We start from the raw sequence: 54601 nt of genomic DNA, 5'->3' as shown, positions 1-54601 counted from the left end.
CAAGATGCCGGCTTCCTCGAACAGGCGCACGGTGCGGTAGACGGTCGCGATCGAGATACCGGCGTCGATCGCAGACGCGCGGGCGTGGAGCGCCTCGACATCGGGATGGTCCTCCGCTTCGGAGAGAACCCGGGCGATCACCCGCCTCTGCTCGGTGATCCTCAGCCCTTTTTCGGCGCAGAGCGCCTCAATGTCGATCCTGCGTGTCATCTGCCGCCCGGTTTAGCCGTTTTCACGGGCCGAACAAGGTGCGGCGGTGGCTCCGCACCGTCAAAGGTGCGCTTCGTGCGCCGGCGCGCGCAAGAAGAGCCGCAAGGCGGCGGAAGCGCATGCCACTCCCGCCGCCCGCATGTCCTCAGCTGCGGCGCGAAGTCTTGGCGGCACCGGCCTTGGCCGGCGTCGTCTTGCGGCGCTTGGTGCCGAGGCCGATCTTCTTGGCCAGCGAACGCCGCTGCTCCGCGTAATTGGGAGCGACCATCGGATAATCGGCGTTGAGGCCCCACTTCTGCCGGTATTCGTCGGGAGTCATCTGATAATGGGTCATCAGGTGACGCTTCAGCATCTTGAGCTTCTTGCCGTCCTCAAGACAGACGATGTAATCGGGCTTCACCGAAGACCTGATCGACACTGCAGGTTCCTGCTTGACCGGTGCAGGCTCAGGCTTGTTGCCCAGGGTGATCAGCGCATTGTGCACGTTCTGGATCAACTGGGGCAGGTCATTGACCGCCACGCTGTTGTTGCTGACGTGCGCCGAAACGATGTCGGCGGTGAGGGTCACCAGAGTTTCGGTCGTATCTTCATTCTCAGCCATGTTTTCTGCCCGATCTTCCACGAGGTCACGCACCCCTTCCGCTACCGGAATGATCCGTTTTGGATGTTTTTACAAGCCGAATCGGACGAATGGGCTCAGGCGCGGCGCAGGTCCGTGTCCCGGGCGAGCGTAAGCGCGTCGAAACGCTCGCCGGCTGACCCGCTATAATAATTCCTGCGGCGCCCGACTTCGGCGAAGTCGTAGCGTTTGTAGAGCGCAATGGCGTGATTGCCGTCGCGGACTTCAAGGTGAAGACGAGCGGCGCCGCGCGCCGTCGAATCTGAAATGAATCGTTCGATCAGGCGTGCACCGACACCGTGGCGCTGCGCGGCGTTACGTACCGCGAGCAAGAGCAGTTCAGCTTCGCCGGCAACGATACGGCTGAGCGCGAAGCCGAGCGGGCTGCCATTGGGATCACGGGCGAGGGTCAGCCACACGCCGGGCAGCGGCAGCAGTCCCGCGCATTGCGGCGCCGTCCAGGCCTCCCCGAACGCCGGGTCGAAACTGTCGGTCATCACCCGCATCACGGCGTCGAGATCCAGAAGACCCGCTTCGTCGACGACGACGTCCTCGATCATTGCGGCAGCGGCTTGGCATCGGGCGCCCGGCCGTAGAGCGGCCGAGGGGGCAAGCTGCGCAGCGCTTCCGGGAGCAAGCGGGCGTCGGCCGCCCGCGGCAGGGCATTGCGGGCCTCGCCATGGCCGCGGGCGGCGACCAGGGCCTCCGCGCCGGAGCCGATCACCACTGCCTCGTCGAAGGCACGGGCGGCGTCGTCCGGAAGCAGGGATTGCAGGTCGGCGACCGGCTGAAGAGGCGCATTGGTGAAGCTCTGCACGAAAAGCTGACCATGTCCTCCGTGAAGCGCCACCGCAAGCCTCTCCGCGTCCGCGGTCGCCGCGATCGCCGCCATCGACGAATAACCGAGCAGCGGTACTCCCCAGCCGATGGCGAGGCCGTGCGCGGCGGCAAGGCCGACGCGCACGCCGGTGAAGCTGCCGGGGCCGCAATCGACCAGGATGCCGCTGGGACGGCGGCCGCCAAGCAACTCCTCGATCATCGGCAGCAGCCGCTCGGCATGGCCGCGGCCGACCAGTTCGAACCGCTCATCGACAAGCGCAGCGCCATCGATCAGCGCCGCCGAGCAGGCCGCCGTGGCGCTGTCGATCGCGAGCAGCATCAGACCGCTTCGACGGTTTCGACCTCGGGCACGTAATGTTTGAGGAGGCTTTCGATCCCGCTCTTCAGGGTCATCGTCGAGGACGGGCAGCCGGAGCAGGCGCCGTGCATGGCAAGGAAGACGGTGCCGCCGCGGAAGCCGCGGTAGACGATGTCGCCGCCATCCTGCGCGACCGCCGGACGGACCCGCGTCTCGATCAACTCGCGAATCTGCTCGACGATCTCGGCATCGGCGGGGTCGTCGCCAAAGTCTTCGGGCGCATCGACGGTGATCCCGGCCGCGGTGGCGGCCTTGAACAAGGGCGCTGCGCTGGAGAAATGATCGAGCAGGATGCCGAGCACCTGGGGCTTGAGGTCGCGCCACTCCGTGCCGGGGCCGGCGGTGACCGAAATGAAGTCGCGGCCGAAGAAGACGCCCTCCACGTCGCCGAGCGAGAACAAGGCCTCCGCCAGCGGCGAGGCCTCCGCATCTTCGGGCGTCGCGAAATCGCGCGTGCCCGCATCCATCACCTTCTGGCCGGGAAGGAATTTGAGGGTGGCCGGATTGGGCGTGGTTTCGGTCTGGATCAGCATGACCTGCATGTGGCGCGGCGAACGGGCGGGATCAAGTGGGCGACGCGCGACCCTTGCACCAGTGGCGGCGGGTTGCGCGAAGGCGGTCGTGCTCCGCGTCGGGACCGTCAGAAACCCACGGTCAGGCCGACGAATCCGCCGACGTCGTCGCTGCCCTGCTGGGAGAAGCTGGTACTGCCTTCGACCGAAAGCGCCACCGCTTCACCCAAGGTGAGGCGGGCACCGGCGGCGATGCGGCCATAGATGTCCTTGGAGCGATCCGGCAGGACGAAGCTGTTCAAGATCCCCGGTGCGGACGTCGCCGCGTAGCGAATGGTGCGGCCGTCGCCTTCGAAATCCTTTTCGGCGGTCAGCGCGGCAAAAGGATGGACGGCGAGGCCGCCGGCGTCGAGCTCGCCCCGCGCCTCGATGCCGGCACTGCCGACCAGCGCCTGCACGTCCTGCTTGCCGACATTCAAGGTCAGCACCGGATCGCCGGTTTCGGTATAGGCGTCGATCTTCGCCTTGGCGTATTGGAGGCCGACGACCGGGCCGAGGCTGACGCCGCCGAAATCGAGCAGATAGCCGGCCTTGGCGCCGGCGGTGACGGTGCGACCGTTTGCATCGGCGGCGATGTCGTCGATCACCGCGGTGCGGGCGATATCGTAATCGAGCCAGCCGATGCCGGCATGGCCCTGGACGAAGGCGCCATGGTGCGACCAGCCGGCATAGGCGCCGACCTGCCACGCCTTGGCGCGGATCGCGCCGGTGCCGGAGACCATGTCCGCGCGGGGACGGCTGTGGTTCACCGCCAGGCCGGCGATCACGCCGCCAAGCTCATATTCGGCGCCCGCCGTGACCCCGAACGTGTCGGTGTCATAGGCGAGGTTGGTCGTGCCGGCGGCATGATCCCGGCCGGCTGCGTTGACCGCGGCATAGATGGAAAGGCCGCTGCCGCGCCCGCCGGTGCGGGCGGTCGACAGATCGAGGCGGCCTTCGAGCGTGGTGCCGAAGCTCGTCGCCGCCTGCAGCCCGAGATCGCTCTGGGCCTGGAAGTGGAGCGGCGCTTCGAGCTGGCGAACGGCGTATCGGCCGACGATCGCGAAGCCGGCCGAGGTCATGTGCAATTGATCGACGTAGAAGAGATATTTGTCGAGCAGGCCCGGATCGGTGGTGACGCAGGCAATCGGGCAGGCGCCGGCGCTGATCAGGCCGAATGCAGCCGGATCGGCCTCGACCACCGAGCCCATCTGCGACAGATCGAGGTAGTTGACGATCACGCCGCTTGCCGCCGTCTCGGCAAGCCGCGCCTGGATGCCGGCATTGAAGGCGTTGGCATAAGCGGTGCCGATCGCCGCGATCGGCGCGCCGGCGACTTCGGGCAGGCGCCCGACGTCGCCGGACAGGAAGGTGATGTTGCGGGCGCCGGCGCCGACCAGCGCATCGATGCCGGCCATCGCTTCGCCAACTCGCAGCTGCGCTTGTGCCGGCGCGCCGGCGATCAGTCCCTGGATCTGCGCGGCGCTGGGGGTGGTACCAAGGCTGCGCTCGTAGGCGCGGGCGTCGTTGCCGCCGATCGAGACGACGGCGAGATCGTTGGCGCCGAACCGGCCGCTGACTCGGGGGAAGGCAGCCGGGCCGCCGCCCGCGAGAAAGGACCGATATTCGGTCACGAAGCCGGGGATGCCGGGGCCGTTGATGTTGCCGTTGCCGGTGAAGGCGCCGCCGATCGCGAAATTGTCGATCGGCACGGCAAGCAATTGGCCCATCGTGTCGACGAAATTGGTGCCGTTGGAAAAGCGTCCGTTCGGATAAACTGCGGGCCGCGGAATGTTGAGCAGCTCGAACAGGTTGCCGTCGTCGGCATAGCTGTCGCCGAAGGCGACGATCCGGTCCACGGTCTGCGCGGCAGCGGATGTGGCGCAGAGCAAGGCCGCTGCGGCGGCGCAGGAGAATGCAAGGCGAGAACGCGACATCAACCCCTCCATCAAGGCCGCTCTTGCGGCGGGCCTGGGCGGAGGTTGAACCCGATCTGCGCCATCCACAAGCCGCCGGCGCACGCTTCGCCGGGTTTTCGACTCCGTTTCGCTCAGGGTTTTTCGGCGGAGAGGCGGGTCATCAGGATGGCGGCGCGCTTCGCCTGCCGCCAAAGGCTCGGCACATCGACGGTCTCGCCGGGCGCATGCGATCCGCCGCCGGCCGGGCCGAGGCCGACGAGGCCGTCGACATGTTCGGCGACGAAGCCGATATCGCCGGCGCCGCGCTTCAGTGGGTCGATCGGCGCCATTTCCGGCAGCCCCAGATCGCGATTGACCAGGTTGAGCCGGTCGAGCAGCGCCCGTCCGCCCGCCGTCGGCGCCATCGGCGGGTAGGCGCCGTCGTCGAAGCTGATCTCGGCACCGGAACCAGGCATGTGCCGGGCGACGATCGCCCGCATCTTGTCGGTGACGCGCCGGTACTGATCGAGCGACAGAGCGCGGATGTCGCCTTTGGCGATCGCGATTTCGGGGATGATGTTGGTCTTGCCGGTGGCGGTGCCGCGGATGCCGTTGGCATCGAGCACGGCGGTGGCGCCGCCGACGACGAGGCCAACGTTGAAGGTGAGGTTGGGCTCGGGCAGCTCGGTGCGGAAGGCCGTGAGGATGCGCGAGAGTTCGTAGATGGCGCCGTTGCCCGAGGCGGCGCTGAACACGCCGCTGGAATGGCCGGTCCGCCCGGTTGCGCGCACCTCCCAATTACCGGAGCCGCGGCGCGAGATCGAACCCATGTCCTGGCCGTTCTCACGCGACAGACCTTCGAAATCGAGTGCGACGTCGGCCCGCTTGCCGGCTTCGATGAGGTCGCCGCGCGCAACCTCGACCGGATTGCCGGCATCCTCCTCGTCGCCGGTGAGCACGATTTCGATATCGGCGGCGGCGAGGGTGCCGGCGGCCTTCATCGCGCGCAACGCGGCGACCATCACCGCCATGCCGCCCTTGTCGTCTCCGACCCCCGGCCCCTCGACCGTGTCGGCATCCTTGCGGGCAAAGTGCTGGAAGGGCGAATCCGGTTCGAACACCGTGTCGAGATGGCCGATCAGCAGCATCTTCCGGCCCTTGCCGCTGCCGCGGTGGATGGCGACGATGTGGCCGGCCCGGGCGACCTGCGCCATCGGCACCCAGCGCACTTCGAAGCCGAGCGGCTCCAGCTCCGCGCGCATCATCCGGCCGACAGCTTCGACCCCGGCAAGATTGAGCGAGCCGCTATTCTGATTGACCAGATTTTCGAGCAGGCCGAGCGTGCGAGCCTGCTCCTGATCGACCGCGCGGACGATCCGGCTTTCGGCACCGGAGAGCTTCGCCTGCGCGGACATCGGCGCGATGATCAAGGTGGCGGCGGCAAGGAGGCGTAGGCATTTCATGCGGCAAGCCTAGAAGAGAAGAGGGGCAAGGACCAGCATCGGCGGGAGCGGCCGCGGCGCAGCCTGCAACATGGTGAGGGAAAGGAGCTTTGCTTTCCTGCGTTGAGGGGGACATGCTGGCGCTCCGAGGAGAGAAACGGATGAAGTCACGATTGCTGGTAGCCCTCGCCGTCTTCGCCGCCGCCTTTACCGCCGCGCCGGCCCGGGCGCAGGAATGGCGGATGGCGCCGGAATATGACGTGTTGCTCACCACCTGGGACATCGCCCCCAAGGAGATCAGGCTCAAGGCCGGTGAGCCGGTCCGGCTGCGGCTGGTCAACAACAGCAATCGAAGCCTGACCTTTTCCGCTGCCGACTTCTTCGCGGCCGGGCAATTGCGCCCACGCGACGGCGGCACGATCAAGAAGGGCGCGATCGAAGTCCCGTCCTTGTCCACGCGCACGATCGTCCTTGTGCCCAAGGCCGGCCGCTACAAGATGCGTGGTGGCAATTTCGTTCACCGGATCTCCGGCATGAACGGGACCATCATCGTCGAATAAGGAGGCGTTCGTGGCCAAGAGCGAGAAGAAGAAGGACGGCAAGAAGAAGGGCGCCCGCAAGGCCGCCAATCCGATCCCGAAGGAAGTCGGCGGCATCAAGGTGCCCAAGGAGTTGCGCAAGGCGGGCAAGAAGGCGGTGGAACTCGCCAAGGATCCAGTGGTGAGCGAAGTCGTCGCCGCGGCCTTGCTGTCCGCCGCGGCAGCGTTGCGAGCACCACCCTCCGGCGCCGGCAAGGCTAAGCCGTCTGCAGAGGGATCGCACGCTGCTGCCAAGGCGGCCAATCCGATCGGCGACACGCTCAAGGTTCTCGCCGTCGATCTCGCCCGCCGAACGCTCGAAGGCGTCGGCGACCGCCAGCGTAACCGGGACCGCAAGCCCGAGTCGCAGCCGCCGAAAGGCGCCGACGCCTGATCCCGACCGCCTTGAGGGCGCCGGTCCCCGACCAAGGGGGCTGAGTCCGTTCGTGCAGTTTGCGCGCTAAATCCCGGTGCGCGTTCGACATTGTTCATGGGATCCCAAACAACCCCCATTATCCCCGTTATCCACAGGTGGATTCTGCTTTGTGCGACTCGGAATCCGTGACAGCATTCCTTGGTCGCCGGAAGGAAGAGCCTGCGGAAACGCGGAGCAAGCCGGACGGAGATACGGACGCTGCGGAGCCGACCGCACCGAGGTTGCAAGGCCGAGGTTCGGACGATGACGAGAGCACCGGTAGGTGATGCCGGCCTCCCCGAGAACGGCATTGCCGACGCGGCGAAAGCAACGGGGAAACGCCCCCGAAGCCGATGCGGCGAGGCTGCCGCGACGAAGGGTTCACCCTTTGGAACGGAGGCTGAACGGGATCCCATGGCGCGAGCTTTTGGACCTCGTGAGTTCTTCCGAAGCTTCGGCTGAAGTCGAACTCAAAAAGCGGAACCGCGAGGGCTTCTGCCTGAACGATCCGCAGGTGTCGCGGACCTCGATGGGCACGACGATATCGCCGGACGCGATCCAACGGGCCTTGGCTCGAAGGGTGTGGGATGGCGGTGCCGGAAGGGCTCTTGGTGAACGGGACATCAGGCGCAACCGGGAGAGCTTCGGCTCAAACGGCCAAGCCGAAGGCGACCTGAGGCCAATCGCGCCAGGAATCACGTCAGGGTCGACGAGCGTGCTCGGAAAGCCTGAACGGAAACCGGCGCTTCGGCACACAGGCGCCGCCGCAACCGAACGCGCCCCGGCGCGGACGGACGCGGAGCGATCCAAGGGCCTCGGCCTGCGGAGAGCAACCGGCAAGCATCCCGGCTTCGGCAAGGATGCGGTCGGGAGGAAGGACGAGAAGGCTCAGGCCCATCACCGACCTCGAAAGACGGAACGACGTGAAGCTTTGGCAGCACAGGCGTCCGTCGGACCTGACCGGACGGGCATAGCCCATCCGCGACGGCAGGGTGCGAGCAGGAGTTTCACTCCGACGCAGCGCCCGAACGGGAACGTCAGGGAGCTTCGGCTCCGGAGCGGACCCGCCCGGCAAGCGGATCGGAGCTTGCGCCTCGATCGCGCGCCGGTCCTTCGGGGAAAGGCCGGTTCTGCCGGCTCGGAACCGGAGACGGGAAGCGAAGCAGGCCTCGGCGTGCGACGTGACCCAGAGGGAACCGCCGGGGCTTCGGCCCCGACGGGACCCGGAGGGGGGACCTTCGGTCCGAACCTCGAAACCAGGGACGGCCGGGCGCATGCGCCCGACCCGACCTCCCGCCCAGCGGGCGCCGCGCCGGCAGGCGCTGCATGGGCTGGGACATCGGGGGCCGGCAGCGATGCCGGCCCCCATTCTGTTGGGCGAACGTGCGAGGGAATGACGACGGTCAGGCGCCGGTCTCCCAAGCGGCTTCGTGCTACCCGCCAAGGTCGCCCGACCCGCGCGAGCGACACAGGACTGGCGCTTACGGCGAGCCCGTCTTGCGTGTTCCACTGCCCCCGGTATCCACGAGAACTCCCCTGCAGCTGTGCATGGCGCAGTGCGATGCGCTTCGGCGGATCGTGCGAGGAGCAACAGACGCAGGCCGCTCCAAAGACGTGCGTGTCGTCATCGGCGCGGGCGCGTGAAGGGTTGGCCCCTCTCTCATGGGGAAGGGGCCGGCCGCGCGTCATCAGAAAGGGTCGAATAGGAAGCGCGGAAGTGAAGCGGATTCAACACACGAATAATGGCGACGACCGATGCTTCGTGATGATCTCGGGCTGTTCGGGCGGAGGCAAGTCCACCCTGCTCGAGGAACTCGCGCGCCGCGGCTATGCGGTGGTCGCGGAACCGGGGAGGCGGATCATCGCCGAGGAACGCGCGGGAGACGGGAGAGCGCTCCCGTGGCGCGATGCTGCCGCGTTCGCCGGGCGGGCGCTTGCCATGTCGGTGGCGGATCATGCGGCAGCGCAGGGGCTTACCTTCTTCGACCGCGGCATCGTGGACGCGGCGGTTGCGATGGTTGCGTCCGGACTGCCGCGCCCGACCGACCTCATCGAAAGCAAGCGCCACGACCGGCTCTTCCTTGCGCCGCCATGGCCGGAAATCTACGTAAACGACGCCGATCGCCGGCACAGCCTCGACGCCGCGTTGCGCGATTATGTGCGCGTGCGGCAGGCTTATCGCGAGGCGGGGTACGCGCCCGTCATGTTGCCCTTGGCTAGCGTCTCTGCCCGCGCCGACTTCGTTCTCGCGGCATTGGGTGTTGCGCCAAAATCGCGCTGCTTTTCGCAGGGGCAGCGGACCAGCTGTTGAAGTATCAGGGGCCATCCCGGCCCCTTCAGGAGGACCCGCAGGGAATTGAGTTGCCGAATTGGGTGCCAGCGCCGGGCTGATCCCGGCGCCGGATGTTCAGGCGAGCTTGTCGGCGTAGAGGAAGTGGCCCGGGCCGAGGCGGCGCAGGACTTCCTGGAGGCTGGCGTGCGACAGCGCGAAGCAGCCTTCCGAGCGGCCGAGCTTACCGTGTTCGCGGATCACTTCCGGTTCGGCATACCAGGCGCTGTGAACGACGATGGCGCGGCCCTCGGCATTGTCGTTGCGCCGTTCCAGCCCCTTGACCTTCATCGAGCGGCCGTACTTGCCGTTATAATAATCGCCCGTGATGTAGGCGCCGGCCGAGGTCGCGTTGGAGCCGAAGGCATTGGAGAAATGCTCCAGATAACCGCTGTGATCGGGATCGGAGCCACGGCCGTGCGCGACATAGTGGCTCGAGACCTTGCCGGTATTGGTGTCGAGGATGAAGAAGCGCGGCTCGCGCGAGGCACGCGAGAAATCGGTGATCGCGACCAGATCGGTGCGGCGGATGCGGTTGCGATTGGCGTCGAAGGCGGCGCGGGCGCGTGCGAGCAGGCGCGGATCGATGACCGGATCGACGAGAACGCGAGGACGTGCCGGCACGGCCGCGGCAGCGGCGCGCGGCATCGGCGCCCGGGCGCCGTCATTCAGACCGGCAACGATCTTGGCCAGGCTCTCGGCCTGGGCGGTGGTGGCGATGAGGCCGGCCGCAGCACCGGCGCCAAGCAACTGCCTGCGCGAGTAATTCAAAGCATTTCCCTCCGCTACTGGCTGAGCCATTTAGAGGAAAAGTGGTTACTTTAGAATGAATTGCGGGTCAGATTCCTCGGTCGATCCATCGCCTCGTCGTGCCTTCGGCACGACTCGCCGGTATCGTGGCCCAGACGTGGAACGAAATGAAGTTGGGGGAGGCACGAGGTAAGCCCGCAAGAATCGGCCCTTGGGTGAGCCTCTACGGCCGACCGCCGCGCGTCAGACCTTTTCGGCGTAGAGCAGGCGGCCGGACCCCAGCCTGGTCATCGCCTCGGCATGGCTGACGCCCGGAAGCGCGAAACAGCCCTCGGACCGCCCGAGCTTGCCATAGGTTTCGGCCACCTTGGGCTCGGCATACCAGGCGCTGTGGATGACGATCGCACGCGCCAGCGCATTGCTGTTGCTCGGATCGAGGCCGAACAGCCGCATCGACCAGCCATATTTGCCCGTGTAGGAATCGGCGGTGAGATAGGCGCCTTCCGAGGTCGCCTCGGAGCCGACGTCATTGGAGAATCGCTCAAGCCAGCCGAGATGGCTCGGATCGGAGCCGCGGCCGTGGGCGACGAGATGCTCGGTGGTGAAGCCCGAGCGAAGATCGACGATGTAGAAACGCGGTTGGCGCGACATCCGGCTGAAATCGGCAATGCCGATCACGTCGGCATTTCTGAGCCGGCCGCGATTGGCTTCCAGCGACGCCATCGCCCGGGCACGAAGCGCGGGGTTGATCGCGGGCTGCGGAGGGGCGACGGTCGCGAAGACCTTGGCCGGCAGCAGGCCCGCCACACCGGTGGCTGCCGCCACGTTCAATAATGATCTACGCGTCAGCGTCACAAGCGCCCTCCCTCGGACACGCATTGTCGCAAAACCGTCTCGCAGGCTCAACGACCGAGGTGGGTGGCCGAGGGTCATCCATCGCGCCAGGGAATCCATTCGCCGCATATCCGTTCGGAACCGGAACGGACTCGCACGCGTCTTCCACGCATGGCCGCGTTCGATTCTCTGTCCGTGAAACCCGGCTTGCCGCCGATGGAGGCGAAGCTGGTCGACGCCTTGCCGGAGGAGCCCGGCTGGCGCTTCGAGCCCAAATGGGACGGCTTTCGATGCCTCGTGTTCCGCGATGGCGGCGAGGTCCATCTCCAGTCCAAAGCGGGCAAGCCGCTCGGCCGCTACTTTCCGGAAATCGTCGAAAGCATCCGGGCGATGGAGGCGGACCGGGTGGTTCTGGATGGCGAGCTGATCATCCCGATCGGCGGCGTGCTCTCGTTCGACGCCCTCCAACTGCGCCTTCATCCGGCGGAGAGCCGCATCCGCCGCCTCGCCGCCGAGACCCCGGCCCAGTTGATGCTGTTCGATCTGCTCCATTCCAAGGAGACGGGCTACCGCGATGCACCGCTTGCGCATCGCCGCCGTGCGCTCGAGATCGTCCACGGCGCCGAGCGCCGCGACGACATCCTGCTCTCGCCCTATGCAGACGATCGCCAGGTCGCGCAGGGCTGGCTCGACAAGGCCGGCGGTGCGCTCGACGGCGTCGTCGCGAAGCGCACCGATGCGCCGTACCAGCCCGGCGAGCGGGCGATGCTGAAGATCAAGCAGCTGCGAACTGCCGACTGCGTCGTCGGCGGCTTTCGCTACGCGACCAACAGCCGTCAGGTCGGCTCCCTGCTGCTTGGCCTGTTCAACGATGACGGCAAGCTCGACCACGTCGGATTCACCTCCGCCATTCCGGCCGACGAGCGGACGGCGCTCACCGAACGGCTTGAGGCGCTGATCGGGCCGCCGGGGTTCACCGGCGATGCGCCGGGTGGACCGAGCCGCTGGTCGACCGAGCGGACCGGCGAATGGGAGCCGCTGCGTCACGAACTGATCGCCGAGGTGCGCTACGACCACGTCACCGGCAACCGCTTTCGCCACGGCACCAAGTTCCTGCGCTGGCGACCGGACAAGGTGCCGGAGCAATGTCGAATGGATCAATTGCAACCGGAAGCGCGGCCCGCGGAACTTGCGGGCCTGAGGAGCGGAGAATGAGCGGCGAGCGGTTCGTGGAAGGCATCCGCCTCAGCAATCCGGACAAGATCCTCTATCCCGAGCAGGGCATCACCAAGAGCGATCTCGCCGATTATTATGTCGCGGTTGCCGACCGGATCCTGCCGCAGATCGCATTTCGCCCGATCACCATGGTGCGGTGTCCGACGGGGCAGGGCACGAAGTGCTTCTATCAGCGTCATGCCGGCTCCGGCGTTCCCGAGCAGCTCGGCGAGATCGTCATCCCCGGGTTCGACGAACCCTATCTCTACATCAAGGACGTGCCCGGGCTGATCGCACTGGTGCAGATGGGCGTGCTGGAAATGCATCCGTGGGCGGTGACCGTGGATCATCCCGACCGCGCCGACCGGATCATCTTCGATCTCGATCCGGACGAAGGGCTCGGCTTCGACAGCGTGATTGCCGCCGCTAGGGAGGTTCGTGACCGGTTGAAGGCGATCGGCCTCACCAGCTTCGTCAAGACCACCGGCGGCAAGGGGCTGCACGTCGTCGTCCCGATCGCGCCAACCGCCGACTGGCGCGACGTCAAGAGCTTCGCCAAAGGGCTCTCGGCGGAGATGGCGGCGGATGCGCCCGACAAGTTCCTGACCAAGATCTCCAAGGCGGAACGGGCCGGCCGCATCTTCATCGATTATCTGCGCAACGATCCGACATCGACTGCCGTCGCCGCCTATTCGACGCGGTCGCGCGAAGGCGCGCCGGTAGCAATGCCGCTAAGCTGGTCGCAGGTGAAAGCGGGGCTCGATCCGTGCGCCTACACGATCGCGACGGTGCCGGGGCTGATTGCCCGCCAGGCGTCCGATCCCTGGGCCGACATGGCCGCGACCGATCAGATCCTGCCGGAGGCGCCGCGCGGCTGAAGCGGCGCTTGCCGTTACGGCGGCGACCCCTATCTGGGCGGGAAAGGAGATCAGGCGATGGCGAGCGAGCAGATCATTTTGGCCGGCGGGTGCTTCTGGTGCACCGAAGCGGTGTTCAAGGACGTGATCGGAGTCAGTGAAGTCGAGAGCGGCTACATCGGCGGCTCCGTCGCCAATCCTACCTACAAGCAGGTCTGCGGCGGAGACACCGGCCATGCCGAGGCGATCCGGGTGACCTTCGATCCCGAGGCGATCGGCCTCGACGACATTCTCGACGTGTTCTTCGGCACCCACGATCCGACCCAGCGCAACCGTCAGGGCAACGACATCGGCACCCAATATCGCTCCGCCGTGTTTCCCAAGGACGAAGCGCAGGACGCGGCCGTTCGCCGCGCGATCGAACGTGCGCAACTGGATTGGCCGGCGCCGATCGTCACCACCATCGAGCCGATCTCCGAATGGTGGCCTGCCGAGGATTATCATCAGGATTATTGGGACGGCGAGGGTCAGAGCAACAGCTATTGCCTGGCGGTGATCCCGCCCAAGCTCAAGAAGCTGCGCAAGAGCTTTGCAAATCGGGTGAAAGTCGACACCGCTGCCTAGAGGAGGATCGGGTCAGGCCGAGGTGGCCTGACCCGTCAACCCTCCACCGGTCTTGATCCAGGGCGTGAAACCAACTTAGCTCTCCCCTGTTGGAGGATTCCGGCATGAGCCTGACCGAACGTCACGACATCGCTTACGTCATCCTGGCCGTGCTGGTGATCGGACTGGCCATGGTCATGCTTCATTTCCGGCGCGCGCGGCGGGTGGAACGCCGCAACAATCGTGCACCGATCGACCTTGGCGCCCGTCGCGACGAAGATTGACCGGCCCGTTGCGGCAATCGTCTGCCGCGGGCCGACGTTAGGCCGCTTCCCCGATGCGTAACTGCCCATCCGCAGAGGCCGGGATGGTAAAGCGGAAGATCGTGCCGCCACCCGCACGCGACTCGGCCCAGATCCGCCCGCCATGGGCTTCGACGATGGTCCGGCAGATCGACAGGCCGATGCCCATGCCGTCCTGCTTGGTGGTGCGGAACGCCGTGAACAGGATATCCTGTGCTTCGGGAAGGATGCCGCTGCCGGTGTCGCTGACGCTGATCTCGATCATCTCGCCCGGCGTAGACCGGGTCTCGACGACCAGTGAGCGCTGAGCCACGCCGTGCATCGCTTCGAAGCCGTTGCGGATCAGGTTCAAGAGGACCTGCTGAACCTGAATACGGTCGACGAGCACATGCGCGTCCGGATCGTGGATGATCACGCGGTGGCGGATGCCCTGCAAATCGGCTTCGAGGAAGGCGATGCTGCCGATTTTGTCGATGATGTCGGCGAGCTTCTCTGACCGACGGGTGACGCTGCCCCGCACCATTTCCCGCAGACGGCGGATGATCTCTCCCGCACGAAGCGCCGTCTCCTGCGCGGCGGTGATCGCGTCGAGCGCCTGTGCCGCATCCCCTTGGCGCTGCCGAACGAGCAGGCGACGGGCGATCGACATGTAGTTGGACACGGCGGTGAGCGGCTGGTTGAGCTCATGTGCCAGCGCCGAGCCCATCTCCCCCATGGCGTTGACCCGGCTGACGTAGATCAACTGGTCCTGGATGAGCTTCTCGCGCCCCGTCGCCTCTTCGCGAGCGGCGATCTCTTCCTTCAGATGAGCTATGCGGTAGAAGAGGAAGCCGCCGATCAGCACCAGCCAGACCGCGATGATGCCGAGATACCATTGGGCGGAGCTGAACCGCCGGCCCTCGATAACGATTTCGCGTATGCGAAACGAATGCCCACCCAGGCCCGGCGCGGTTCCGGTGTGCACGGAGAGTGCGATGACGTTGTCGAAGGCAGGACGGCTGAGTTCCGGCGGTACATGATGCTGCGTCACCCACCATTCGGCGACGCTGAAGTTATTGGGGGCGAGTGACACCTCGGTGCTGCCGCGAGGATAATCAAACTCGATCTGGTTGAACTTGGCCGTCTCGCTATGGTTCGGCTGGCTGTAGCGCGTATCGAAATTCTTGAGGAACACGCGCACGGTGCGGCTCGGACCCTTGTAATCGAGCTTAAGGCGGACGGCGGTGAGGTTCGACAGGTCGAGCCCGCGCGCGTGGCGCTCGGCATCGAACAGCAATTCGTAGCCGCAAAACGGAATCTCGACCTTGGCGCGCAGCGCGCATCGCCAGGCCATCGGCGTGCGCGGGTCAGGCGAAACCGTGGAGACGCCGCCAATCTGCTGGTCGCTATAGGCGTAGCCGACGTAATTCGGCTTCGCGTCGGGCGCGAAGCGTATCTCCTGGCGCAGGATCGCGTTTTCGAACACCACGGAGACAAGCGTCAGCAGCAGCAGACACACGATCAACGCCTCGAAGCGGAGACTTCGCAGCAACCCGGCAATGCCGGACCTCGACCATGGCAACTTTCTTAAAATCGAACCCATGCAGCCATCTCGATTCGCGACAACCGGCTCCCGCAATAATCAGGAAACCGGTTGCAACCATTGCCATTTTAGATGCGCAATAGCTGCTTTCGGGCTTCTGAACGCGATATTGTCGATCGAAAGACCGGACGCGCCGACCGAAGGATCAGCCGAGCCGCGAAAGGGTAAACGCAACGAGGAAGCCGGCGACGGCGATCAGGCCGGCATAATCCTGGGTGCCTTCGAACGCTTCGGGCACCATCGTGTCGACGATCATGGCGAGAATGGCCCCGGCGGCGATTGCCTGGACGGCGGCGATGCTGCCGCCGGAGGCACCGGCGAACAGCAGGTAGCCGGCGAGGGCGGCGACACCGGCGCTGAGCGCGATCGCGCTCCACAACAGGAAGACGAATCCCGGGCGCTTGCCCTCGGCCTTCATTCCGGCGGCGCTGGACAGTCCTTCGGGAAGGTTGGACAGGAAGACGGCGGCGACGGCGACGAGGCCGACTCCCTCGCCGCGCAGCAGGCTGACCCCGATGACGATCGATTCGGGGATGCCGTCGAGCAGGGCGCCGAGCGCGAGGGCGCCGCCATTGGCGCCCCCGCCCGAACCTTCCTGCTTTCGCACCGCCTCATCCGACCGTTTGCGATGCTTCGCGCCCCAGCGGCTGAGCAGGAGATTGCATCCGGTGTAGACGGCCGCGCCGCCCAGGAAGCCGCCGGCGACCGGAAAGAAGCCGCCCTGCCGCCAGGCTTCGTCGACCAGCTCGAACGACAAGGCCGAAATGAGCACGCCGGAGCCGAACGCCATGATCGCGGCGATCACCCGGCGCGGCAGCGGAAGGAACCAGCCGACCAATGCACCCAGCAGCAAGGCAGAGCCGCTCAGCAGTCCCCAGAGGCCGGCCTGGATCGCTACGGGCATGGCGCCGCTTCCCTCATCCTTTCGGGGCTGCGGCGCGGCGCAGCCGATCGTTGATCGCCAGCCCAACGCCCGTGATCGGCACCGGTGCCACGGCGATCCGCGCCGCAGGCGCCGCCTCGGCGCGGTGGAGGGCGCCGAACAGACGTGCCGCAGCCTCGGCGAGGTCGCCCGCGGCGCTGAGCGTGTCGTCGCCGGGCACGGACCCGAACCCGATCATCCACTCGTCGGCTTCCGGCTGCCGCACGTTGAGGCGGACGGGCTTCGAGGGCGCATAATGGCTGCTGAGCTGGCCGGGCGCCTGGATGCCTTCGCCGGCCTCGGAGGTCGGCAGACCGGCGATCCTGGCGAGCATGTCGAACGGTACCGGCCCGGCACGCAGCAGGGCAATCCCACCGTCCGGAAATCCGACGATCGTCGATTCGAGCCCATGCGCCGTCTCGCCGCCGTCGACGATCAACCGTATCCGACCGCCCAGAGTCTTCAGGACATGCTCGGCGCGGGTCGGGCTGATCGCGCCGCTGGCATTGGCGGAGGGGGCCGCGAGGGGGCGCCCGCCCGCCCGCAGCAGATCGCGCATGGCGGGATGGGCCGGGCAGCGCAACGCCACCGTCGGCAGGCCCGCAGTCACCGCCGCAGCCAGTCTCGAACCCCGCTTCACCGGCACGACGAGGGTGACAGGGCCCGGCCAGAAAGCTTCGGCGAGGGTACGCGCGCCGGCGGTGAGATCGGCCAGGCGCTCCGCCTCCTCGACATCGAGCACGTGGACGATGAGCGGGTTGAATGCCGGCCGGCCCTTTGCGGCGTAGATTCGGGCGACCGCGGCGTCGCTGCCGGCGTCGGCGGCGAGGCCGTAGACGGTCTCCGTGGGCAACGCGACCGGCCATCCGCCGCGCACCAGGGCAGCGGCGGCGTCGATCGCGGCCGCACCATAAGGCAGGATCAGGGTCTCGGGGTTTTGCTGGTCCACCCCCGCGCGCTATAGCGCCGGCTCCGCCCGCGCAACCTGAGGACGCCATGACCTACACGCCGCCCGTCGCCGATCAGAGCTTCCTGCTCCGGCACATCGTCCGCATCGACGAACTGGCCGCGCATCCCAGCTTCGCCGAGGCGAGCCCGGATCTGGTCGAGGCCATAGTGGTGGGAGCGGGCGCCTTTGCGGCGGGAGAGTTCGCGCCGCTTAACCGGATCGGAGACCAGATCGGCGCCAAATGGTCGCCCGACGGGGTCACTCTGCCGCCTGGCTTCCGCGAGGCCTACCAAGCCTATGTCGAGGGCGGCTGGGGCACGTTGTCGGGGCCGACCGACCATGGCGGCCAGGGGCTGCCGCTGACGCTCGCGACGGTGGTGATGGAGGATCTCGGCTCTGCGAACATGGGCTTCTCGCTGATCATGATGCTGACGCCCGGCGCCGTCGAAGCGCTGAAGCATCACGGATCGGAAGACCTCCAGCGGCTCTGGCTGCCGAAGCTGATCAGCGGCGAGTGGACGGGAACGATGAACCTGACCGAACCGCAGGCCGGGTCCGACGTCGGTGCGCTCAAGACCCGCGCGGTGCCCAATGGCGACGGCAGCTTCACGATCACCGGCCAGAAGATCTTCATCACCTTCGGCGACCACGACCTTGCCGACAACATCGTCCATCTGGTGCTCGCGCGGACTCCCGATGCGCCCGCGGGCACCCGCGGCATCTCGCTGTTCCTGGTGCCCAAATTCCTGCTCGCCGGAGACGGCGCGCCGAGCGTGCCGAACGACGTCCGCTGCGTATCGATCGAGCACAAGATGGGCATCCACGCCTCGCCGACCTGCGTGATGTCCTATGGCGACGAGGGCCGCTGCAAGGGCTGGCTGATCGGCGAGGAGAATGGAGGGATGCGGGCGATGTTCACGATGATGAACAATGCCCGGCTCAACGTCGGGCTGCAGGGCGTGTCGATCGCCGAGATCGCGACCCAGCAGGCCGTCGCTTATGCGCGGCAACGCGTTCAGGGTGCCCGCGAAGGCGCTCCCGCCGCGATTATCGGCCATGCCGACGTCCGCCGCATGCTGCTGCGGATGAAGGCACTGACCCAGGCGGCTCGCGCGCTCGCTTACTACGCCGCCCGGCAGACCGACCGTGCGACGCTCGGCGATGCGGCCGCGAAAGCGCGCGCAGACCTGCTCACGCCTCTGGTCAAGGCTTATGGCACCGATGTCGGCGTCGAGGTGGCGAGCCTTGGCATCCAGGTTCATGGCGGCATGGGCTTCATCGAAGAGACCGGCGCCGCGCAGCACCTGCGCGACATTCGCATCGCGCCGATCTACGAAGGCACCAACGGCATCCAGGCCGCCGATCTGGTCGGCCGAAAGCTGGCGATGGACGGGGGCGGCGTGCTCTCCGCCCTGCTCTCCGAGGCGCGTGCCGATGCCGCCGACGAGCCGGCATTGCTGGCGCTGATCGACAGCGCCGACGCGGTCGCTCGTCACTTACTCGGCGCTTCCGCCGATGATCGGCTGGCCGGCGCCTATCCGTTCCTGACCCTGCTTAGCATCGCGGTCTGCGGCTGGCTGATGAAGCGGCAGCTGACCGCCCTCGAGGGCGAGCAGGACGTTGATCCCACGTTCGCGGCGATGAAGCGGGCCGCGGCGCGCTTCTATCTCGACCGGCTGGTGCCCGAGGCGAACGGACTTGCCGCTGCGGCCATAGGAGGCGCGGAAGCGCTTTATGGGATCGACGAAGAGGCGTTCGCCGCCTGAGCTGTCGCCGCCTGCCTAAACTCAGGCGACGTTGGCGAGCCGCATCGGGCGCTGACCGACGGAGCGGTAGATACGCGGCCCAAGATCGAGCCGGAACGCGCCCATCTTCGCCGACGGCTGATCGGCCTCGCGGCCGACGAGCCACGAGCGGGAGGTGCGGCCCTTGCCGCCCTCGGCCCAATCGTAGGCGACGTTGATCGCGACCACCGGCACGAACACGCGCCGCCCCTGAATCTCGATCTCGTGCATTTCGCTCTTCGGCAGCGACAGCATGCTGGCGAGTTCGAGCGTGTCGCCGGGCAGGATGGTGACGTGGGGCGAGCCGCTGAGATCGTGGATCGGACCCTTGACGAACGTATCGATGTCACGCTCCGCATCGGCGTTGAACATCCGGCTGTCGATGCGGATGTTACGCGCCTCGATGTCGCCGACGTTGCGCAGCACCATGTCGAAATGCACCCTCGCTTCTGTACCCGTTGCGGCGGCGCGATCGGCGCGGAACTCGATTTCGAGGCGCGCGCGCGGGCTCGGCGCCGGGACGGGGGCGGCCGGGGCCGCCTTGAGGCGTGCGGCGGCGGCGCGCGAGGGGGCGACCGATCGTTCCGTCCGTTCCGCGACGGTCCGACGGCGACGACGACCCAAACCGAAGAAAGCGAGCAGGGCGAGCAGTGCGGGCACGGCCACCCACAGCCAGGCCCAATCGTTGCCGGCCGGTGCGGCGGGGGCGGAGGGTGTCGCCGCGGGTGCGGCGGGTGCCGCCTGCGGGGCCGGAGTGGTCGGTGCCGGAGCGACGACGGGTGCGGCAGGCGTAGGCGCAGCGTCGACCGGGATCCCGGCAGTCGGCGGCGCAGGCGCCGGCTGGGTGCTCGGCGACGGCTGCGCCTGTGGAGCAGGCTCGGCCCCGCGCGGCACCGGACGGGGGGCGGTGCGCGTCGGTGCGGGCGTGACGGCAGGCCGCTCGGCCGGCGGTTGCGTGCGGGGAACGACGGGGATCGTCGTCGTCGACCGAGGCAATTGCACGGCCGGCGCCGAGGGAGCGATTTCGGGGCCGGCTGGGTTCGGCTGCGCAGGCGTGGTTCGCTCGCCCTGAAGCTGAAAGTCCTTGAGTGCGGGAGGGCCGACCGTCGTCGGCGCCTGCTCCTGCGCGAAGAGCACGGTGCTCGCCCCCGAGGCGGCAAGAACGGACGAGAGGACGGCGGCCCTGAGGCTGCGGCGGCTGTTCAACATGTCGATTGGGAATTCCCTTTGCCCGCGCGTCCTTTACCCGCCGAAGCGGCGGCGAGTCTAGCGCGCCGACCGGCAACCCGAGATGAACGGGATCGGATTTGCGGGGAGCGTCAGCGGCCGCGAACGGAGATCAGCCACATGTCCGGCCGAGCACCGAGGCGCAGAGGCAGAATGCTGGTGCCGACGCCGGCGCCGACCACGAGCGTCTTGCCGTTCTCGATCATCAGCCCGCAAGCGTAGCGATCGCCGTAGCGCGACATCGTCGAGAGCGGTCCGATCAGCGGCAGGCTGATCTGGCCGCAATGGGTGTGGCCGGCGAGGACCAGCCGGATGTGGCCGGGCACGTCTGGGAAGGGGTCTGGGCTGTGCGAGAGCAGGACCGGCACGCCGCCCGCCGCGCGCATGCGCCGGAGAGTCAGCGGCAGATCGTCATGGTCGGTGTAAGCGTCGTCGACTCCGCCGATCGCGAAGGGGCCGGCGCGCGCGGCCTGATTGTCGAGCAAGCGCACGCCGGCATGCCGCAAGGCCTCGCCGAGGCCTGCCGGGTCACGCCAGTGATCGTGATTGCCGAGCACTGCGAACACTCCGAGGCGCGCCTTCAAGCCTGCGAGGGGCGCTGCGATCTCGTCGTCCGAATAGATGCGGGTGCCTACGCCTTTGTCGCCGATGAAATCACCGCCGATCAGCACGAGATCGGGCCCAATCCGATTGATCTGGTCGACGATGTCGGCGAGCCGTTCCGGCGGCATGTCGGGCCCGGCGACATGGATGTCGGAGATCAGCAGCAGCTTGAGCGGCCGGCCGCGCAGGCCGGGCAGGGTCAGTTCGGCGCGCCGGACGACCGGGGTCGACACCGCCACCGCATAGCCTAGGGCTGCCAGGCCGAGACCGAGCAGCACGAGGATCGCGGTGGCACGATAGAGTGTGGAGCGGGACATTGCGGCGCGGGCCGCGATCAGGCGAGGGCGCGGCCGACCAGATCGTCGAGATCGAGCCCGAGGCGGCGGATCTGCGCAGCGATTCCGGGCCAGCGCTGCTCCAGGAACTCGCGGCGCTCGGTGTCGAGCAGCCGCTCGGCTGCGCCCTCCGACACGAACATGCCGACGCCGCGGCGGACCGTGACCAGCCCTTCGTCCTGAAAGGTCTGATAGGCCTTGGCGACTGTGAGCGGATTGGCGCCATATTCGGCGGCGAGGCTGCGCACCGAAGGAAGGGCGTCGCCTTCGCGCACCTTTCCTTCGAGGATCATCGCGGCGATCGTATCGCGCAGGCGAAGATAAACGGGACGGTCTTCATTGCTCACATGTGGCATGGTGTACTAATACGGCAAAGGGGTCAAGCTGGCGTTAGTACGGTATGGCAGGGGACGACAGGAACCCTGTCTTACCTGTGCCAAGTGCTGACCACCGCATCGAAATCGGGACGCGGGCGCTCTTCGAGGGGCGCGCCGGGGGTGCCGAGGAAGATGAAGCCGGCGATCCGGTCGCCTTCGCGCCCGCCGAGTGCCTGGAGCACCTCCGGAGACGAGGCCGCCCAGCCGGTCACCCAGCCCCCGGCAAAGCCGATCGCATGGGCGGCGTGGAGCAGGTTCATGCAGGCGGCGCCGCAGGACAGCTCCTGCTCCCAAAGCGGGATCTTGACGCTCTCGACCGGCGTGAACAGCACGGCCACCAGTTCCGGTGCCTGCCGGGCGAAGCGCTCGTTCGCTTCCAGTTCGAGGCGACCAGGCTCCGGCCGTTCGTGGCGGTAGGCGCGGTCGAGCAGTTCGGCAAAGGCCCCGCGCGCACCGACTGGAATGTGGACGAAGCGCCACGGGTGCAGCTTGCCGTGATCGGGCGTGCGGGTGGCAATCTCGAGGATCTGACGAAGCTGTGCGGCATCGGGGCCGGGCGCGACCAGATCGCGGGGCCGGCCGGAGCGCCGGGTGCGGAGCAGAGCGAGCGGCGAGGAGGGATCGTTGAACATCTTGGCCCCCGCTAGCAGTCTGGAGATGCTGCAACAATCCGCTTCACAAGGCCGAATTGCCCGCTAGGGTGCGCCGATTGCACTTGCCCCTTTGGCGCCTTCGACGGCCGCCTTCTGGAGACTTTCGTATATGGTGAATGTCGCTGCCGATAACACGACGGAGGGCGAGCGTCCCGGCGTCTCACGAAGCGATAACGACACCTGGTTTGAACATCCCCGACAATTGAAACGGCTGTTCACCACCGAGATGTGGGAGCGGTTCGGTTTCTACGGCATGCGGGCGCTGCTGACGCTCTACCTTGCCGAGCATTTCCTGTTCAACGACCAGACCACCACCGGTCTCTACGGCGGATTCACCGCGCTGGTCTACCTGACCCCGCTGATCGGCGGTTTGCTCGCCGATCGCTATCTCGGCTCCAAGCGCTCTGTGAAGTTCGGCGCGGTGCTGATGGCGCTGGGCTATTTCACCCTGTGTTTCGGCGGCGAGACCGCCAAGCCCTACGCGCTGGTCGACGGCCAGCGCTACGAGGTGCAGATCGATCGCGCCGCGGAAGGATCGCCGCAATATCTGATCGCCGGCGACCAGCGCCTGCAGATCCGCGGCAATGACGACAAATCGGTGTCGCTGATCGCCGCCGACGGGACGGAGAGCCGGCGGATCGCCGCCGGCGGCTTCGAGTCGCAGGGCGAACGCTCCAGCTTCTTCACCATGCTGATGCTCGCCGGCCTGTCGCTGGTGACGATCGGCAACGGCTTCTTCAAACCCAACATCTCGACGATCGTCGGTTCCCTCTACCAGGAGGGGGATCGCCGCCGTGATGCCGGTTTCACGATCTTCTACATGGGCATCAATCTCGGTTCGCTGATCTCGCAATTCTTCTGCCCGATGCTGGCGGAAAGCGTCGGCTGGTGGGCGGGCTTCGGCCTGGCCGCGATCGGCATGCTGTTCTCGTGGGTGCTGATCCAGTTCGATGGCGGCCGTCTCAGCGGCTATGGCGAGCGCCCGGAGGGAGTCGGCGGCGAGCGCGATCTGGTCATCTATGCCTGCGCGATCGCCGCGGTTCCGGTGGTCTGGTTCCTGTTCAGCAACCTGATGCACTATACCGCGCCCGAAGCGGGATCCGGGATCATCGGCTACATCGCGTCGCTGCCGATCATGGGCAAGGTGCTGTTCGGCACCTTCCTGATCGGCGTGCCCGCAATCCTGATCTGGTCGTACAAGAATGGATCGCGGCAGGAATTCCAGATGATGGTCGCGGCGATGGTGCTGATCATCTTCAACGTCGTCTTCTGGACGCTGTTTGAACAGGCCGGGTCGTCGCTGACCCTGTTCGCCGACCGCAACACCGATCTGGCGATCCAGTGGACCGGGCCGCTCTTCGCCATGTTCCGCTCGGCGCCGTTCACCTACTATCTGGTTGCCCTGCTGCTCGCCTTCGGCCTGTGCAGCCTCGCCTGGTGGTTCTTCTCCTATGGAGAAAATCGTGAAACCAAGCGGACGATGGGGATCGGCTTCCTGGTCGTCGCGACGGTGGTGACGATCGGGCTGCACTTTGCCCGCAACAGCCTGATCAACCAGCCGGTCTATGTCATGCCCGCCGGCCAGACCCAGATCTTCAACGCGCTGTTCATCGTGCTGCTGGCGCCGATCTTCGGCATCATGTGGAACGCGCTCTCCAAGCGCGGCATCGAGCCGACCATCCCGATCAAGTTCGCGATCGCCCTGGTCGGCGTCGGCGCCGGTTTCCTGTTCCTGGTCTGGGGCGCGGCGTCGGCCGGATCGGACTTCAAGGTCGGGGTCGCGTGGCTGGCGGGCCTGTACCTGATCCATTCGATGGCCGAGCTCTGCATCTCGCCGGTCGGCCTGTCGATGATCACCAAGCTGTCGATCGCCCGCATCGTCGGCATGATGATGGGCGTCTGGTTCCTGTCGATCTCGGTCGCGCAATATGTCGCCGGGGTGGTCGCCCAGGTCGCCAGCGTCGAGACGGTCGGTGGCCAGGTGACCAATTTGAAGGTCAGCCTCGACACCTATAGCGACGTGTTCCGGACGATCGGCCTGGTCTCGGCCGGGATCGGCGTCCTTCTCCTTCTCCTTTCGCCGCTGCTCAAGAAGTGGATGCATGGTGTCAAGTAAGAGCCTAATCCTGCCCCTTCTGGCGGTCCTCGCCGCCTGCTCCACCACCACCGAAAGCAAGACCCCGAAGACCGCGAGCGCCGGCGAGAGCCGGTCGAAGCCGGCCACCTATTCGCGCGATCCGTTCCCGTCGACCTACAAGGTCTATCCGGGGGTGCCGACCGCAATCACCGGCGCGACCATCTTCGACGGCGAGGGCGGCCGGATCGAGAATGGCACGATCGTGCTCGCCGACGGCGTCGTCCGCGCGGTCGGCGGCGCCGATACGCCGATCCCGGACGGCGCGACCCGCATCGACGGCCGCGGCAAATGGGTGACGCCGGGCGTGATCGACATCCACAGCCATCTCGGCGACTATCCCTCGCCTTCGGTCGAGGCACATCAGGACGGCAACGAAGTGACCGGCCCGGTCCGTCCCGAAGTCTGGGCCGAGCATAGCGTGTGGCCGCAGGATCCCGGCTTCACCCGGGCGCTGACCAATGGCGGCGTCACCTCGCTGCAGATCCTGCCCGGATCGGCCAACCTGTTCGGCGGCCGTTCGGTGACGCTGAAGAACGTGCCCGGTCGGACGATGCAGCAGATGAAGTTTCCGGGTGCGCCTTACGGCCTGAAGATGGCCTGCGGCGAGAATCCGAAGCGGGTTTACGGCAGCCGCAACCAGATGCCGGCGAGCCGGATGGCAAACGTCGCGATGATGCGCCAGACCTGGGCACGGGCGCAGGAATATAAGAGGCGCTGGGACAAATATGAGAAAGACGGCGGCGAGATGCCGGCCCGCGACCTCGCCATGGAGACGCTCCGCGGCGTGCTCGACGGCGAGATCCTCGTCCACAACCATTGCTACCGTGCCGACGAGATGGCCAACATCATCGATATGTCGAAGGAGTTCGGCTACAAGGTGTCGACCTTCCACCATGCCGTGGAGGCCTACAAGATCGCCGATCTGCTGAAGCAGAACGGCATCTGCGCCGCGCTTTGGGCGGATTGGTGGGGCTTCAAGATGGAAGCCTATGACGGGATCAACGAGAACATCCCGTTCGTCCACAATGCCGGCGCCTGCACCATCGTCCATTCGGACGATCCCAACGGCATCCAGCGGCTCAACCAGGAAGCGGCCAAAGCGCTCGCCTTCGGGCGCAAGGCAGGAATCCAGATCCCGGACGAAGTCGCCTGGACCTGGCTTTCGATCAATCCGGCAAGGGCAATGGGCATCGCCGACAAGACCGGCAGCCTCAAGCCCGGCAAGATGGCCGACGTGGTGCTGTGGAACGGCCATCCGTTCAGCGTCTATACCCGTCCGGCGGAGGTCTGGATCGACGGCGCGCTGATGTACGATGCGGCCGATCCGGCGCGGCGGCCCGTGACCGATTTCGAGCTTGGCCAGCCCGGCGAAGGGGACGTGAAGTGAGCGCCATGACCAACTTGAAGCGCAGCGCCCTGCTGCTCGCGCTCGGCCTCGCCGCCGGCCCTGCCCTGGCGCAAACCATTGCGATTACCGGCGGCACCGTCGCCCTCGGCGACGGCTCCGAGCCTATCCAGGGCGGAACCGTGATCGTCCGCGACGGCCGCATCGTCGCCGCGGGCCGCGATGTCGCGATTCCTCCCGGCGCGCAGCAGGTCGACGCCGCCGGACGCTGGGTGACGCCGGGGATCGTCGCCGGCTTCTCGCGGGTCGGCCTGGTCGAGGTCGACGCGGTCGCTGCGACCAACGACACCTCGGCCGGCAACTCGCCGTTCAGCGCGGCGATCGACGTCGCGCCGGCGATCAATCCGCGCGCCGCGGCGGTCGCGGTCAGCCGCGCCGGCGGAGTCACCCGCGCGGTGGTCGCGCCCGAGACTGCGCGCAGCATCTTCGCCGGCCAGGGCGCGATCATCGATCTCGGTGCGGACATGGAGCCGATCACCCGCGCCCGCGCCTTCCAATATGTCGAGCTCGGCGAGGCGGGGGCGGACGAAGCCGGCGGCAGCCGCGCCTCGGCCCACGTGCTGTTTCGCAACGCCCTGCGCGAGGCGCGCGATCTCGGCCGCACCGGTATTTCCGGTGGCGGCGCGACGCGGCGGGAAGCGCGGGCCAACGACCAGCGCGATCTGCCGCTCGAGGAAGTGCCCGAAAATCGGCTGCTCGGACCCGGTGCACAGCGCTCCGACGACGTACTGCTGACCCGCTTCGATGCCGCGGCTCTGGTGCCGGTGCTTCAGGGACGGCAGATGCTGCTGGTCCATGCCGAGCGCGCCAGCGACATCCTGCAGGTGCTGGCGCTCAAGCGCGAATTTCCGAACCTGCGCCTCGTGCTGATCGGCGCAACCGAGGGTTGGACGGTCGCCGAGCGCATCCGCGCGTCCGGTATTCCGGTGATCGCCAACGCGCTCAACGATCTGCCAGCAAGCTTCGAGCAGCTCGCCGCGACCCAATCCAACGTCGCGCGGATGCGTTCGGCCGGAGTCGATGTCTCGCTCGGCCTGATCAACAACGAGGAATCGCGGCAGGTCCGGCTCTCCACCCAATATGCGGGCAATCTCGTTGCGCTTCAGAAAGTGCCCGGGGCGGCCGGCTTGAGCTGGGGCGAGGCGCTGCGCATGATCACTTCGGGGCCGGCGGAGGCGCTCGGCCTCGGCGGCGAACTGGGCTCGCTCAAGGCGGGTCGGCGCGCCGACGTGGTAATCTGGGACGGGGATCCGCTTGAGAACGGCTCTGCGCCCGTCATGGTGATGATCGACGGCGTTCAGCAGCCGCTGCAGACTCATCAGACCCGGCTTCGGGATCGCTATCGCACGGCGACCGAAGGGGCGCTCCCCAAGGCATACGAGCGGTGATCGAGACCGCCGGCCTCGTGCTGGCGACCGCCGCGTTCGTCGGCACACATCTCGCCTTGTCGCATCCGCTTCGGCTCCGCCTCGTCCAGAATACGGGCGAAGCGGGGTTCGCGGCGCTTTATTCGATCGTCGCGATCCTGACCCTCGGCGCGATGGTCCTCGCTTACTGGTCGATCCGGATTTCGCTGCCAATGTGGATCGCGCCGGGCTGGTGGTGGCCGGTCGCCTCGGCGCTGATGCTGGTGGCATCGATCCTGCTGGTCGGATCTCTGTTCGGCAATCCGGCCTTGCCGATGCCGGGCGGAGCCAAGCGTGCGATGCAAGCGCCCCGCGGCGTATTCGCGATCACCCGCCACCCGATGAACTGGAGCTTCGCCTTGTGGGCCCTGGTCCACATCAGCCTGTCCTGGTCGCCGCGCAACCTGATCGTCGCGACCGGGATCCTGATCCTGGCGATCGCCGGCTCGATCGGGCAGGACCGGAAGAAGAGATCGACGATCGGGAAGGCCTGGCTGCAATGGGAAGCCCGGACGAGCTTCGTGCCGTTCGCGGCCCTGCTGTTCCGAAAGACGCCGTGGAGATCCGCATTTCCGGGCTGGGTCGCACTCGGCGGCGGTCTTCTCCTCTGGCTGCTTGCGACTTGGTTGCATGCGCCGTCCGTCTCCCGGATCGTCACCCTTGCCGGCGGCGGTCTCGACTGAGCCCAATCAGGCGGGTTCTTCCTGCAGCAGCCGGTCCTGCTCGCTGAGCGGGCTGGACTCGTCGAAGCCCGATCGCTTCGCCACGGTGGCGGTGGTGGCGACGTCCATCGCAACGTTGCCGGTGGTGCGGATGATGTCCGGCAAGGTCTCGACCGCGACCAGCAGCACGAGCGGTTCGATCGGCACGCCCATCGCGATGCAGATCGGCCCGATCGCGCTGATGAAGCTGACCGACCCGGGCAGGCTGATCGAGCCCAGGGTGGTGGTGGCCGCGACTGCGACACCGGCGGCGATCTGCATCGGCCCGAGCGGAATTCCGAACCAATTGGCGACATAGATCGCGACCGCCAAATTCATCGCCGGGCCGGTGGCACGGAACAGGGCCACGGCGAGCGGCAGGGTGACGCCCGAGGCGGCGACCGGCACGCCCACCTTCTCGGCGCCGCCGAGCATTGCCGGCAGCGAGGCGAGCGAGGATTGGGTGCTGATCGCGACCGCATGGCTCGGGCCGATCGCGCGGGTAAATTGGCGCGGGCCGATCCGCGCGCCGAAGAAGGCGAGCGGCCAGGCGGCGAGCCAGACGATGGCGCCGATCGAGGCGATGACGATCACGTAGTGGATGAGGGCGCCGAATGCGGCCAGCCCGGCGCGGGCGCCGACAACGTAAGCAAGCGCGAAGACGCCGAGCGGCGCCAGCCACAAGACCCAGTTGATGATCACCAGCATCGCGTCGGCGATGGCGCGGAAGAAGCCGGTCAGCAGCTCGCGCTGCGCCGGGGCGAGCCGGGTCAGGGCGAAAGCGAAAACGACGGTGAAGAAGATCAGCGGCAGGATCGCGTCGTTGGCGGCGGCGGCGATCGGATTGGTCGGGATCACCGACGTCAGGAACTGGCCCAATGTCGGGATCTGGCCGACTTCCTGGCTAGAGGTGGTCAAAGCATCGCGCAGCCGCGCGGCCGCTTCCGCGGGCATCGGCCACAGCCGCAGCAGCAGCGGAGTCATGAACGCCGACATGATCGCGCCGCTCCACAGCACCGCCATGAACAGGATCACCGCCCGGAACGCCAGCCGGCTGGCACGCACCGCCTCGGCCGAGGCGGCGATGCCGGTGATGAGCAGCGACACGATCAGCGGGATGATGGTCATGCGAAGGGCGTCGAGCCACATGGTGCCGATCGGTTCGCCGACGGCGATCGCATTTTCGACCCACGAACTGCCGTAGCGGGCGCTCAAGATGCCGAGCAGGAGACCGATGGCGAGGGAGGCGAGGATGCGTTTGGCTTGGCTCATCGACGTTCCTTAACCGCGTCCGCAGGAGCGCGGAAGGGACCTCAAATGCGGGGAAGGAGAGAGGCTCGGCGGCGGGGCGCTTCCACCCCGCCCGATCACGCTCTATGACCGGCGCAACCAAGCCGACGTCAACGTGCGGCGCAGCAGCCGAGGTAGCAAGATGGGGCGGAAGTTCTTCGGGACGGACGGAATTCGCGGGCGGACCAATCAGAGCCCGATGACCGCCGAGATGGCGCAGCGTGTCGGCCAGGCGGCCGGCGCGCATTTCCAGCGCGGCGATCACCGCCATCGCGTAGTGATCGGCAAGGATACGCGGCTTTCCGGCTACATGATGGAGACCGCCCTGATCTCCGGCTTCACCAGCGTCGGCATGGACGTGGTGATGGTCGGACCGGTGCCGACCCCGGCCGTGGCCTTGCTCACGCGATCGATGCGCGCCGATCTCGGCGTGATGATCTCTGCCAGCCACAATCCCTATTACGACAACGGCATCAAGTTGTTCGGTCCGGACGGCTACAAGCTCTCGGACGATGACGAACTGGCGATCGAGGCTTTGCTCGACGAGCGGCCGAAGCTGGTTGATGCCTCGGCGATCGGGCGCTCGCGCAAGATCGAGGATGCCCGGGGCCGCTACATCCACTTCGCCAAATCGACCTTTCCCGAGGAATTGCGCCTCGACGGCCTCAAGATCGTCGTCGATTGCGCCAATGGCGCCGCCTACCAGGTCGCGCCTTCGGCGCTGTGGGAGCTCGGCGCCGAGGTGATCGCGATCGGAGTCACGCCCGACGGGACCAACATCAACGACGGCTGCGGCTCGACCGATCCGGCGGCGCTGCAGGCCCGGGTCGTTGCCGAAGGCGCCGACCTCGGCATTGCGCTGGACGGCGACGCCGACCGGGTGATCATCGTCGACGAGAAAGGCGCGATGGTCGACGGCGACCAGTTGATGGCGGTGATCGGCCTCTCCTGGGCCAAACGCGGCCTCCTGGAAGGCAACGGCATCGTCGCCACCGTGATGTCCAATCTCGGTCTCGAGCGCTTCCTCCAGACCAACGGCCTCGATCTGGTGCGGACCAAGGTCGGCGACCGCCACGTGCTCGAAGCGATGCGCAGCGGCGGCTTCAACGTCGGCGGGGAGCAATCCGGGCACATCATCCTGTCCGACTACGCGACCACGGGCGACGGCCTTGTCGCGGCGCTGCAGATCCTGGCCTGCTTGGTCGAGGAAGGGCGGCCAGCGAGCGAAGTGCTGCACGCCTTCGATCCGTTGCCGCAATTGCTCAAGAACGTCCGCTTCGGGGGCGGCGCACCGCTCGACACGGACAGCGTAAAGGCCGCGATCGCGGATGCGGAGAGGCGCCTCAGCAATGTCGGCCGTCTCGTCATCCGCAAATCGGGCACCGAGCCGCTGATCCGGGTGATGGCCGAGGGCGAGGACGAGAAACTGGTCGAGGAAGTGGTGGATTCGATCTGCGAAGCGGTGAAGGCGGCCTGATGCACCGGACGATCGGCCGATGACTCCGCCGCGGGTGCTGATCGTCGCCGGATCCGACAGCGGCGGCGGCGCCGGGATCCAGGCCGACATCAAGACGGTGACGATGCTCGGCGGCTTCGCGATGACCGCGATCGCGGCGCTAACGGCGCAGAATACGCTTGGCGTGCAGGGCGTGATGCCGGTGCCGGCGGACTTCGTCCTCGCCCAGATCGAGTCGGTGCTGGCCGATCTCGGCGCCGATGTCGTCAAGCTCGGCATGATCGGATCGGCCGCCACCGCCACTGCCGTGGCGGCACGACTGGAGGCGCTCGGCTCACTTCCGATCGTCTTCGATCCGGTGATGGCGGCGAGCAGCGGGTCGGTGCTTGCCGATCCGGAGACGATCGCCGCGTTCGAGCGGCTGATGCGCGTGGCGACGATCGTCACACCCAATGCGCCCGAGCTTGCGGTTCTGACCGGTCGTGCCGTCGAGACACTCGACGATCTCGCCGCCGGCGCCGAGGCGTTGGCAGCGCGCACCGGCACGGCGGTGCTCGCCAAGGGCGGGCACCTGCCGGGGGAGACGCTGACCGATCTGCTGGTGCGACCGGGTGCGCCCGCCCGGCGCTGGCACTCGCCGCGGCGCGACAGCCGCAACACGCACGGCACGGGCTGCACGCTCGCCAGCGCCATCGCCTGCGGCCTTGGTGCCGGCATGGCGATCGAGGATGCGGTCGACCGCGCGCGTGCCTACGTTCAGGCGACGCTCGCCGCCGCGCCCGGTTTCGGTGCCGGGCACGGGCCGATGGGCCATTCGCTCGACGCCGATCCGTTCGGACGGATCACCGGGGACTGAGGCGCTGCCGGGGCGTCAGTGGCCGCCGTGCGGAGCCGTGCCCGAGGTTTGCGGCGGCGGCACCGGGTCGCCGGCCGCGTGCGGCTTGGCGCCCTCGGCCGGCGGCGCAGCCTGAGCGCCGCCGACCTGCGCGTTGCCGGCGTCCTGAAGCGCCTGCTGGCCGGCGGAGCCCGGCTCGCTAATCGGCTGGGTGACGTTGGAGTCGCGGATCTGGTCTGCCTGGTTCTCGAGCACCGCCGCAGCTTCCGGAGTGGATTGCTCGGCGGCATTGTCGAGCGCCTCTGCGGTGTTCTCGGCCGGGCTCTGCTGGCCGCCGCCGCAGCCGGCGAGGCCGAAAGCGGCGGCAAGGGCGAGAACGGGGGCAGTGATCTTCATCGGGTGGATCCTCGGGCGGTTTGCGTCTGCCGATGAACGATGTGGGCAAGCAACGGTTGCGGCGAGGCCGGTACGAACCGTCATTCGCCGAGCGTGATGCCGCCGATGGGCGTGCCGGGCGGAAGATCCTTCACCTGCGCGTGCAACTGCCCGGCAAGATCGAGTTTGACCACGAACGGAGTCTTGCCGATCGCTTCCACATTCATCTCGCCGCCCAGTACCGGGGGCAGCCTGAAATCATAGCATTCGCCCGCCTCGAGCCTCAGGCCCGTGTCCCTCGCCCCCTCGACCAGAGCAGGAAGCAGCAGATCGGCGCGAACATCGCCGTCCTGCAGCCTCTCGGCGAAGTCGGGAAGATCGGCGGCCACCTCCCTCAGCTCGCCGCCGATGGTGTCGAGCATCCGGATCGTGCCGTCGGGGGCCTGCAAGAAGAGGTCGCCGAAGGCGGACACGGCGATCACGACGAGCCCGTCCAGATTGAGCCAGCTCCATCCGTCCAACCCGCGCAGAATGTCGGACGGCGCAGGGGCGATGAACATATGCCGGAGCTCCGGTAGCCCGGCGATCGGCTGCAGCATCACCTTGACGGACGCATGCGATTGCGTGGGGTCTGAAGCAGCGCCCGGGCTTTGTTCGGCCCCTTCCCGTTTCCCGAACAATCTCCTGAACATGCTGCCTCCCGCGGTGCCGATTTTCCGGACATTCAACGCGCGGCGCGATCCGCTGTGCCGCATCAAGGCATGCGGCGCGCACAGGCCCGCCCGGTGCCGAACATCGACACGGAGCGGGCGAAGCTACGGGCGGCAGATCAGTTGCGGATGTTGTTCAGGCTCTCGACCGCATCATTATATTCCTCGACCATGTCGTTCAGGTCCTCGACGTCGCCGCTCTGCTTGAGATCGCGAAATTCGCCGATCAGATCGGTGAGATCGCCGGCGGCGCTTTCGTAGCTGGAATCGGGGGCTTCGATCGGGCTCTTCGCGGCGGCCTTGGCAGCCGCGTAAGCGGTGCGCTGCTCGGCCAGCAGCTTTTCGATCTCCGCTACGATGGCGGTGCCCTTGGCGAGCAGTTGCGGATTCTTGACGTCTTCCGGCTTGGCGAACAGATCGATCAGGTTTTCCGATCGCTGCACGGCGACCTTGGTGGAATAGGCAAGCACGTTGCCGTCCTTCTTGAGCTGTTCGATCTCCACCGCGGTTCGCGCATCGCGCTCACGCTTCAGGATCGTGTCGAAGCCCTCCGCGGCCGCGAGCGCAGCCTGGAACTCGGCCCGCATCGCCGCATCCTCCTGCTTGCCGCGGGCCAGCTTGTCCTCGCGATAGGCCTTGCTGTCATAATAGACCGACAGGCCCTTGAGGCGGGTGACGACCTTGTCGAGCGCCGCGATCAGTGCGTCGCCGCTCTTGTCGAGATCGGCCGGGCCGCCGGGCAGGGCGCGCGCTTCCTTGAGTTTCGCCAACGCCTGTTCGAGCCAGCCGCTGCTCACCGAGACGCTGTCGGAGGGCGACTGGTTGGGGACGTCCGCCTTGGTATAATTCTCGGCCGTCTCGGGCAGTCCGAAGGTGCCGATCAGCTTGTTGTACCCTTCGGTATAGGCATCCAGCTTGGCCTGGGCGGGGTCCTTGCCGTCGGCGGTCGGGCCGGCGGCAACGGTGCCGCTGGTGTTGCCGCCGCCGGCACTGCCGTCGCAGGCAGCAAGGGCGAGCATCAAAACGGGCGTGGCAAAAATGATTGGCCGGATCTTGTCTCGAAGCACCCGTATGTCTCCCGCGTTGCTGGTGATCGTTTCGGGCACGCCTGTATGCACGAATTGGATCAGTGACAACGTCTTTGGATGATCATCTTGCAGGCCGTTGAGAAGGCACGGAAACGAGTCAGTCGCGTGGCGATGCTGGCGGCGGTGCGAGCGGGTCGGAGGCGAAGACGAGCCAGGCGAAGGCTGCCGCGAGAAGCAGGCAGAGGGCGGCCATGCCCCATTCCGCCGGGGACGAGGTGCCGTCCCGCGCCTGGCGAAGCAACGTCAAGCCCGACGCGGTGAACAGGAGCAGGTTGGCGAGTCCGATCGGCCGGGCATAGATGCCGCCGATCCTGTTCCGCCTGCTCATCCAGTCGAGGATCGCGAAGCCGAGCAGCGCAGCGCCCAGAAGCTGGATCGCCAGCGCCAACGACCCTGAGCCCGGCGCACCCAGCATCGCGGCGATCTCCTGGGGAGCGAACAAAGCGAGCCCTCCGCACGCGAAGAGCAGGAGGGCGCTGGCCGTCATGATGATCCTGCCGTTCATGCCTGCGGTCTTTCTGGCGACTGCGGAGCGGGTAGGGGTGGAGAATAATTGCCGTCTCCTGTCGCCTCCGGGCAGTCATGGTTGGCGGGCTCTAGTTGTGCCGCATCGAAGATCTCGACGCCGCTGCCCGATCGGGCGCGATAGGCGGCGAGTCGCGATTCCAGGGAGCCGGTATGGAGTTCCAGCTTGTGGCCGTCGGGATCGAGGACATAGAGCGAGGCGCCTTCGCTGCGATTGTCCTTCCAGATCGGCGCGGCGGCGCTGACCCGTCGGGCGAGCGCCTCGAAGTCTCGCGGCGAGACGTCGAAGGCGAAGTGGGTGTAGTCCGCAGCGGGAACGCCCGCGACACGATGGTCGAGCGACAGGCAGAGCCAGAGCGTGCCCGCCTCCAGATAAGCGCCTTCGTGCCAGCGGGCGCGCAGCGTGCAGCCGAGCAGATCGCGGTAGAAGGCGATCGAGCGATCGAGATCGCCGACCGCCAGCGTCAGGTGGTTGAGCCCGCGAACCGCCATGCCGATTCCGGTCAGAGCGGCTTTTCGTAGATGCGGTAGACCTTGTTGATCTTGGCTTCGAGCGCGTCGGCGAGCGACCGCATCGGCCCGTTATCCTCGAGCACCCAGCCAAACTCGCCGCGGCTGGCGCCATAGACGCTGATCGCGTCGCGGCGGATGAATTCGACCAGCATGAAGGCAAGCTGGCTCGCCAGCCGGGAAGCCTGCAGGCGCTTGACCACGCCCATCAGCGGCACCCGGGTCGAGCGGACCTTCGGCTTGCGCAGCCGCCACAGCAATTTGGCCCAGCCGAACGGAAAAAGACGCCCGTTCAAGTCGCGGGTGAATTCGTTGAGATCGGGGAGAGTCATCATGAAGGCGACCGGTTCGCCGTCGACCTCGGCGATCCGGATCAGATCCTCGAATACGATCGGCTTCAGCTTCTTGCCCGCATAAGCGATCTCCGCCTCGGTGAGCGGGATGAAGCCCCAATTGTCGGACCATGCGTCGTTGAGGATACCGAGAATCAGCTCCGCTTCCTGCTCGAACTTGCTCTTGTCCACCCTGCGGATGACGATGCGCGGGTTCTTCTCGCCCGAGGCGACGATCCTGCCGACGATCGGCGGAAAGCTGGTCGAGATCGGCACCTCGTAGGTGTAGAGATCCTTGACGCCCTTGTAGTCGTAGCTTTCGACCCAGGCTTCATATTCGGCGCGATTGTGCCCCATCATCACCGTGGGCGGATGATCATGGCCTTTGACGAGCAGACCCGGCTCGTCCCAGATCGACAGGCTGAACGGGCCCATCGAGCGGGTCATGTCGCGGCCCTTCAGCCAGCTCTCGGCGCGGTGAAGAAGCGCGTGCGCAACCTGTTCGTCGACCGCTTCGAGCATGCCCCACTGGCCGAGCCCCGCGCCCATATGTTCCAGCACCAGCCGATCGACCTGGGCCGAGATCCGGCCGACGATCTTGCCGCCGCGCTCGGCGAGGAACAGGCGTGCCTCGGCATGTTCGAACCAGGGGTTGCTGCGCGGATCGAGCAGCCCGTGCACCTCCGTCTTGAGCGGCGGGACCCAGTTCGGATCGGACCTGTTGTGAGAGAAGGCGAAGTCGACGAACGCCTTGCGGTCGCCGGCGTCTTCGACCGCGCGGATAGTGATCTCTGCCATGGCGGGAGTGGTAGACGCTCGATTCATTCCTGTCACGATCCCCACTGCCGGTGCCGCCATGAAAAAGGGCCCCGATAGCGGGGCCCTTCGTCATCGTGGTTGCTTCGGCTTATTCGCCCCGTTTGCGCGGGTGGCCGGTGGCGACGCCGCCGGACAGTTTGGCGACATGCGGGTAACGCTCGGCGACTTCCGGCGTGTAGCCGAGGTTGAACACGGTCGGGCTTTTCTGCGGCCGCTCCGAGCGATCGTAGAAGGTGCCGAACAACTTGTCCCACAGGAAGGTGGTGATGCCGTAATTGCCGTTCTCGTCGTGGAAGTGATGCGCCATGTGGCGCTTCTTCATCTCGACCAGAACCTTCGCCCGCGGCTTGTAGGCGAGGTGCTGGATGCAGTGGACGAACTCGTAGAAGCAGGTGGTGAGCAGGCCGGTGGCGAATGCCGCCATCGCACCGCCGACTGGGGCATCCCAGAAGCTGCCGATGATCCAGCCGATCGGCAGGGTCGCTGCGCCGATCGCGGGCAGGGTCGTGTGGAGCGCACCGAACAGCACTTCCAGGTGATTGGGATCCTGGTGGTGATCGTAATGGATCCGCTTCCAGGTCGCGGCCAGCGCCGGCACCTTGAACATCCAGCGGCTGTGCAGCACCCAGCGATGCAGCACGTACCAGACCAGGGGATAGACGAGAGTCGCGACCGCGACCGTGATCAGGGTCGGCACGAGCGGCGCGGGACGGTAGGCGAAGACGACCATCGCCGCTGCGGACAGCAGCAGATAGGCGATGATCGCCGGGTACTGGAAGTAGGCGACGACCAGCTCCTTGAACGTCATCTTGTCCAGATGATGCTCGCGCCTCCAGAAGCTCGGGCGGGCAGCGTGTGCGAGTTTCACCTTGTAATCCCTCGGTTTTTTGCAAGCCGCGGAGTCGTCCTCCGCTGATCTGGCCAATATGGCTACTTTCCCTGGATTCTCAATAAGGCGGTTTTGAGGCGTCCGCGGCCGTTCAGATCAGCCGAAGGCGCCGCGACAGTCCGCCGAGCGCCTCGCGGTCCGAGCGGGTGAGGCCGAGGCGAAGCGCTGACCAGCTCGTCGCCGCCCACAGCAGCAGGACGAGGCCGAAGCGGATCGGGCCGTCCAGCCAATATTCGGCCGTCGCCATCAACGCGTTGCCGGCGAGACCTATGCCGAGCCCCTGGGCGAGCTTGCGATCGAACGGCCACAATTTGTCGGAGATCCGCAGCTCCACCGTCGCCGCATAGGCGGTCGCCACCGTCGCCAGGCCGTTGGCAATCGCCATGCCATACGCCTCGTGGGTGGGCACGAGGATGATGATCAGCACCGCCCAGACGAACACGCCGATCAGGCTGTTGAGCAGCGGCAGCACGCGGTGTCCGGTCATTTCGACGATCGGCGTCGCCGGCCCGACGATCGCCTCGATGCCGCGCGCGGCGACCAGGATGTAGAGCAGAGGCAGCGCCTCCCGTGCTTCGTGCCGGTAGAGGCTGAGGATGTCGGTGCCGGCGAAGATCAGCAGGCCTGCGAGCGGCACCACCAGCGCCGTCGAGACCCGCGAGGCGAAATGGTAGAGTGGCCCGATCGCAGCGCGGTTGAGCCCGGCCTGCGCGGAGGCGAGCGGCGCCATCACATATTGGAAGGCCTGCCGCACCGCCAGCGGGACGGTCGAGATCTTGCGGGCGATCTCGAACAGGCCTGCGGCGGCGGCGCCGCGGGCGCCGGGGATCATCAGGTTGAGCACCACCGGCGGGGCATCGATCAGCATCCGGCGGGAGGCGGAGGCGGGCAGAAGGGCAAGGCCGGTGCCGAGCAAGGCGAGAATCTGCGCCCTGTCGACGCGGGCGGTGAGCAGGCGCTTCAATGAATAATAGCGGCCGAGCAGGCGGATGCAGAGTATCGCCGTCAAGGTCAGCGAGCAGAGGTGGGCGACGACCAGGCCAAGGCTGTCCAGCCCCAGCAGGAAGAAGCCGCAGGCGAACAGGATCCGGGCGATCTGTTCCCAGAACAGACGGATCCGGATTTCCGGCCCGAAGGCGCGGCGCGCGCGCGCGGCCGAGGTCGACACTTCAATGAAGGTCCACACCGGCAGCGCCCAGACGAAGATGCCGACCATCCGCGGCAGATGGGCAAGATCGTCGGGAGCGGCCGAAAACAGGCCGGCAACCGCATTCGCCTGCCAGGAGACCAGGGCGGCGATCACGATCGACGGCGCCACCGCGAGCAGCAAGGCCGCTCGAACGTAGCCGTGGGCACGATCCTCGTCCGCTTCGCCGGGGACGACGCGCTGCAGGGCGCTGGTCATCGAAAGGTCGGCGAGGTTCGAGGCCATGTTCACCGCGCCCCACAGCACGACATAGATGCCGTAGCCGGTAAGGCCGAACAGCCAGGTATAAGCGGGCTGGGCAATCGCGTCGATCAGCGCGCTCAGCCGCGAGAGGCCGGCGAGGCCGGCGCCACGCGCAACGTCGCGCCGGGTAACCGACGCGGCCTGCGCCTCCGGATCTTCGCTCATTCCTCGGTCCGGATCAGGACCGTCTCGCCGATCAGCAGGAACAGGGCGAAGGGCGCCCAGGCCGCCAGCAGCGGCGGGTACGCCCCGAGATTGCCCATGGCGAGCGCGAAATTGTCTGCGACGAAATAGGCAAAGCCGAGCGCCATGCCGATCACGGCGCGGACGAACAGCTGCCCCGAGCGCGCCAGCCCGAATGCAGCGACGGCGGCGAGCAGCGGCATCAGGACGGCTGACAGCGGGCCCGAGAATTTGTGCCACAAGCCGGTTTCGAGCTCTGCCGTCGGCCGGCCGGCGACGCGGAGTTCGTGGATTGCAGAGCGCAGGGTGCCGAACGTTTCCTCGTCCGCGTCGACTCGCGACAGGGTGAATTGGGTGGGATCGAGCCCTTCCCCGAAACGGAGCACCGGCAGCTCTCTCTTGACGCCCTTGTCGACATCGAACGTGTCGACCTGCTCGAGCCGCCAGCCGCCATTTTCGGGCCGCGCCGACTTGGCGTTGACGATGCGCTGGAGAGTCTCCCAGCGGCGATCATAGATGGTGATGTTGGCGAGACGGGTGGAAGCACCGCTGCCCCGCACTTCGCGCGCGAGGACGAGATCGTCGCCGAAGCGGACCCAGACGTTGGGCACGATGCCCGTATCCTTGGGCACCGGCCCGTAATCGACCTTGGTCCACGCGTTGAGCGTCTCGGTCGCGCGGGTGACGATGCGCTCGTTGAACACGAAGCTGAAGGCTGCGACCAACAGGCTGGCCAGGATCAGGGGGGCGATGATCTGATGGGCGGAGATTCCGGCCGCCTTCATGCTCACCACTTCGCTGTTCTGGTTCAAGGTGGCGAGCGCGATCAGCGTCCCGAGCAGCACCGCGAAGGGCAGGAAGCGCGCAATCAGCTGCGGCACCCTGAGCGATACGTAACGCCACAATTCGGCGTCACCATTGCCCGGGACGCGCAGGATCTTGCCGGATTCGCCGAGCAGATCGAGCGTCATCAGGATGACCACCAGCGCCGCCAGCACCGCAAGGCTGCGGAGCAGGAACATCTTCGCCATGTACCAGGCGATGCGGCGGGACGGGAAAAACTGGACGTTGATCATTCTGCGGGTGCGAGCTCGCGGCGCGGACGGAAGCGGCCAAACCGAAGGACGCGGCCGAGCGCCTTGGCAGCCTTGGCGGCGATCCGCTCCAGTCCGCCGATCGGCTGGCCGCCCGGCTTGTAGGCGAGCGTCCAGAACATCCAGCCGATCAGTCCGGCAAAGATCGTGAACGGAACCCACAAGGCGATGATCGGATCGATCCGGCCCTGGCCGCCCATTTGCTCCGCATATTGGTTCACCTTGTGATAGGTGACCACCATCACGATCGACAGGAAGATGCCGAGGCCCGACGTGCTGCGCTTGGGCGGAACGGCGAGCGCGACTGCGAGGCCGGGCATCAGCAGCATCATCACCACTTCGACGACGCGATAGTGGAAATTGGCCCGGATCGCCGCCTGGGTCTGGCGGGGCAGCGCCTCCGAATGGCCTTGGCGGACGAGCTCGGGAATGGTGAGCTCCTCCTCGTCGCCATGCCCGCGGCCGCGGAAGCGCTCGATCGCGGGAAGATCGATCGGCAGATCGTGCGCCTGGAAGCTGAGCACGCGCGGCGCCCGAAAGCCCGGCGCATTGTGGACGAGACGGCCGTTGGCCAGCCGCAGGATGATCGTATCGGGATCGTCGGTGGCGAGGAAGGTGCCGTGATCGGCGGTGACCGCAAGCGACTTGCCGTCGCGGGTTTCGGCACGGACGAACACGCCGTGCAGCAGCCGGCCCTTATTCTCGCTCTGCTCGACACGGAGCGTCATGCGTTTGCCGAGGTTGGTGAACTCGCCGACCTTGATCGAGGCGCCGAGCGCGCCGGAGCGCAGCTCGAAGCGCAGCTCCTCATACGCGTAGCGCGCCTTGGGCTGGATGAAACCAACGATGGCGAGGTTGAGCGCCATCAACGCGATGGCATACAGCATCGGCACGCGCAGCAGCCGGCCGTAACCCAGGCCGACGGCGCGCAGGCTGTCGAGCTCGGACGAGAGCGCGAGCTTGCGGAAGGCGATCAGCACGCCGAGCAGCAGGCCGATCGGAATGCCGAGCGCAAGATATTCCGGTATGAGATTGGCGAGCATCTTCCAGACGACCTGGACCGGACCGCCCTCGCTGACCACGAAATCGAACAGGCGCAGCATCTTTTCGAGGATCAGCAGCATCGCCGCGAGCGTCAGCGTGCCGAGCAGCGGCACGAAGATCTGCTTCGCGACGTAGCGATCGATCTGAGTGATGATGCTCAATTCCTGGCGCCTCGACTGCGGCTGTGCCTGCCTCCGGCGCTCCGCGCGACGCAGGCGGCCGTTGCGAGGGCTATAGACGGCGCGGTCAGACGATCAAAGGGATGATTGGACCGGATCCGCATCGGCCACGATCCCAACGAAAAGGGGCCCGGCCGAAGCCGAACCCCTTCCAGCCTGGCGGCGCGGTGATCAGGCGTCCGCGACGTCCGCGTGATCGAGGCGCGGCGAGAGCAGATGGATGATCCCGAGCGCGAGCAGATAGACGACGCCCGCGACGATGAAGATCAGCTGGTAGCTGCCGACCCGCTCCAGCACCTGGCCGATGTAGAGCGAGAAGATCATGCCGCCGACCGCACCGGCGGTGCCGCCGATGCCGATCACCGAACCGACCGCCTTGCGCGGGAACATGTCGGACGGCAGCGTGTAGAGGTTGGCCGACCAGGCCTGGTGCGCTGCGGTCGCCAGGCTGATGATCGCGACCGCGATCCACAGATTGTCGACGTACTGCGCGAAGAAGATCGGCGTCACGCACAGGGCGCAGATCAGCATCGTCGTCTTGCGCGCCGCATTGATCGACCAGCCGCGATGGATCAGCCGCGACGAGAACCAGCCGCCGACGATCGAGCCGACGTCAGAGACGACGTAGATCACGACCAAAGGCGGGCCGAACGTCTTGAGATCGAGACCGTGACGTTTGACGAGGAAATCCGGCAGCCAGAACAGGAACATCCACCAGACCGGATCGGTCAGGAACTTGCCGACCGCGAAGGCCCACGTTTCCTTGCGGCCGATCAGGCGGATCCACGGCACCTTGTGAGCGGGATCGGCCGGATCGCTTTCGATATAAGCGAGCTCGGCCGCGGACAGCCGCTTCGATTCGCGCGGACGGCGGTAGATCGCGATCCAGGCGACCAGCCACAGCAGGCTGATCGCGCCGGTGATCACGAACGCGCCGCGCCAGCCATAGGCCAGCGTGAGCGCCGGGACGATCAGCGGCGTGATGATCGCGCCGACATTGGCTCCGGCGTTGAACAGGCCGGTGGCGAAGGCGCGTTCCTTCTTCGGGAACCACTCGGTCACCGCCTTGAGCCCGGCCGGGAAGTTGCCGCTCTCGCCGATGCCGAGCATCGCGCGCACCAGGGCAAAGCCGAACACAGAGCTCACCGCGCCGTGCAGCATGTGCGCGGCGGTCCACACGACGAATGCGACCGAATAGCCGAGCCGTGCGCCGATCCGGTCGACGACGTTGCCGAACACGATATAGCCGATCGCGTAGGCAAGCTGGAAGTAGAAGACGATGTCGGCATAGGTCGTCTCGGTCCAGCCGAATTCGCCCTGGAGCGTGGGCTTCAGCAGTCCGATCATCTGCCGGTCGACGTAATTGATCGCGGTCGCGGCGAACAGCAGGGCAACGATCACCCAGCGAACGCGTCCGACCCGTGCATTCGGGGCGCCGGTCTCCGCCGCCTCCTCGAAACTCTTGGCCATCAGGACAATCCCTCCACGGACCCCTCTTACGGAGTCTCCGCGGAGGTTGTAAGGGAAACCGGTGTCATGCACAATCCGGCTGAAGCGGGATGTGGCAGGAAAGGAGACGGATGATGACGAACAGGCTGGTTCTCGCGATCCTATTTCTGGCGGCGAGCGCGTCTCAGGCGGCGGCTCAGGACGGCAAGGTCGCAAGCTCCGGTAAAGCGGAAGTTGCGCTTCGTGACGTGCCGCCAGCCGTGCTCGCCGCCGCCAGGGCCGCGCGCCCGAGCTTCACCCCGGTCGAAGCGGAAGCCGAGACTCGAGAGGGGCGGCGCTATTTCGACGTCGAAGGCACGCTTGCCGACGGATCCGAGATCGAATTCGACATCATGGAGGAGGGTGGACGCTGGCGGGTCGTCGAGACCCAGCGGGACATCGGCTTCGATGTCGCGCCGGTTGCAGTGCGACGGGCAGCGGCCGCCCACGACGCCGCCTTCACGCCCAATCGGGTGATCGAGAGCAGCCAGGCCGACGGGCTCGTCATCTACGAACTGTTCGGTGCCGAAAGCGGCGATCCCCGCGGCCGCAAGATCGAGATCAAGTGGGACGGCAAGACTGCCGAAGTCCTGAAACAGGAATGGGCGCACTGACCGGAGGCGAGAGGCGCCGACCTCCGTACAAACCCTGACGCAATCACCCGATGGCGAGGGTTAATCGGATCTTAGGCATGTCGGGATAGGGTTCTTCCAGCATAAGAGGACCCGTTGCATGGCCACCAATCCGGCCTTCAAGACTTTCGGACAGTCGCCGATCGGGCGTCGCGCTGCGCCGCGCGCGCGGCTCCACGCCAATGCGACGCTGGTGACCACGACCGGCAAGATCCCCGTGTTGCTGCGCAACCTTTCCTGCACCGGCGCGATGGCCGAAGGCTCGAACCTGCCGGCGCAGGGGCGCGACATCCTGCTCCAGCGCGGCGATCTCGAGGTGCTCGCCGCGGTCGTGTGGAGCATCGGCAGCCAGTGCGGCCTCAGTTTCTACGATCCCGTCGCGCACGATCTGGTGGTGACGGAAGCGCGCAAGCCGCCGGAGGACGCGACGCGCAGCGTCTCGCGCTGGGATCCGATCGGGATCGACGATGTCCGCAACTCGGACGATTGGGCGCGAGTCCAGGCCGAGACACGCGGCGAGCACGGACGCATCCGCAAGCTCTTCTGACGCGAAGGATACACATCGTGAACGGTTGGATCCCGATCGCTGCCGTGATCCTGTTGTCGCTCAATGCGTGGACAATGCTCCGCTTCTGGCAGGACAAATCCCGCGCGAGGGCGGGGGACCGCCGCATCCCGGAAGCTGACCTGCTCGGACTTGCCCTGATCGGCGGCACGCCCGGTGCCTTCCTGGCGCGACACCTCTTCCGTCACAAGACGCGCAAGCAGCCTTTCTCGACCCAGCTCTGGATCATCGCCGCGGTGCAAGCGGGGGTCGCGCTGGGTCTTCTCGTCTTCTGAGCCAAAGCGGCCGGCACCGGTGTGCCGGCCGCTTTGGGTCGTCATCTGTTCGCCGGGGCCTGGGAGTGGCCATCGACGAACGCAATCGCGGCGCGTTCGACCGGGGCGCGCAGCCGTTCGCGCCCGATGTAGGCGGCGATCGCCTCGGCTGCCGGAGCGGCCACCCGGTTTCCAGGATCTTCGACCGCAGGCGACCCGCCGAATCCGGCAAGCTGGACCAGATGTACCCGATGGGTCCGCTTCAGCCGGGTCGCCAGACCGGACCAGACGTCTCGCGAGGATGCGAGGCCGGGGATCAGGATCACATCCGGTCCATGCCCTTCGACCACCACCGAGATGCGGTCCTGCGCGGCCGAAATTGGGTGTGGTGGCGGGGCGAGTTCGGCACGCGCCGCCGCCGGCGAAGACAAGGCGATCCCCATCGCCGCGAGCATGGTTCGCGTGCGCATATCTATTCTCCTGTTCTACTGTTTACGGTTGGAAAATATCTTCGATGGTGAGGCCGAACACAGCGGCGATCGTGAAGGCCAGCGGCAGGCTTGGGTCGTACCGCCCATTCTCGATCGCATTCACCGTCTGCCGCGACACGGAGAGCGCGTCGGCGAGATTGCCCTGGCTCCACGCCCGAGCAAGACGCAATTCCTTCATGCGGTTGTTCACCGGTAGCGGCGCTGGGCGACGACCATGCCCAGGCCCCACAAGGTGGCCATGATCGGCCACACCGCGAACGCCCTCAGGTGCGGTAATCCAGCGCCTTCGGCAAAGCCCCAGCCGAAGGTGACGAGAGCGGTGCCGAGGAACGAGATGGCGATCGCGTCGAATTGAATCCGGCGCTGCATTTCGTCCATCCGCCATAGCCCCCGCAGGATGGCCCAAGCCGCGGCAAATGCGCCCAGCATCGGAGCGAGGTTGATCACCAGCTTGAGCGTGGCGGCCGGCTGCACCGCGCGCTCGATCGCATTCGCTGCGACAAGCAGCACGGCATAGAGGACGAGCGCTCCGCCAAGCTCCAGCACATATTGTCTTGATCGGAACATCGAGAACCTCCTGTAAAGCTTCTTTTACAGGATCGAGCCTCCCTGTCAAACACCCTTTCCACCGCGGCAGCTTGCATCTGCGAATTTGGCGATGTCAGTGGCGCGCAGTCGATCAGGCGGCGACAGACAATTCCAGGCTGTTCGGGCGGGCGGCTGCGGCCTGGACGCAATTGCGACCGCCACGCTTCGCTTCGTAGAGGGCCGTGTCGGCCTGCAGAATGAGATCCTGCACGGTGTTGCTGTTCTCGGGCGAGGACGCCACGCCCAGCGAAGCGGTGACGCGGACGCCATGGACGTTCGACAGAGTTTCGATGCGGGCGCGGATCACCTCCGCCTTGTAGACCGCGTCCGCGAGCGCGCAGTCCGGCAGGATGACGAGCAATTCCTCGCCGCCGTAGCGGCAGGCGATGTCGCTTTCGCGCAGCGTTCCGGAGACGGTCTCGGCGACCGCGCGCAGAATCGTGTCGCCGATCAGGTGGCCATGATCGTCGTTGAGCTTCTTGAAATGATCGAGATCGATCAGAACCACCGACGCCGGCGTGCCGCTGCGCTGCGACAGCGAAACGAAGCGCTGCAGACTGTCTTCCATGTAGCGGCGATTGTAGAGGCCGGTGAGCGGGTCCTTGAGCGCCTGCGAGCGCAACTTGTCGCGCAGGGCGATGTTGGACAGCGCCAGCGACACCGCGTCGGTGAGGGCCGAGATCAACGTGGCGGCTTCGGCGAGCTCCTGGTCCTGGGCCGGGCCCGCGGCGGAGAATCGGATCAGGCCGTGGACCTCGCCGCGGGCGACCATCGGTACTTCGATCGCGGCGCCGCTGCCCTGGTGATGCTCGCAACGTAGCGCGTCGCCCGAGCGGAGATTGGCCTGAACCTTGCCGCGCTTCACCGCCCAGCATTCGGAGGCGAGGATGGTCGCGGGCGTGGCGTCGCCCTCATGCTCGTTCCAAGCGGTGCTGAGCACCAGACGATCGCGCGCGCTGCTGAACAGGTAAAGGGCGCCGGAGAGCTGCGGCAACAGGCGCCGGGCGGTGGCGCCGAGCACGGCATTGGCGTCTTCCTGGCCGGACGCGCTCTGGAGGACGTCGGCCATGTGGAACAGGATCTCGGCCTGGCGCATGGCCTGCCGGCGGCGACGGGCGTCGCGGCTGACGTGGCGGTAGGTCAAAGCGAGACCGGCCACCGACAGCAGGCCGCCGATGATCTGGATGCCGATGACGAGATGCCAGGCAAACGCAAGACGGCGATCATGCTCCGCCTGGCGATCGCGCGCTTCGGTCTCGTAGCGGGCCAGCTGGCTACGGATTCTGGCGAGCGCCTCGACCGCTTCCGGACTGGTCAGCAAGGCGTCAGCCTCGGCGCGCGCGCCCCGGCGGGAAAGCCCGATGCTGCGCGACCAAAGGCCGTTCAATTGACGGACGATGGTCAGCGGATCGGCATGGGGCCGCGTGGTCGATCGGGCGGCGAGCAGGCGGACGGCCTGCACGTTCTCGCCGGCGAGGTCGGACGCAGCAAAAAACGTCTTGAGCAAGGCGGTGTTGCCGGTCGCGGCGTAACCGGTCGCCGATTCCATCTGATTGGTGACGCCGAACCGATAACTGCGGACGTGATCGAGCTCGGTCGCGATCGTCGCGGCATGGGCGCGCTCATGCTCGATATAGGCGAAGCCCGCGATCGCGCTGACGACCATGGAGAGCAGGATCGCGACGATGGCAACGATCGGCCACGACTGCGCCCGGTTTGGCCGATCCGCGTCGTCCTCAAGGCCTCCGGCCGATGCTCCCCGGAACGAGTCCGCCTTTTCCCCAGTCAACGACGCTTCTCCAACGATCGGCGCAGGCGCGCAGATTCCCCTCGGAGCGACGCTTAGGGGTAGCCTTTCTAAAGGCCTGTTAGCAGCCTCACCGGGGCAAGTACGTAGAAGCGCCGTACGCCCGCCGGGCCGTGCAAATAGCATGCGGTGCGATCGTTCCACCAGCGGCGGCATCTATAAGACAGGGGAAGCTCTCTTTTTCGAGGCTTCGTGTACTTTGGCTCGGCGGGCGCGGAGGCGCTGGTCCGAGGGCTCGAACGGAACGAAGATTTGCTGAGGATTACGCCGGACCAGCTGCGATTGGGAATGTACATCCAGGCGATCGACGGATCGTGGCTGGACCACCCCTTCTGGCGCGCGCGCTTCCTGCTCGAGAAACCGGCCGACCTTGCTCTGCTCCGCGGGAGCGGCGTCGCCGGCATCTGGATCGATCTCAAGAAGGGCATCGGGCCCGCTCCCAAGCGCGTGCCGCCGGTGATCGCAGCCGACATCCAGGCCGTCCGCGCCGACGCCGAAGCAATCTTGTCCGCGCCCGCCGATGCGAATGCGCCGCGGAGCCCGAGCGCCGAGTTCGACCACGCCGAACGCATCCTGGAAGACGCGAAGTCCGCAGTCGCCGCCTTCATCGAGGATGCGAAGCTCGGCCGCCTATCGGGGCTGGACGGCATCGAGCCCGTGATCGCCGCGATCACGGGCTCGGTGCTCCGCAACCGAAGCGCGCTGATGACCCTCGCCCGGCTCAAGGCCGCGGACGAATATGCCTATCTTCATGCGATCGCCGTCTCCGCGATGATGGTGGCACTGGCGCTGCAAATGGGTCTGGACGAGTCTGTGGTCCGGGAGGCCGGCCTCGCCGGACTGCTCCACGACATCGGCGAGGTGGACGCGCCGCAGGAACTGCTCGACAAACCCGCGTCACTCTCCGCCACCGAGACCGAGCGCCTGCAGCAGCATCCGGAAGCGGGACCGGTCAAGCTCGCCGGAATCGAGACGCTGTCGCAGCCTGTTCTCGACGGCATCCTCCACCATCACGAGCGGATGGACGGTTCCGGCTACCCGCATCAGCTCAAGGGCGAAGCGATCAGCCTGCTGGGCCGGATGGCCGCCGTCTGCGATGTCTATGACGCGATCACGTCGAACCGGCCCCATCGCCGCGCCTGGCCGCCGGCGGAGGCGCTCGCCCGCATGTTCCGTTGGGACGGCCATTTCGATCCGGCGATCCTGCGTGTCTTCATTCGTTGCATCGGCATCTATCCGGTCGGCTCCCTCGTCCGGCTGAGCTCCGACGAACTCGCGGTGGTCTCCGCCGAGGCGCAGAGCGTGCTGGCAAGGCCGGTCGTGCGGCCTTTCTATTCCGCCGTGACCCGGCGTCCGATCTCGCTCTACGAGATCGATCTCGGCGAGATGCCGGAGGATCTGAAGATCGTGTCGCGCGAGGATCCCGCGGCCTGGGGCTTCACCGACTGGGAAACGCAGGCGATGAAGATGATCCGCCCCCGGGCGGTGCGGATCCTTTCGCGCCTCGGCGAGCACACCCCGCCGATCACCTTGAAGGCGGTCTGAGCCGGTCGCGGCGTACGCCCGCTTCGGTCAGAGCAGGCTCTTCTCCGTAATCTCGAGCTGGACGACCTTAGCGTCGTGGAACTTGATCGAGACGGAGCCGAAGCGGAGATCGCGAATGGCAGCGCGCAAGGCGACGACCGCTTCGTCGACCGAGCGATCGTCGGCCCCGGCACGGGTCTTCTTCTGCTGAAGGATCGAACTCTTCTCTCGGGTCATCACCAGCGCCCTGTTGCGGCCGAGCTCGGCCGGAAAAAGGGGCCGTGCCGATCACCACGATCCGGCACGGCCCAGTCGAGCGGGCCGAGGAGGACGAAACCCGCTGGGGAGGAATCATTCGGCGGCGATCGCCTCGATCACCTCGTCGGGGCGGAGCAGACCCGACATTTTCCACTGCTGCTCGAGCACGCCGGGGCCGTACGGCCTGGAGCCGCCGAGCGTCTCGGCGAGGGCCTGGAAGCGGGCACCTTCCTCGATCAGCACGATCGTGTTGGCGAGCGCGAGCAGCCCCTGGCGACCCCACGCCGTCGATCCGCCATTGGCCTCCAGGATCGCGGGGACGCCGGGATCGCGCTCCAGCACTTCGAGGATGAAGGCGGCTTCGCCCTGGCGGCGGTCTATATAGATGGGCAGTTCGCGCGAGCGGGTCCAGCGCTGCACCGGCACGTAGCGGATCGGCAGCGCGCGGTGGCTTTGCGACCAGGCGCCGAGATAGGGCGTGTGAACGTGGCTGACGCTGGTGATGTCGTCATGGCCCCGGAACAGCGGCAAATAGCGGCCGCCGCCGAGATTGCCGTTGGGTGGTCCTTCGAGCACCTCGCCGTCGAGTGCGAAGATGGTCGGCTTCAACGGGGCGTCGGGGGCGAACGGCCCCGGATAGCCGATCGAGATCACCGCTTGCTCGCCTGGCACGCGCTCGACGAAGCTGACCGTCCCGCTCGGCGAGATCGTGCCGGTGTCTCGCAGACCGCGAAAGGCGATGGCGGCATCGCGGATCGCTTGTTCGGCGAAGTCGGAAATGGTCGAATTGAGACTGGTCATGCTTGCTCTCCTGTGAAGGTTGTCATTCGGCGGCCTGGAGCAGGCCGGCCGTGGCGGTGCGGCCGAGCAGCGGGAGCACCTCCTCGCCGATGCGATAGGCTTCCTCGAGGTGCGGGGTGCCGGCGAGGATGAAGGCGTCGGCGCCGCGGTGGATCAGTTCGTCCAATTGCTCCGCGCATTGCTCGTAGCTGCCGACGATCCCGAGGGCGGGACCGCCCCGGAGCAGGTTGAAGCCGCCCCAGAGGTTCCGTCCGACGACGAGTTCGTCCCACCTTTTCGCCTCCGTCGGCCGCAGCGCCGCTTGACGGGACGCACCCACGCTGTCGGTCGGCTGGCCGCGCCAGCGGGCGCGGGTTTCGTCGGTGACGTTCTCGAAACCGATGCGGACGTCGCGCCAGGCTTCCTCCTCGGTTGCGCGGGCGACGAGATCGACCCGGATAGCGCATTTCTGCTCGCCGCCGAGCTGGGCAGTGCGCGCCTTCACCTTGGCGAACTTGTCCTGCAGCTGATCATAAGGTTCGAGCCACGAGAGATAATAATCGGCGTGGCGGGCCGCGCTCTGCAGCGCCGCTTCCGACGAACCCGAGAACCAGATTTCGGGTATCTCCTCCCGCCCGAGCAGGGGCGCGAGGCCGCCGTTCCGGACGGTGTAGAAGCGGCCTTCAAAGGTGAAGCCCGGATCCTTCCAGACACCCTTGAACACGTCGAGAAATTCCGAGGTGCGGCCGTAGCGGTCGTCATGCGAGAAGCTGTCGCCCCACCAGAGCTGGGAGGGGCCGCCGCCGCCGGTGATGACGTTGAACACGGTGCGGCCGCCGGTCGCGCGCTGCAGGCTGGCCGAGAGCCGCGCCGCCTGAACCGGGTTGAGGAAGCCGGGCTGGAAGGCGATCATGAACCGGAAGCTTTTCGTCTCGCGTGCCAGCAGGGGCGAGATCACCCAGGGATCGTCGGTGTTCGGGAAGGAGGGGATGAGCCCGCCGATGAAGCCGGAAATCTCGGCCGCCCTGGCGATCTCGGCGAGGTGATCGATGTACCGAAAGCCGTCTTCTTCACCAGCCGCGGTCAGTCCCGGCGCCTGGCTGCCGGCGGAGAGCGGCGACCAGTCTCCGCGATCGAGGGAGGCGCGGCGGATCGTCGCATGATCGCCGTGGGTGGGAAGCCGCCAGTAGAAATCGATGGCCATGGACTTTCTCCTCAGGCTGCGGCGCGAAGCGCCGGCTGGTGGGCACGGAGGCGGGGGAGCACGAACTGGCCGATGCGATAGGCCTCTTCGAGCGACGGTGCGGCAGACAGCACGAAATGGCCGATCCCGGCCGAAGCAAGCTCGGCCAGCCGGGCGGCGACGTCGTCATAGGTTCCGACGATGTCGGTCTCCGGCAGGTCGGCGAGATCCTCCGTGCTCTCGCGGGCGGCGAGGCCGAGGCTGATCCCGAATTCGATGTTGCGGCCGGCGGCGAGTGCGAGACGATCGAGATCCTCGATCTTGGCCCGCAGAGCCTCGATCGGCTGCGGCGCGAACAGGTGGACGTCGGCGAAGCGGGCCGAGCGGGCGAGCGCATCCTCCTGCTCGCCGCGGAGGAACACTTGCGGGAAGGCGGCCCCCGACAGCGGCGCTTCGAAGCCGCCGCCCTGCACTTCGAAGAAGCGTCCCTTGAAGTCGAACGGCCGTTCGCCGTGGACGCCGCGCGCGACGTGGAGGAACTCCTCGATCCGGGCGCCGAGATCGGCATCGGCCACCGGATCGGCCTGAGCGGCGCGGACGTCCGGATCCCCGTCCGGGGCGATCGCCCAGCCGAGCCGATCATGCACGGCGCGCTGGAAGGTCACCGCCTGCTTGGCGGCGTAGACGGCAGACCCGACCGATGCCGGGAATTCAGGAACGAGCCGCAGCCGGGGCGCGGCGCGGGCGATCGCGGCGGCGACGATCTGGCTGTCGTCCGCTTCCTGGCGATGCGCGATGAACAGCCCATCGAATGCGGTGAGGGCGGCCGCCCGGGCGATCTGGACGTAATGATCGTAGCGGTTGATCGTGATCGGGCGAACGTCGCGCGCGAGGGTCTCGGCGCGGGCGCTCGGCTCGGCCCGGTCGGGCTCCGCCGCCGGATCGAGCCGCCAATAGGCCTTGAGCGTCATGCAGCATTCCTTTCCTTGCTGAAGAGGGGAGAATCGAAGCGGCCCGCGAAGACGAAGTCCTCGATCGGGCGGCGGCCGTTCGGCTGTTCCTGCGGGTGGAAATCGGCGTGCAGCGAATCAAGACCGGCCTGGCGGCCGACCGCGACCATCGCCTCGACGGCAAAATCCTCCGGGATTGCGAGCAGAGTGCGTGCCGCCTCGCGATCGAAGCCGCCGATGCCGTGGGTGTGCCAGCCGAGCAGCAGCGCCTGATGGGCGAAATTGGCCCAGGCGGCGCCGGCGTCGAAGCTGTGGCTGACATTTTCGACGACGACCCCGCGCCGATCCGCGGTCCGTGCCGAGACGATCACGATCAGCGCCGACGCGCGCGAGGCCCAGCGCGCGTTAAACGGAGCGAGCAGGCTGACGAAGTCGACCCAGTCGGGCGTATCGGGGCGGGCGACCAGGAAGCGCCAGGGCTGCGCATTGTAGGCGGACGGTGCCCATCTCGCCGCCTCGAACGCGCTGGCGAGCACCGAATCCGGTATCGCCTCGCCGGAGAAGCTTCGCGGAGACCAGCGGTCGAGGAAGACGGCTTCGATCGGGTGATCGGGGGTGCGACTCATCACAGGGCCTCCCGCAGCGGCAGGCGAACGAGATTTTCAGGCTCCGTCGATCCCGCCGGTTGCATCAGCTCCGCCAGAATCTCGTCGCGAAGACCGTGGAGCTGCGGCAGGGTGCGCTCGCGCGGATGGGGGAGGTCGATGTCGACGATCCGCCGGATCCGGCCTGGCTTGGCACCCATCACGATCACCCGATCGCTGAGGTAGACGGCTTCCTCGACGTCGTGGGTGACCATCAGCATGGTCGAGCGCTGGCGCAGCCAGATGCGCTGGAGCTCGGTCTGGACATGGATCCGGGTCAGCGCGTCGAGCGCGCCCAATGGCTCGTCGAGCAGCAGCAGCTTGGGCTCGGTGACGAGCGCACGGGCGATCGCGCCGCGCTGGGCCATGCCGCCGGAGAGCTGATGGGGATAAGCCTTCTCGAAGCCGTCGAGGTTGAGCAGCGCGATATGCTCCGCAACGATGCGGGCGCGCTGCGCCTTCGGGATTGCGCTGTTGAGCAGAGCGAGGCCGACATTCTCTTCCAGCGTCATCCAGGGAAACAGCCGATGATCCTGGAAGATCAGTCCGCGATCGAGATCGGTGCCGGTGATCCTCTTGCCGTCCAGCCGGATCTCGCCGGAGAAATCGGTATCGAGGCCGGCGACCAGCCGCAGCAGGGTCGATTTGCCGCAGCCGCTCGGCCCGACGATGCTGACGAACTCGCCCGGCCGGACGACCAGATCGACGCCGTCGAGCACCGGCAGCGTCTTGCCGCCGACGATGAAATGCTTGGTGAGTCCGGTGATGCTGAGCGCGCCGTCCTGAGTCAGGCTGTCTGGACGCGGCGGATCGAAGAGGGTGCTGACGTTCATGTGCGTCTCCTTCAGACGGGCTGCCAGCGCAGCGCATGACGGCGCAGGGCGGCGAAGAGGCTGTTGAGGGTGAAGCCGATCAGGCCGGTGACCGCGATCTCGACCAGGATCACGTCCATGCGCTGCTGCGCCTGGGCAAGGCTCATCGCCGCGCCGAGACCGGCGCCGGCGCCGAGCAGCAATTCCGTGCCGATGGTGGCGATCCAGGCGAAGGCGATCGCCTGGCTGAGGCCGGTCAGGATCAGCGGCAGCGCGCCCGGCAGCAGCACGTGCAGGAAAGTCTGGACGCTGCTGAAACCGAACAGATGGGCGACGTCGGCGTGGCGCCGCTCGCCCTGGATCAGCCCTTCATAGGTGTTGAGGACGGTCGGATAGAAAGCGGCCAGCCCGACGATCAGCAGCTTGGCCGCCTCGCCATTGCCGATCCAGAGGCCGATCAGCGGCAGCCAGCCGAGCAGGGGCACCTGCCGGATTGCGTGGTAAAGCGGGCCGATCGACCGCTCGATCGGGCGGGACAGGCCCATCAGCGTGCCGACCGCGATCCCTGCAGAGGCGCCGAGCAGCAGGCCGGTCAGGGCTCGCGACGTCGTCGACAGCGCATCGCCGAGCAACTGGCCCGACTTGGCAAGCTCGGCGAAGGCCGCGCCGATCGACGCCAGCGGCACGAACGCAAGGGCCCGTGCGCCGCCAGCCTCCGCCTGTACCTGCCAGAGCGCAAGCAGCAGGATCGGGATGACGAAGCCGAGGGCGATGCGCGCGGCGGGATGCTGGTGGCTGCGCATGTTAGGCCGCCTTCCAGCGCAGGGTGCGGCGTTCGAGCGATTTGACGCCGCGATCGAGCAGAAATCCGATCAGGCCGCTGACGAACACCCCGGCGAGCACCATGTCGATGCGGAACAGCTGCCGGCCCATTTCCATCATCTGACCGATGCCGCTGCCGGCGGCGAGCAGCTCGCAGGCGACGAGTACGAGCCATGCACGGGTGAGGCCGATGCGAAGCCCGGTGAGCACCGGCGGCGTCGCGGCCGGCACCAGGATGCGGAGAAGGAAAGGTAGCAAGGGGGTGCGGTAGAGCCTCGCCACCTCGAAATGGCTGCGCGGTACGCCGCGGACTCCGTCGAAAGCGGCCAAAGCGACCGGAAAGAAGGTCGCGATCGCGACCACGACGATCTTGAACCGTTCCTCGATGCCGAGGAGCAGCACCAGCATCGGCAGGAAGGCGAGCACCGGCACCTGGCGCAGGGCCTGGAAGAGCGGCGCAAGCAAGGCTTCGGCGAAACGGGACAGGGCGATCGTGGTGCCGAACGCGAGGCCGAGGCCGGCGCCGAGCCCGAAGCCGAGCAACAGGCGGGTGAGGCTGATCGCGAGATGGCCGCCGAGTTCGCCGCTGCGCCAAAGCGCGGCGAGCGTCGCGGCGACGTCGAGCGGCGCGACCAGCACCTGCGGCGGGAACAGGCCGCTGGCGCAGGCCGCCTGCCAGAGCAGCAGCAGGCCGAGCAGCGGCGCGAAGCCGGTGCCGATGCGGGAGAGACTTTGCTTCATTCACGCCTCCGATGCGGCGAGGGTGGAGGGGGTGCGGCGGCGGATCAGGCCGACTGCGGCGGCGCCGGCGAGAAGCAGCGGCAGCCACAGCAGGAAGACGGCCTGCAGCGGCAGGATCTTGGTCAGCAGGCCGCCGCCGAGCGCGCCGGCCGAGGAGCCGGTCATCGAGGCGAGATTGTAGAGCCCGGCGACCTTGCTCTTGCCTCCGGGCAGGCCCGCAAGCATCCGCACGTTGACGAGGTGGACGATGGCGGCGCCGGCGCTGAGCAGGACCGCGCCGAGCGCCAGCGAGGCGAAGTCAGCGCCAAGGCCGAAGGCGAGCAAAGCGAGGCTGCCGAGGGCAAGGCCGAGCGCATAAGCGGTTCCGCGGGCCAGGCGCTGTACGATCGTGCCGGCGGCGA

The 54601-nt window shown here is 67.0% G+C and carries 58 protein-coding genes and 1 pseudogene (2 of these 59 only partly in view); 18 read left to right on the top strand and 41 right to left on the bottom strand.

The window, feature by feature from the left end; genetic code table 11:
• The 7 genes from ETR14_RS05810 to ETR14_RS05780 form a co-directional block, all read right to left on the bottom strand.
• Window positions 1-210 carry the beginning of a Fur family transcriptional regulator gene (locus ETR14_RS05810; protein ID WP_129383783.1) on the bottom strand. 213 nt of this gene lie to the left of the window's left edge, so the window shows 210 of its 423 coding nt (coding positions 1-210); it begins with the start codon at window positions 208-210; its stop codon lies beyond the left edge, outside the window.
• Between the two features lie 145 nt (window positions 211-355).
• Window positions 356-811, bottom strand: coding sequence for a MucR family transcriptional regulator (locus tag ETR14_RS05805; RefSeq protein WP_129383782.1), 456 nt, complete (start codon window positions 809-811; stop codon window positions 356-358).
• 95 nt (window positions 812-906) lie between these two features.
• The gene (locus ETR14_RS05800; protein ID WP_129383781.1) at window positions 907-1389 is read right to left on the bottom strand and encodes a GNAT family N-acetyltransferase; all 483 of its coding nucleotides are present in this window, start codon (window positions 1387-1389) and stop codon (window positions 907-909) included.
• Window positions 1386-1988, bottom strand: a complete 603-nt coding sequence (gene tsaB, locus ETR14_RS05795; protein WP_129383780.1) for a tRNA (adenosine(37)-N6)-threonylcarbamoyltransferase complex dimerization subunit type 1 TsaB — start codon at window positions 1986-1988, stop codon at window positions 1386-1388. Before tsaB ends, ETR14_RS05800 begins: the two co-directional genes overlap by 4 nt.
• Window positions 1988-2560 (bottom strand): NifU family protein, encoded by a 573-nt coding sequence (locus tag ETR14_RS05790; RefSeq protein WP_129383779.1) that lies wholly within the window; start codon window positions 2558-2560, stop codon window positions 1988-1990. Before ETR14_RS05790 ends, tsaB begins: the two co-directional genes overlap by 1 nt.
• A 107-nt stretch (window positions 2561-2667) precedes the next feature.
• Window positions 2668-4515 (bottom strand): autotransporter domain-containing protein, encoded by a 1848-nt coding sequence (locus tag ETR14_RS05785; RefSeq protein WP_165356331.1) that lies wholly within the window; start codon window positions 4513-4515, stop codon window positions 2668-2670.
• Window positions 4516-4628: 113 nt separating this feature from the next.
• Entirely contained in the window at window positions 4629-5939 is a 1311-nt protein-coding gene (locus ETR14_RS05780) for a M20/M25/M40 family metallo-hydrolase (RefSeq protein WP_129383777.1), read from the bottom strand.
• A 140-nt stretch (window positions 5940-6079) separates the two neighbouring features.
• Here ETR14_RS05780 and ETR14_RS05775 point away from each other — a divergent pair, with 140 nt between their 5' ends.
• The 3 genes from ETR14_RS05775 to ETR14_RS05765 all read left to right on the top strand — a co-directional run bounded on the left by ETR14_RS05775 (window position 6080) and on the right by ETR14_RS05765 (window position 9222).
• Window positions 6080-6478: a hypothetical protein gene (locus ETR14_RS05775; RefSeq protein WP_129383776.1), complete on the top strand. Its 399-nt coding sequence runs from the start codon at window positions 6080-6082 to the stop codon at window positions 6476-6478.
• 10 nt (window positions 6479-6488) lie between these two features.
• Window positions 6489-6890, top strand: a complete 402-nt coding sequence (locus ETR14_RS05770) for a hypothetical protein (RefSeq protein ID WP_129383775.1) — start codon at window positions 6489-6491, stop codon at window positions 6888-6890.
• 1738 nt (window positions 6891-8628) lie between these two features.
• Entirely contained in the window at window positions 8629-9222 is a 594-nt protein-coding gene (locus tag ETR14_RS05765) for an AAA family ATPase (protein WP_243455778.1), read from the top strand.
• 96 nt (window positions 9223-9318) lie between these two features.
• Here the strand turns inward: ETR14_RS05765 and ETR14_RS05760 are convergent, their stop codons facing one another.
• Window positions 9319-10011, bottom strand: coding sequence for a murein L,D-transpeptidase catalytic domain family protein (locus ETR14_RS05760; RefSeq protein ID WP_165356330.1), 693 nt, complete (start codon window positions 10009-10011; stop codon window positions 9319-9321).
• Window positions 10012-10233: 222 nt separating this feature from the next.
• Window positions 10234-10815, bottom strand: a complete 582-nt coding sequence (locus tag ETR14_RS05755; protein ID WP_243455777.1) for a murein L,D-transpeptidase catalytic domain family protein — start codon at window positions 10813-10815, stop codon at window positions 10234-10236.
• A gap of 180 nt (window positions 10816-10995) precedes the next feature.
• On the opposite strand from ETR14_RS05755, the gene ETR14_RS05750 reads away from it, so the two are divergent.
• From ETR14_RS05750 to ETR14_RS28150, 4 genes are all read left to right on the top strand, one after another.
• Window positions 10996-12039, top strand: a complete 1044-nt coding sequence (locus ETR14_RS05750) for an ATP-dependent DNA ligase (RefSeq protein ID WP_129383772.1) — start codon at window positions 10996-10998, stop codon at window positions 12037-12039.
• On the top strand, window positions 12036-12917 hold the full coding sequence (gene ligD / locus ETR14_RS05745; protein ID WP_165356329.1) for a non-homologous end-joining DNA ligase: 882 nt from the start codon (window positions 12036-12038) through the stop codon (window positions 12915-12917). Before ETR14_RS05750 ends, ligD begins: the two co-directional genes overlap by 4 nt.
• A 57-nt stretch (window positions 12918-12974) precedes the next feature.
• Window positions 12975-13520 carry a peptide-methionine (S)-S-oxide reductase MsrA gene (msrA, locus tag ETR14_RS05740; protein ID WP_129383770.1) on the top strand — a complete coding sequence of 182 codons (546 nt, stop codon included), beginning with the start codon at window positions 12975-12977 and terminating at the stop codon, window positions 13518-13520.
• 104 nt (window positions 13521-13624) lie between these two features.
• Window positions 13625-13783, top strand: a complete 159-nt coding sequence (locus ETR14_RS28150) for a hypothetical protein (RefSeq protein ID WP_165356328.1) — start codon at window positions 13625-13627, stop codon at window positions 13781-13783.
• A 37-nt stretch (window positions 13784-13820) separates the two neighbouring features.
• Here the strand turns inward: ETR14_RS28150 and ETR14_RS05735 are convergent, their stop codons facing one another.
• The 3 genes from ETR14_RS05735 to ETR14_RS05725 form a co-directional block, all read right to left on the bottom strand.
• The gene (locus ETR14_RS05735; RefSeq protein WP_129383769.1) at window positions 13821-15419 is read right to left on the bottom strand and encodes a sensor histidine kinase; all 1599 of its coding nucleotides are present in this window, start codon (window positions 15417-15419) and stop codon (window positions 13821-13823) included.
• Between the two features lie 109 nt (window positions 15420-15528).
• Window positions 15529-16287: a ZIP family metal transporter gene (locus ETR14_RS05730; protein ID WP_129383768.1), complete on the bottom strand. Its 759-nt coding sequence runs from the start codon at window positions 16285-16287 to the stop codon at window positions 15529-15531.
• Between the two features lie 13 nt (window positions 16288-16300).
• Window positions 16301-17254 carry an L-threonylcarbamoyladenylate synthase gene (locus ETR14_RS05725; RefSeq protein WP_129383767.1) on the bottom strand — a complete coding sequence of 318 codons (954 nt, stop codon included), beginning with the start codon at window positions 17252-17254 and terminating at the stop codon, window positions 16301-16303.
• Between the two features lie 47 nt (window positions 17255-17301).
• On the opposite strand from ETR14_RS05725, the gene ETR14_RS05720 reads away from it, so the two are divergent.
• Window positions 17302-19020, top strand: coding sequence for an acyl-CoA dehydrogenase (locus ETR14_RS05720; RefSeq protein ID WP_129383766.1), 1719 nt, complete (start codon window positions 17302-17304; stop codon window positions 19018-19020).
• Window positions 19021-19041: 21 nt separating this feature from the next.
• Here the strand turns inward: ETR14_RS05720 and ETR14_RS05715 are convergent, their stop codons facing one another.
• From ETR14_RS05715 to ETR14_RS05700, 4 genes are all read right to left on the bottom strand, one after another.
• A complete protein-coding gene (locus ETR14_RS05715) occupies window positions 19042-20247 on the bottom strand; it encodes a hypothetical protein (RefSeq protein WP_129383765.1) in 1206 nt (401 codons plus the stop codon).
• A 110-nt stretch (window positions 20248-20357) separates the two neighbouring features.
• Entirely contained in the window at window positions 20358-21185 is an 828-nt protein-coding gene (locus ETR14_RS05710; protein ID WP_129383764.1) for a metallophosphoesterase, read from the bottom strand.
• A gap of 17 nt (window positions 21186-21202) precedes the next feature.
• Entirely contained in the window at window positions 21203-21559 is a 357-nt protein-coding gene (locus tag ETR14_RS05705; RefSeq protein ID WP_129383763.1) for a GntR family transcriptional regulator, read from the bottom strand.
• Between the two features lie 71 nt (window positions 21560-21630).
• The gene (locus tag ETR14_RS05700; RefSeq protein WP_129383762.1) at window positions 21631-22212 is read right to left on the bottom strand and encodes a nitroreductase; all 582 of its coding nucleotides are present in this window, start codon (window positions 22210-22212) and stop codon (window positions 21631-21633) included.
• A 130-nt stretch (window positions 22213-22342) separates the two neighbouring features.
• Between ETR14_RS05700 and ETR14_RS05695 the strand changes: the two genes are divergently transcribed.
• From ETR14_RS05695 to ETR14_RS05680, 4 genes are read left to right on the top strand one after another with little or no spacing between them, the layout of a single operon-like run.
• Complete coding sequence (locus tag ETR14_RS05695; protein WP_129383761.1) at window positions 22343-24349, top strand: peptide MFS transporter; 2007 nt, start codon at window positions 22343-22345, stop codon at window positions 24347-24349.
• Complete coding sequence (locus tag ETR14_RS05690; RefSeq protein ID WP_129383760.1) at window positions 24336-25757, top strand: amidohydrolase; 1422 nt, start codon at window positions 24336-24338, stop codon at window positions 25755-25757. Before ETR14_RS05695 ends, ETR14_RS05690 begins: the two co-directional genes overlap by 14 nt.
• 5 nt (window positions 25758-25762) lie before the next feature.
• The gene (locus ETR14_RS05685; RefSeq protein WP_206185979.1) at window positions 25763-27163 is read left to right on the top strand and encodes an amidohydrolase family protein; all 1401 of its coding nucleotides are present in this window, start codon (window positions 25763-25765) and stop codon (window positions 27161-27163) included.
• The gene (locus ETR14_RS05680) at window positions 27160-27864 is read left to right on the top strand and encodes an NnrU family protein (protein WP_371416752.1); all 705 of its coding nucleotides are present in this window, start codon (window positions 27160-27162) and stop codon (window positions 27862-27864) included. The genes ETR14_RS05685 and ETR14_RS05680 overlap by 4 nt, the downstream gene beginning before the upstream one ends.
• A 6-nt stretch (window positions 27865-27870) precedes the next feature.
• Here ETR14_RS05680 and ETR14_RS05675 read toward each other — a convergent pair whose 3' ends face one another.
• A complete protein-coding gene (locus tag ETR14_RS05675; protein ID WP_129383758.1) occupies window positions 27871-29154 on the bottom strand; it encodes a dicarboxylate/amino acid:cation symporter in 1284 nt (427 codons plus the stop codon).
• Between the two features lie 160 nt (window positions 29155-29314).
• Between ETR14_RS05675 and glmM the strand changes: the two genes are divergently transcribed.
• On the top strand, window positions 29315-30649 hold the full coding sequence (gene glmM, locus ETR14_RS05670) for a phosphoglucosamine mutase (RefSeq protein WP_129383757.1): 1335 nt from the start codon (window positions 29315-29317) through the stop codon (window positions 30647-30649).
• A gap of 19 nt (window positions 30650-30668) precedes the next feature.
• On the top strand, window positions 30669-31484 hold the full coding sequence (gene thiD, locus ETR14_RS05665; RefSeq protein WP_129383756.1) for a bifunctional hydroxymethylpyrimidine kinase/phosphomethylpyrimidine kinase: 816 nt from the start codon (window positions 30669-30671) through the stop codon (window positions 31482-31484).
• A gap of 15 nt (window positions 31485-31499) precedes the next feature.
• Here thiD and ETR14_RS05660 read toward each other — a convergent pair whose 3' ends face one another.
• From ETR14_RS05660 to ETR14_RS05610, 11 genes and pseudogenes are all read right to left on the bottom strand, one after another.
• The gene (locus ETR14_RS05660; protein ID WP_129383755.1) at window positions 31500-31859 is read right to left on the bottom strand and encodes a hypothetical protein; all 360 of its coding nucleotides are present in this window, start codon (window positions 31857-31859) and stop codon (window positions 31500-31502) included.
• Between the two features lie 80 nt (window positions 31860-31939).
• Window positions 31940-32437 (bottom strand): T6SS immunity protein Tdi1 domain-containing protein, encoded by a 498-nt coding sequence (locus ETR14_RS05655; RefSeq protein WP_165356327.1) that lies wholly within the window; start codon window positions 32435-32437, stop codon window positions 31940-31942.
• A gap of 230 nt (window positions 32438-32667) precedes the next feature.
• Window positions 32668-33567 (bottom strand): DUF3829 domain-containing protein, encoded by a 900-nt coding sequence (locus tag ETR14_RS05650; RefSeq protein WP_129383753.1) that lies wholly within the window; start codon window positions 33565-33567, stop codon window positions 32668-32670.
• 166 nt (window positions 33568-33733) lie between these two features.
• Window positions 33734-34141, bottom strand: a complete 408-nt coding sequence (locus ETR14_RS05645) for a hypothetical protein (RefSeq protein ID WP_129383752.1) — start codon at window positions 34139-34141, stop codon at window positions 33734-33736.
• Between the two features lie 107 nt (window positions 34142-34248).
• A pseudogene (locus tag ETR14_RS05640) lies at window positions 34249-34653 on the bottom strand (fosfomycin resistance glutathione transferase); the annotation flags it as partial.
• Window positions 34654-34664: 11 nt separating this feature from the next.
• Window positions 34665-35801 carry an N-acetyltransferase gene (locus tag ETR14_RS05635; RefSeq protein WP_129383750.1) on the bottom strand — a complete coding sequence of 379 codons (1137 nt, stop codon included), beginning with the start codon at window positions 35799-35801 and terminating at the stop codon, window positions 34665-34667.
• A gap of 109 nt (window positions 35802-35910) precedes the next feature.
• Window positions 35911-36630: a sterol desaturase family protein gene (locus ETR14_RS05630; protein WP_129391404.1), complete on the bottom strand. Its 720-nt coding sequence runs from the start codon at window positions 36628-36630 to the stop codon at window positions 35911-35913.
• A 172-nt stretch (window positions 36631-36802) separates the two neighbouring features.
• The gene (locus ETR14_RS05625; RefSeq protein WP_129383749.1) at window positions 36803-38326 is read right to left on the bottom strand and encodes a lipopolysaccharide biosynthesis protein; all 1524 of its coding nucleotides are present in this window, start codon (window positions 38324-38326) and stop codon (window positions 36803-36805) included.
• On the bottom strand, window positions 38323-39420 hold the full coding sequence (lptG, locus tag ETR14_RS05620; RefSeq protein ID WP_371416751.1) for an LPS export ABC transporter permease LptG: 1098 nt from the start codon (window positions 39418-39420) through the stop codon (window positions 38323-38325). The genes ETR14_RS05625 and lptG overlap by 4 nt, the downstream gene beginning before the upstream one ends.
• Window positions 39417-40637, bottom strand: coding sequence for an LPS export ABC transporter permease LptF (lptF, locus tag ETR14_RS05615; protein WP_129391398.1), 1221 nt, complete (start codon window positions 40635-40637; stop codon window positions 39417-39419). The genes lptG and lptF overlap by 4 nt, the downstream gene beginning before the upstream one ends.
• Before the next feature lie 195 nt (window positions 40638-40832).
• Window positions 40833-42131 carry an MFS transporter gene (locus ETR14_RS05610; protein WP_129383748.1) on the bottom strand — a complete coding sequence of 433 codons (1299 nt, stop codon included), beginning with the start codon at window positions 42129-42131 and terminating at the stop codon, window positions 40833-40835.
• 110 nt (window positions 42132-42241) lie between these two features.
• Between ETR14_RS05610 and ETR14_RS05605 the strand changes: the two genes are divergently transcribed.
• The 3 genes from ETR14_RS05605 to ETR14_RS05595 all read left to right on the top strand — a co-directional run bounded on the left by ETR14_RS05605 (window position 42242) and on the right by ETR14_RS05595 (window position 43621).
• Window positions 42242-42763 (top strand): hypothetical protein, encoded by a 522-nt coding sequence (locus tag ETR14_RS05605; RefSeq protein ID WP_129383747.1) that lies wholly within the window; start codon window positions 42242-42244, stop codon window positions 42761-42763.
• Window positions 42764-42881: 118 nt separating this feature from the next.
• Window positions 42882-43328, top strand: coding sequence for a hypothetical protein (locus ETR14_RS05600; protein WP_129383746.1), 447 nt, complete (start codon window positions 42882-42884; stop codon window positions 43326-43328).
• A 74-nt stretch (window positions 43329-43402) separates the two neighbouring features.
• Window positions 43403-43621 carry a DUF1294 domain-containing protein gene (locus ETR14_RS05595; RefSeq protein WP_206186056.1) on the top strand — a complete coding sequence of 73 codons (219 nt, stop codon included), beginning with the start codon at window positions 43403-43405 and terminating at the stop codon, window positions 43619-43621.
• Window positions 43622-43662: 41 nt separating this feature from the next.
• On the opposite strand, the gene ETR14_RS05590 is transcribed toward ETR14_RS05595, so the two are convergent.
• The 4 genes from ETR14_RS05590 to ETR14_RS05575 form a co-directional block, all read right to left on the bottom strand.
• Entirely contained in the window at window positions 43663-44070 is a 408-nt protein-coding gene (locus tag ETR14_RS05590) for an alpha/beta fold hydrolase (RefSeq protein ID WP_129383745.1), read from the bottom strand.
• A gap of 22 nt (window positions 44071-44092) precedes the next feature.
• Window positions 44093-44281, bottom strand: coding sequence for a helix-turn-helix transcriptional regulator (locus tag ETR14_RS05585; protein WP_129383744.1), 189 nt, complete (start codon window positions 44279-44281; stop codon window positions 44093-44095).
• Window positions 44278-44658, bottom strand: coding sequence for a hypothetical protein (locus ETR14_RS05580; RefSeq protein WP_129383743.1), 381 nt, complete (start codon window positions 44656-44658; stop codon window positions 44278-44280). Before ETR14_RS05580 ends, ETR14_RS05585 begins: the two co-directional genes overlap by 4 nt.
• 112 nt (window positions 44659-44770) lie before the next feature.
• Window positions 44771-46468: a diguanylate cyclase gene (locus tag ETR14_RS05575; RefSeq protein ID WP_165356326.1), complete on the bottom strand. Its 1698-nt coding sequence runs from the start codon at window positions 46466-46468 to the stop codon at window positions 44771-44773.
• Between the two features lie 210 nt (window positions 46469-46678).
• On the opposite strand from ETR14_RS05575, the gene ETR14_RS05570 reads away from it, so the two are divergent.
• The gene (locus ETR14_RS05570; protein ID WP_206185978.1) at window positions 46679-48031 is read left to right on the top strand and encodes an HD-GYP domain-containing protein; all 1353 of its coding nucleotides are present in this window, start codon (window positions 46679-46681) and stop codon (window positions 48029-48031) included.
• 27 nt (window positions 48032-48058) lie between these two features.
• On the opposite strand, the gene ETR14_RS05565 is transcribed toward ETR14_RS05570, so the two are convergent.
• The 9 genes from ETR14_RS05565 to ETR14_RS05525 form a co-directional block, all read right to left on the bottom strand.
• A complete protein-coding gene (locus tag ETR14_RS05565; RefSeq protein ID WP_129383741.1) occupies window positions 48059-48247 on the bottom strand; it encodes a YezD family protein in 189 nt (62 codons plus the stop codon).
• 114 nt (window positions 48248-48361) lie between these two features.
• Complete coding sequence (locus tag ETR14_RS05560; protein ID WP_129383740.1) at window positions 48362-49069, bottom strand: class II aldolase/adducin family protein; 708 nt, start codon at window positions 49067-49069, stop codon at window positions 48362-48364.
• A gap of 22 nt (window positions 49070-49091) precedes the next feature.
• The gene (locus tag ETR14_RS05555) at window positions 49092-50252 is read right to left on the bottom strand and encodes an LLM class flavin-dependent oxidoreductase (protein WP_129383739.1); all 1161 of its coding nucleotides are present in this window, start codon (window positions 50250-50252) and stop codon (window positions 49092-49094) included.
• An 11-nt stretch (window positions 50253-50263) separates the two neighbouring features.
• Entirely contained in the window at window positions 50264-51202 is a 939-nt protein-coding gene (locus ETR14_RS05550; protein ID WP_129383738.1) for an LLM class flavin-dependent oxidoreductase, read from the bottom strand.
• Window positions 51199-51807: a nitroreductase family protein gene (locus tag ETR14_RS05545; RefSeq protein WP_129383737.1), complete on the bottom strand. Its 609-nt coding sequence runs from the start codon at window positions 51805-51807 to the stop codon at window positions 51199-51201. Before ETR14_RS05545 ends, ETR14_RS05550 begins: the two co-directional genes overlap by 4 nt.
• Window positions 51807-52658 carry an ABC transporter ATP-binding protein gene (locus ETR14_RS05540; RefSeq protein ID WP_129383736.1) on the bottom strand — a complete coding sequence of 284 codons (852 nt, stop codon included), beginning with the start codon at window positions 52656-52658 and terminating at the stop codon, window positions 51807-51809. The genes ETR14_RS05545 and ETR14_RS05540 overlap by 1 nt, the downstream gene beginning before the upstream one ends.
• An 11-nt stretch (window positions 52659-52669) precedes the next feature.
• Window positions 52670-53440: an ABC transporter permease gene (locus ETR14_RS05535; RefSeq protein ID WP_129383735.1), complete on the bottom strand. Its 771-nt coding sequence runs from the start codon at window positions 53438-53440 to the stop codon at window positions 52670-52672.
• A gap of 1 nt (window position 53441) precedes the next feature.
• A complete protein-coding gene (locus ETR14_RS05530; RefSeq protein ID WP_129383734.1) occupies window positions 53442-54200 on the bottom strand; it encodes an ABC transporter permease in 759 nt (252 codons plus the stop codon).
• On the bottom strand, window positions 54201-54601 hold the 3' portion of the coding sequence (locus ETR14_RS05525; protein WP_129383733.1) for an MFS transporter. It continues 778 nt past the right edge of the window; only the last 401 of its 1179 coding nucleotides appear in the window; its start codon lies beyond the right edge, outside the window; it ends in the stop codon at window positions 54201-54203. It lies immediately after the preceding gene.

The organism is Sphingosinicella sp. BN140058 (genome assembly GCF_004135585.1).
Lineage (GTDB): Bacteria > Pseudomonadota > Alphaproteobacteria > Sphingomonadales > Sphingomonadaceae > Allosphingosinicella.
The sequence above is the reverse complement of the archived record's forward strand: the minus strand, read 5'-3'. Positions and strand labels throughout refer to the sequence as shown.

What these genes read in the sequence shown, in the direction of transcription:
- ETR14_RS05805 (WP_129383782.1), bottom strand. Translation starts at nt 811, where the DNA reads ATGGCTGAGAATGAAGATACGACCGAAACTCTGGTGACCCTCACCGCC.
- ETR14_RS05800 (WP_129383781.1), bottom strand. Translation starts at nt 1,389, where the DNA reads ATGATCGAGGACGTCGTCGTCGACGAAGCGGGTCTTCTGGATCTCGAC.
- tsaB (WP_129383780.1), bottom strand. Translation starts at nt 1,988, where the DNA reads ATGCTGCTCGCGATCGACAGCGCCACGGCGGCCTGCTCGGCGGCGCTG.
- ETR14_RS05790 (WP_129383779.1), bottom strand. Translation starts at nt 2,560, where the DNA reads ATGCTGATCCAGACCGAAACCACGCCCAATCCGGCCACCCTCAAATTC.
- ETR14_RS05785 (WP_165356331.1), bottom strand. Translation starts at nt 4,515, where the DNA reads ATGTCGCGTTCTCGCCTTGCATTCTCCTGCGCCGCCGCAGCGGCCTTG.
- ETR14_RS05780 (WP_129383777.1), bottom strand. Translation starts at nt 5,939, where the DNA reads ATGAAATGCCTACGCCTCCTTGCCGCCGCCACCTTGATCATCGCGCCG.
- ETR14_RS05775 (WP_129383776.1), top strand. Translation starts at nt 6,080, where the DNA reads ATGAAGTCACGATTGCTGGTAGCCCTCGCCGTCTTCGCCGCCGCCTTT.
- ETR14_RS05750 (WP_129383772.1), top strand. Translation starts at nt 10,996, where the DNA reads ATGGCCGCGTTCGATTCTCTGTCCGTGAAACCCGGCTTGCCGCCGATG.
- ligD (WP_165356329.1), top strand. Translation starts at nt 12,036, where the DNA reads ATGAGCGGCGAGCGGTTCGTGGAAGGCATCCGCCTCAGCAATCCGGAC.
- msrA (WP_129383770.1), top strand. Translation starts at nt 12,975, where the DNA reads ATGGCGAGCGAGCAGATCATTTTGGCCGGCGGGTGCTTCTGGTGCACC.
- ETR14_RS28150 (WP_165356328.1), top strand. Translation starts at nt 13,625, where the DNA reads ATGAGCCTGACCGAACGTCACGACATCGCTTACGTCATCCTGGCCGTG.
- ETR14_RS05730 (WP_129383768.1), bottom strand. Translation starts at nt 16,287, where the DNA reads ATGCCCGTAGCGATCCAGGCCGGCCTCTGGGGACTGCTGAGCGGCTCT.
- ETR14_RS05720 (WP_129383766.1), top strand. Translation starts at nt 17,302, where the DNA reads ATGACCTACACGCCGCCCGTCGCCGATCAGAGCTTCCTGCTCCGGCAC.
- ETR14_RS05715 (WP_129383765.1), bottom strand. Translation starts at nt 20,247, where the DNA reads ATGTTGAACAGCCGCCGCAGCCTCAGGGCCGCCGTCCTCTCGTCCGTT.
- ETR14_RS05710 (WP_129383764.1), bottom strand. Translation starts at nt 21,185, where the DNA reads ATGTCCCGCTCCACACTCTATCGTGCCACCGCGATCCTCGTGCTGCTC.
- ETR14_RS05705 (WP_129383763.1), bottom strand. Translation starts at nt 21,559, where the DNA reads ATGCCACATGTGAGCAATGAAGACCGTCCCGTTTATCTTCGCCTGCGC.
- ETR14_RS05700 (WP_129383762.1), bottom strand. Translation starts at nt 22,212, where the DNA reads ATGTTCAACGATCCCTCCTCGCCGCTCGCTCTGCTCCGCACCCGGCGC.
- ETR14_RS05695 (WP_129383761.1), top strand. Translation starts at nt 22,343, where the DNA reads ATGGTGAATGTCGCTGCCGATAACACGACGGAGGGCGAGCGTCCCGGC.
- ETR14_RS05690 (WP_129383760.1), top strand. Translation starts at nt 24,336, where the DNA reads ATGGTGTCAAGTAAGAGCCTAATCCTGCCCCTTCTGGCGGTCCTCGCC.
- ETR14_RS05685 (WP_206185979.1), top strand. Translation starts at nt 25,763, where the DNA reads ATGACCAACTTGAAGCGCAGCGCCCTGCTGCTCGCGCTCGGCCTCGCC.
- ETR14_RS05675 (WP_129383758.1), bottom strand. Translation starts at nt 29,154, where the DNA reads ATGAGCCAAGCCAAACGCATCCTCGCCTCCCTCGCCATCGGTCTCCTG.
- glmM (WP_129383757.1), top strand. Translation starts at nt 29,315, where the DNA reads ATGGGGCGGAAGTTCTTCGGGACGGACGGAATTCGCGGGCGGACCAAT.
- thiD (WP_129383756.1), top strand. Translation starts at nt 30,669, where the DNA reads ATGACTCCGCCGCGGGTGCTGATCGTCGCCGGATCCGACAGCGGCGGC.
- ETR14_RS05660 (WP_129383755.1), bottom strand. Translation starts at nt 31,859, where the DNA reads ATGAAGATCACTGCCCCCGTTCTCGCCCTTGCCGCCGCTTTCGGCCTC.
- ETR14_RS05655 (WP_165356327.1), bottom strand. Translation starts at nt 32,437, where the DNA reads ATGCTGCAGCCGATCGCCGGGCTACCGGAGCTCCGGCATATGTTCATC.
- ETR14_RS05650 (WP_129383753.1), bottom strand. Translation starts at nt 33,567, where the DNA reads ATGCTCGCCCTTGCTGCCTGCGACGGCAGTGCCGGCGGCGGCAACACC.
- ETR14_RS05645 (WP_129383752.1), bottom strand. Translation starts at nt 34,141, where the DNA reads ATGAACGGCAGGATCATCATGACGGCCAGCGCCCTCCTGCTCTTCGCG.
- ETR14_RS05635 (WP_129383750.1), bottom strand. Translation starts at nt 35,801, where the DNA reads ATGGCAGAGATCACTATCCGCGCGGTCGAAGACGCCGGCGACCGCAAG.
- ETR14_RS05630 (WP_129391404.1), bottom strand. Translation starts at nt 36,630, where the DNA reads ATGACGTTCAAGGAGCTGGTCGTCGCCTACTTCCAGTACCCGGCGATC.
- ETR14_RS05625 (WP_129383749.1), bottom strand. Translation starts at nt 38,326, where the DNA reads ATGAGCGAAGATCCGGAGGCGCAGGCCGCGTCGGTTACCCGGCGCGAC.
- lptG (WP_371416751.1), bottom strand. Translation starts at nt 39,420, where the DNA reads ATGATCAACGTCCAGTTTTTCCCGTCCCGCCGCATCGCCTGGTACATG.
- ETR14_RS05610 (WP_129383748.1), bottom strand. Translation starts at nt 42,131, where the DNA reads ATGGCCAAGAGTTTCGAGGAGGCGGCGGAGACCGGCGCCCCGAATGCA.
- ETR14_RS05605 (WP_129383747.1), top strand. Translation starts at nt 42,242, where the DNA reads ATGATGACGAACAGGCTGGTTCTCGCGATCCTATTTCTGGCGGCGAGC.
- ETR14_RS05600 (WP_129383746.1), top strand. Translation starts at nt 42,882, where the DNA reads ATGGCCACCAATCCGGCCTTCAAGACTTTCGGACAGTCGCCGATCGGG.
- ETR14_RS05595 (WP_206186056.1), top strand. Translation starts at nt 43,403, where the DNA reads ATGCTCCGCTTCTGGCAGGACAAATCCCGCGCGAGGGCGGGGGACCGC.
- ETR14_RS05590 (WP_129383745.1), bottom strand. Translation starts at nt 44,070, where the DNA reads ATGCGCACGCGAACCATGCTCGCGGCGATGGGGATCGCCTTGTCTTCG.
- ETR14_RS05580 (WP_129383743.1), bottom strand. Translation starts at nt 44,658, where the DNA reads ATGTTCCGATCAAGACAATATGTGCTGGAGCTTGGCGGAGCGCTCGTC.
- ETR14_RS05565 (WP_129383741.1), bottom strand. Translation starts at nt 48,247, where the DNA reads ATGACCCGAGAGAAGAGTTCGATCCTTCAGCAGAAGAAGACCCGTGCC.
- ETR14_RS05560 (WP_129383740.1), bottom strand. Translation starts at nt 49,069, where the DNA reads ATGACCAGTCTCAATTCGACCATTTCCGACTTCGCCGAACAAGCGATC.
- ETR14_RS05555 (WP_129383739.1), bottom strand. Translation starts at nt 50,252, where the DNA reads ATGGCCATCGATTTCTACTGGCGGCTTCCCACCCACGGCGATCATGCG.
- ETR14_RS05550 (WP_129383738.1), bottom strand. Translation starts at nt 51,202, where the DNA reads ATGACGCTCAAGGCCTATTGGCGGCTCGATCCGGCGGCGGAGCCCGAC.
- ETR14_RS05545 (WP_129383737.1), bottom strand. Translation starts at nt 51,807, where the DNA reads ATGAGTCGCACCCCCGATCACCCGATCGAAGCCGTCTTCCTCGACCGC.
- ETR14_RS05540 (WP_129383736.1), bottom strand. Translation starts at nt 52,658, where the DNA reads ATGAACGTCAGCACCCTCTTCGATCCGCCGCGTCCAGACAGCCTGACT.
- ETR14_RS05535 (WP_129383735.1), bottom strand. Translation starts at nt 53,440, where the DNA reads ATGCGCAGCCACCAGCATCCCGCCGCGCGCATCGCCCTCGGCTTCGTC.
- ETR14_RS05530 (WP_129383734.1), bottom strand. Translation starts at nt 54,200, where the DNA reads ATGAAGCAAAGTCTCTCCCGCATCGGCACCGGCTTCGCGCCGCTGCTC.